The organism is Pseudomonas sp. LLC-1, assembly GCF_002992185.1.
In the GTDB taxonomy this organism is placed as follows: domain Bacteria; phylum Pseudomonadota; class Gammaproteobacteria; order Pseudomonadales; family Pseudomonadaceae; genus Aquipseudomonas; species Aquipseudomonas monteilii.
Window position 1 is genome coordinate 1 of record NZ_LUVY01000030.1, and the last position, 43,026, is coordinate 43,026.

38 protein-coding genes are annotated in these 43,026 nt (G+C 63.3%); 18 read left to right on the forward strand and 20 right to left on the reverse strand.

Annotated features, from left to right (window positions below):
* Positions 1 to 1,912: T6SS effector BTH_I2691 family protein (locus tag A0O30_RS27270; protein WP_305891562.1), on the forward strand; the 1,912-nt coding region annotated here is incomplete at its 5' end.
* Positions 1,913 to 1,914: 2 nt separating this feature from the next.
* Positions 1,915 to 2,796, forward strand: a complete 882-nt coding sequence (locus A0O30_RS27275; protein ID WP_105948798.1) for a hypothetical protein — start codon at positions 1,915 to 1,917, stop codon at positions 2,794 to 2,796.
* Here the strand turns inward: A0O30_RS27275 and A0O30_RS27280 are convergent.
* On the reverse strand, positions 2,780 to 3,595 hold the full coding sequence (locus A0O30_RS27280; RefSeq protein WP_105948799.1) for a class I SAM-dependent methyltransferase: 816 nt from the start codon (positions 3,593 to 3,595) through the stop codon (positions 2,780 to 2,782). The two genes, A0O30_RS27275 and A0O30_RS27280, sit on opposite strands and share 17 nt — an antisense overlap.
* Positions 3,596 to 3,878: 283 nt before the next feature.
* Positions 3,879 to 6,065 carry an OsmC domain/YcaO domain-containing protein gene (locus tag A0O30_RS27290; protein ID WP_105948801.1) on the reverse strand — a complete coding sequence of 729 codons (2,187 nt, stop codon included), beginning with the start codon at positions 6,063 to 6,065 and terminating at the stop codon, positions 3,879 to 3,881.
* A gap of 245 nt (positions 6,066 to 6,310) precedes the next feature.
* On the opposite strand from A0O30_RS27290, the gene A0O30_RS27295 reads away from it, so the two are divergent.
* From A0O30_RS27295 to A0O30_RS27310, 4 genes are read left to right on the forward strand one after another with little or no spacing between them, the layout of a single operon-like run.
* Positions 6,311 to 6,766 (forward strand): (2Fe-2S)-binding protein, encoded by a 456-nt coding sequence (locus tag A0O30_RS27295; RefSeq protein WP_060497053.1) that lies wholly within the window; start codon positions 6,311 to 6,313, stop codon positions 6,764 to 6,766.
* Complete coding sequence (locus A0O30_RS27300; protein ID WP_105948802.1) at positions 6,766 to 9,015, forward strand: molybdopterin cofactor-binding domain-containing protein; 2,250 nt, start codon at positions 6,766 to 6,768, stop codon at positions 9,013 to 9,015. Before A0O30_RS27295 ends, A0O30_RS27300 begins: the two co-directional genes overlap by 1 nt.
* An 18-nt stretch (positions 9,016 to 9,033) precedes the next feature.
* Complete coding sequence (locus A0O30_RS27305) at positions 9,034 to 10,377, forward strand: cytochrome c (RefSeq protein WP_105948803.1); 1,344 nt, start codon at positions 9,034 to 9,036, stop codon at positions 10,375 to 10,377.
* A 12-nt stretch (positions 10,378 to 10,389) separates the two neighbouring features.
* Positions 10,390 to 11,412 carry an XdhC family protein gene (locus tag A0O30_RS27310; protein WP_105948804.1) on the forward strand — a complete coding sequence of 341 codons (1,023 nt, stop codon included), beginning with the start codon at positions 10,390 to 10,392 and terminating at the stop codon, positions 11,410 to 11,412.
* Here A0O30_RS27310 and A0O30_RS27315 read toward each other — a convergent pair whose 3' ends face one another.
* From A0O30_RS27315 to A0O30_RS27330, 4 genes are all read right to left on the reverse strand, one after another.
* Positions 11,413 to 12,201 carry an ABC transporter substrate-binding protein gene (locus A0O30_RS27315; protein ID WP_105948805.1) on the reverse strand — a complete coding sequence of 263 codons (789 nt, stop codon included), beginning with the start codon at positions 12,199 to 12,201 and terminating at the stop codon, positions 11,413 to 11,415. It abuts the gene before it with no gap.
* Positions 12,202 to 12,383: 182 nt separating this feature from the next.
* The gene (locus A0O30_RS27320; RefSeq protein WP_105948806.1) at positions 12,384 to 13,025 is read right to left on the reverse strand and encodes a LysE family translocator; all 642 of its coding nucleotides are present in this window, start codon (positions 13,023 to 13,025) and stop codon (positions 12,384 to 12,386) included.
* Between the two features lie 51 nt (positions 13,026 to 13,076).
* Entirely contained in the window at positions 13,077 to 13,277 is a 201-nt protein-coding gene (locus A0O30_RS27325) for a DUF1289 domain-containing protein (RefSeq protein WP_016715730.1), read from the reverse strand.
* 8 nt (positions 13,278 to 13,285) lie between these two features.
* Positions 13,286 to 13,603, reverse strand: coding sequence for a hypothetical protein (locus A0O30_RS27330; RefSeq protein WP_105948807.1), 318 nt, complete (start codon positions 13,601 to 13,603; stop codon positions 13,286 to 13,288).
* 316 nt (positions 13,604 to 13,919) lie between these two features.
* Here A0O30_RS27330 and A0O30_RS27335 point away from each other — a divergent pair, with 316 nt between their 5' ends.
* Positions 13,920 to 15,665 carry a BCCT family transporter gene (locus A0O30_RS27335; protein ID WP_105948808.1) on the forward strand — a complete coding sequence of 582 codons (1,746 nt, stop codon included), beginning with the start codon at positions 13,920 to 13,922 and terminating at the stop codon, positions 15,663 to 15,665.
* Between the two features lie 170 nt (positions 15,666 to 15,835).
* Here the strand turns inward: A0O30_RS27335 and A0O30_RS27340 are convergent, their stop codons facing one another.
* Together A0O30_RS27340 and A0O30_RS27345 are read right to left on the reverse strand one after the other, a co-directional pair.
* Positions 15,836 to 16,498 (reverse strand): response regulator, encoded by a 663-nt coding sequence (locus tag A0O30_RS27340; protein WP_105948809.1) that lies wholly within the window; start codon positions 16,496 to 16,498, stop codon positions 15,836 to 15,838.
* Entirely contained in the window at positions 16,495 to 17,889 is a 1,395-nt protein-coding gene (locus A0O30_RS27345; protein ID WP_105948810.1) for an ATP-binding protein, read from the reverse strand. The genes A0O30_RS27340 and A0O30_RS27345 overlap by 4 nt, the downstream gene beginning before the upstream one ends.
* 151 nt (positions 17,890 to 18,040) lie before the next feature.
* Between A0O30_RS27345 and A0O30_RS27350 the strand changes: the two genes are divergently transcribed.
* Genes A0O30_RS27350 through A0O30_RS27360 form a run of 3 tightly spaced genes read left to right on the forward strand, consistent with a single transcriptional unit; the run spans position 18,041 to position 23,749 of the window.
* On the forward strand, positions 18,041 to 19,234 hold the full coding sequence (locus A0O30_RS27350; RefSeq protein ID WP_256589831.1) for an efflux RND transporter periplasmic adaptor subunit: 1,194 nt from the start codon (positions 18,041 to 18,043) through the stop codon (positions 19,232 to 19,234).
* Position 19,235: 1 nt separating this feature from the next.
* A complete protein-coding gene (locus A0O30_RS27355) occupies positions 19,236 to 22,370 on the forward strand; it encodes an efflux RND transporter permease subunit (RefSeq protein WP_105948812.1) in 3,135 nt (1,044 codons plus the stop codon).
* On the forward strand, positions 22,370 to 23,749 hold the full coding sequence (locus A0O30_RS27360; protein WP_105948813.1) for an efflux transporter outer membrane subunit: 1,380 nt from the start codon (positions 22,370 to 22,372) through the stop codon (positions 23,747 to 23,749). Before A0O30_RS27355 ends, A0O30_RS27360 begins: the two co-directional genes overlap by 1 nt.
* Before the next feature lie 140 nt (positions 23,750 to 23,889).
* Here A0O30_RS27360 and dddP read toward each other — a convergent pair whose 3' ends face one another.
* The 3 genes from dddP to A0O30_RS27375 all read right to left on the reverse strand — a co-directional run bounded on the left by dddP (position 23,890) and on the right by A0O30_RS27375 (position 27,321).
* Positions 23,890 to 25,236 (reverse strand): dimethylsulfonioproprionate lyase DddP, encoded by a 1,347-nt coding sequence (gene dddP / locus A0O30_RS27365; RefSeq protein ID WP_105948814.1) that lies wholly within the window; start codon positions 25,234 to 25,236, stop codon positions 23,890 to 23,892.
* 142 nt (positions 25,237 to 25,378) lie between these two features.
* Complete coding sequence (locus tag A0O30_RS27370) at positions 25,379 to 25,858, reverse strand: VOC family protein (protein ID WP_105948815.1); 480 nt, start codon at positions 25,856 to 25,858, stop codon at positions 25,379 to 25,381.
* Between the two features lie 119 nt (positions 25,859 to 25,977).
* Entirely contained in the window at positions 25,978 to 27,321 is a 1,344-nt protein-coding gene (locus A0O30_RS27375; protein ID WP_105948816.1) for an OprD family porin, read from the reverse strand.
* A gap of 270 nt (positions 27,322 to 27,591) precedes the next feature.
* Here A0O30_RS27375 and A0O30_RS27380 point away from each other — a divergent pair, with 270 nt between their 5' ends.
* Entirely contained in the window at positions 27,592 to 28,242 is a 651-nt protein-coding gene (locus A0O30_RS27380) for a TIGR04211 family SH3 domain-containing protein (RefSeq protein ID WP_060497064.1), read from the forward strand.
* A 123-nt stretch (positions 28,243 to 28,365) separates the two neighbouring features.
* Here A0O30_RS27380 and A0O30_RS27385 read toward each other — a convergent pair whose 3' ends face one another.
* Together A0O30_RS27385 and A0O30_RS27390 are read right to left on the reverse strand one after the other, a co-directional pair.
* Positions 28,366 to 28,638, reverse strand: coding sequence for a hypothetical protein (locus A0O30_RS27385; RefSeq protein ID WP_105948817.1), 273 nt, complete (start codon positions 28,636 to 28,638; stop codon positions 28,366 to 28,368).
* A gap of 94 nt (positions 28,639 to 28,732) precedes the next feature.
* Positions 28,733 to 29,653 carry a LysR family transcriptional regulator gene (locus A0O30_RS27390; protein ID WP_105948818.1) on the reverse strand — a complete coding sequence of 307 codons (921 nt, stop codon included), beginning with the start codon at positions 29,651 to 29,653 and terminating at the stop codon, positions 28,733 to 28,735.
* Positions 29,654 to 29,777: 124 nt separating this feature from the next.
* On the opposite strand from A0O30_RS27390, the gene A0O30_RS27395 reads away from it, so the two are divergent.
* Both A0O30_RS27395 and A0O30_RS27400 read left to right on the forward strand, forming a co-directional pair.
* On the forward strand, positions 29,778 to 30,512 hold the full coding sequence (locus A0O30_RS27395; RefSeq protein ID WP_105948819.1) for an SDR family NAD(P)-dependent oxidoreductase: 735 nt from the start codon (positions 29,778 to 29,780) through the stop codon (positions 30,510 to 30,512).
* A gap of 18 nt (positions 30,513 to 30,530) precedes the next feature.
* Positions 30,531 to 30,737, forward strand: a complete 207-nt coding sequence (locus tag A0O30_RS27400; RefSeq protein WP_105948820.1) for a 4-oxalocrotonate tautomerase family protein — start codon at positions 30,531 to 30,533, stop codon at positions 30,735 to 30,737.
* 12 nt (positions 30,738 to 30,749) lie between these two features.
* Here A0O30_RS27400 and A0O30_RS27405 read toward each other — a convergent pair whose 3' ends face one another.
* A complete protein-coding gene (locus tag A0O30_RS27405; RefSeq protein WP_105948821.1) occupies positions 30,750 to 31,631 on the reverse strand; it encodes a LysR family transcriptional regulator in 882 nt (293 codons plus the stop codon).
* A gap of 116 nt (positions 31,632 to 31,747) precedes the next feature.
* On the opposite strand from A0O30_RS27405, the gene argC reads away from it, so the two are divergent.
* Both argC and A0O30_RS27415 read left to right on the forward strand, forming a co-directional pair.
* Positions 31,748 to 32,689 (forward strand): N-acetyl-gamma-glutamyl-phosphate reductase, encoded by a 942-nt coding sequence (argC, locus tag A0O30_RS27410; RefSeq protein WP_105948822.1) that lies wholly within the window; start codon positions 31,748 to 31,750, stop codon positions 32,687 to 32,689.
* A gap of 80 nt (positions 32,690 to 32,769) precedes the next feature.
* Positions 32,770 to 33,456: a GNAT family N-acetyltransferase gene (locus A0O30_RS27415; RefSeq protein ID WP_105948823.1), complete on the forward strand. Its 687-nt coding sequence runs from the start codon at positions 32,770 to 32,772 to the stop codon at positions 33,454 to 33,456.
* Between the two features lie 110 nt (positions 33,457 to 33,566).
* Here the strand turns inward: A0O30_RS27415 and A0O30_RS27420 are convergent, their stop codons facing one another.
* The 5 genes from A0O30_RS27420 to A0O30_RS27440 form a co-directional block, all read right to left on the reverse strand.
* A complete protein-coding gene (locus A0O30_RS27420; protein WP_105948824.1) occupies positions 33,567 to 34,322 on the reverse strand; it encodes an ABC transporter permease in 756 nt (251 codons plus the stop codon).
* Positions 34,322 to 35,527 carry an ABC transporter substrate-binding protein gene (locus A0O30_RS27425; protein ID WP_105948825.1) on the reverse strand — a complete coding sequence of 402 codons (1,206 nt, stop codon included), beginning with the start codon at positions 35,525 to 35,527 and terminating at the stop codon, positions 34,322 to 34,324. The genes A0O30_RS27420 and A0O30_RS27425 overlap by 1 nt, the downstream gene beginning before the upstream one ends.
* A complete protein-coding gene (locus A0O30_RS27430) occupies positions 35,514 to 36,335 on the reverse strand; it encodes an ABC transporter ATP-binding protein (protein WP_105948826.1) in 822 nt (273 codons plus the stop codon). Before A0O30_RS27430 ends, A0O30_RS27425 begins: the two co-directional genes overlap by 14 nt.
* Positions 36,332 to 37,396 carry an acyl-CoA dehydrogenase family protein gene (locus A0O30_RS27435; protein ID WP_105948827.1) on the reverse strand — a complete coding sequence of 355 codons (1,065 nt, stop codon included), beginning with the start codon at positions 37,394 to 37,396 and terminating at the stop codon, positions 36,332 to 36,334. The genes A0O30_RS27430 and A0O30_RS27435 overlap by 4 nt, the downstream gene beginning before the upstream one ends.
* 99 nt (positions 37,397 to 37,495) lie before the next feature.
* Positions 37,496 to 38,056 carry a carboxymuconolactone decarboxylase family protein gene (locus A0O30_RS27440; protein WP_105948828.1) on the reverse strand — a complete coding sequence of 187 codons (561 nt, stop codon included), beginning with the start codon at positions 38,054 to 38,056 and terminating at the stop codon, positions 37,496 to 37,498.
* Between the two features lie 102 nt (positions 38,057 to 38,158).
* Between A0O30_RS27440 and A0O30_RS27445 the strand changes: the two genes are divergently transcribed.
* On the forward strand, positions 38,159 to 39,070 hold the full coding sequence (locus A0O30_RS27445) for an AraC family transcriptional regulator (RefSeq protein WP_105948829.1): 912 nt from the start codon (positions 38,159 to 38,161) through the stop codon (positions 39,068 to 39,070).
* An 18-nt stretch (positions 39,071 to 39,088) separates the two neighbouring features.
* Here the strand turns inward: A0O30_RS27445 and A0O30_RS27450 are convergent, their stop codons facing one another.
* Positions 39,089 to 39,628 (reverse strand): Rrf2 family transcriptional regulator, encoded by a 540-nt coding sequence (locus A0O30_RS27450; protein WP_060497076.1) that lies wholly within the window; start codon positions 39,626 to 39,628, stop codon positions 39,089 to 39,091.
* A gap of 257 nt (positions 39,629 to 39,885) precedes the next feature.
* Between A0O30_RS27450 and A0O30_RS27455 the strand changes: the two genes are divergently transcribed.
* A complete protein-coding gene (locus tag A0O30_RS27455; protein WP_060497077.1) occupies positions 39,886 to 41,082 on the forward strand; it encodes an NAD(P)/FAD-dependent oxidoreductase in 1,197 nt (398 codons plus the stop codon).
* Between the two features lie 232 nt (positions 41,083 to 41,314).
* Positions 41,315 to 42,940 carry a methyl-accepting chemotaxis protein gene (locus A0O30_RS27460; protein WP_105948830.1) on the forward strand — a complete coding sequence of 542 codons (1,626 nt, stop codon included), beginning with the start codon at positions 41,315 to 41,317 and terminating at the stop codon, positions 42,938 to 42,940.
* The last annotated feature ends 86 nt before the right edge of the window (positions 42,941 to 43,026 follow it).

Consider the following 43,026-nt stretch of genomic DNA (forward strand, 5'->3'; position numbering starts at 1 on the left):
GCGCCTGGCGCAGCGCCTTGATCTGGACAAATACCGGCGCTTCCTCGCCGAACGCGACGAGCTGGGACGCCGGATGGCCGCCCTGCGCAACCAGGCCTTGCACGCCAGCAACGACCATGACGCCTGGCTGGCGACGGCCGAGCCCGAATATATCGACAACCCCTACAGCCTGGCCGCCGCCCTGGCCTGTTACGACCGCGACGAAATCGTGTCCGCCCGTGGCCTGGAAATCTCCCTGGCGCTGCTGATTCACCCGATGGGCCAACCGACGCCGGGCGCCGAAGATCAGGATCGGCGTTTCAAACGCCTGGAGCAGTGGCTGGACCGGGACGACAGCCCGCTGTACACCGCCCTGGCGCCGTTCAACCCGTTCAAGGACAAGGCCGATTCGATCGGCAGCCTGTTCGGCGCCAGCGACAACGTGATCGAGGGGCTGGCCGGTCGCTTCCCGGCCATGGCCGACATCACCGAGCTCACCGCCCAGTCGGTCACTACCGTGGTGCTCAAACGCCTGCGCGGGCAAACCCGCTGGGACGCCAGCCATGGCCTGCGCCAGCAGGTGTTGTTGGCGGCGCGTGAAGCGAATGCCGAGAAAGCGCTGGGGCTATTGGCAGCGCGTTACGGGATCACCGGGCAGGCCATCAAGAACAATCCGTTCAGCCAGGAGGTGGAAAAGTACCTGAAGAGTGGCATGGCGCAGGTTGAGGAGATGAAGCAGTTGCGCATTTCGGGGAGCCGGACGGTCTCGATCGAACTGACCACCACTGCACGGGTGAAGCCCAACTTTCTCGGGATGCTTACCTCGGGCGGAGGCGGTGGTTTGAACGCGGGGATGCTGTGGTACAACATCCTATCGCTCCAGACAGCCTACAACAGCCTGCAAAAGAGCAATGCCCCGGAATACACCTTGGGTTTTGCTTCGTCGATTTTCGGGGTGATCGGTGCAGCAGCGGCGACGCTGGTTAGCGTGCGGGCGACGCAGAAGGCCGTCATGCTGAGGTTAAGTTCGACAGCGCCAGGGATGGCATTCGGTAACGGAATCATCAAATTCTTAAGCAGTAATTTGTTTGCTCGTTTAGCGGGATATCCTGCAATAGCATTCGGCCTGTTTTCTGATCTCTCCAAGGCTGGGCGTCAGAGGTCGAATGGCAATCGAGCGGCTGCCGACTACACGGTGACTGGTAGCTTAACCATGGCTGTTGGTTCTGCAGTCGTCCTTGAGGCTGGACTTGCCATTGCTGGCGCTACGTCAGTAGTGCCTTTTGCCGGATGGGCCGCAGCCGCCCTAGTCCTCGTGGGCGTAGCCATCATTGCAGGAGGCCTGTACCTGCACGCCAAGGCACACGAGCACCTTCACAGCCCAATTGAGCTCTGGGCCGCACGCAGCATCTTTGGCAATCGCATCAATGATGGAGAGGTGCGTCCTGACATTGCCTTGGACTATCAGAAAAAACTGCCTGTTTATGACTCACTACAAGCCGAGATCAAAGCCTGGCACAACGAGCATTACGGACCCAAACTACTATCCGCCGAGCAGGCTGTATCACTCGGCATAACTAAAGTCGACACCCGATGGCATCAGAACGATCACTGGTCTCCGCCAAACTGGACAGCCATTACACACAATGAAGTAGCCACACCTCAACCAACCGTTGAGTTCACCGTGCTGCTGCCTGGCTTCGTGCTGGGGGTAAGCGAATGGTCAGGAAGTTTAAGTACCCTCCGTGACGACCAAGGAATGGACGTATTCCCTATCGCCCCGACCAGCCACATCGTAAGTGCGGGCTTGGTCCTGCATTTCGAGAACACGTTGACCAATCAAAAGCATGTCTCACTGCATCTAGCTTACCGCGCCAATCAAGGGCTGGATGAAGACAATGAGTCCCTGTCAATTTTTCGCCTGGAGCGCTGATCATGGCAACCATTTGGATATTCAACTCAATGTCGGACTCAGGGCATAATCCCGCTATCGCCGGGCAATTATTAAACTTATCCGACAACACCTTATGCTTGAGAAATCCTTGGGTGACAGACTCAGTCTTCATGGGAAAACTGTACTGCGCAATGACTCTCGCACTGATGATCGGCTTTTATCCTTACTTACTATCGAGCGAAGCCTGGGACCCATACATTTTCAGCCCTATTTTTATAACCAGCGTAGCATTTGGACCTTTTATATTCCTTCCTTTTTTATTTTATCGTATATATTTTATAAAACGCTTATCAAGCTTCTGCCTCAACCGTTCAACTCAAAAAATCTACTACCGACGTTTGAGCAAAGTATTAGTCTTTGAGTGGAGCAACACCGGCGGTGGCCTTTTCAAACGCACCGAAAACGGCGGCTCATCCTTCAGCACCAGCTATGCCCTCGCCTTCGCCCCCCGCCGAGCAGACGGCAGCCTCCACCAAAAAGACTGCCTCTGGGTCGACAGCAACGAGCCCACCGAACCCGGCGTCAGACACGTCGCCGAAGTCTGGGAATACCTGCGCCACTTCATGGCCCACGGCCCCGACAAACTCCCCCCGCCCGGCGAACCCAACTGGTGGCACAAGCCACTGCATGCCATCTGCCTGACCCCGGCTGAAGCCTGGCGTCACTACGCCCCTTGGCGAACCGGCGAACCCGGTGAAATGCAGGGCAAGAAAAACTGGCAACTGCCTTTCTGGGCCGTACTGTTCCCTTACAACCTGACCGTCGCCATCTGTTGGTACTTCATCTGCAAGCTCTTCAATGTCCGCGCGGCACCGCCACCCGCCGAGGCTTTTGAAGGTGTGCCGGCTAACGCCCGCGAATGATCACCACCTCAAGGTATTCGCTGGGTACCACCAACGATGAAGGCCCTCCCACATTGCTCTCATCCAGCAACTGAGTAAGGTCTCGCTCCAAAGCACTGGCCTTCTCCGTATCCAGCGAAGCAAACGCCTTGTGCACCGGCCCGTACCAGGTACGAAACACCTCGATGAAATGCGCCGCCGAGCGGTAGCGGAAGTTGAACTGCTGGCGGCTGACATTCAGCTCACCCAGCACCCCTTCGAACATCGCGCGCAACTGTTCCTCGTCACCCCACCGCGAGGGCGGCAAGGCCCCGGCGGGTGGTGGTACATGCCGCCCGAGGGTTTTGAACATCTGCCCGACAAAACCTTGCGGGGTCCAGTTGGCCAAGCCTATACGGCCACCGGGTCGGCATACCCGCCCCAGTTCACGTGCGGCCTGGGCCTGATCAGGGGCAAACATCACACCGAACGTGGAGAGCACCGCATCGAAGGTGCCATCGGCAAACGGCAACGCTTCGGCATCGGCAGCCTGAAACAGCACATTCAGGTGTTCGGCCCGTGCCCGCTCTTCGCCACGCTTGAGCAGTTCGGGTACATAGTCGGTGGAAGTGACGCGGCAACCGCGCCGGGCAGCAGCCAATGTGGCGTTGCCGTTGCCGGCCGCAACATCCAGCACCTGCTCATCCCAGCGCAGGTCACAGGCTTCTGCCAGGCGCTCGCCAACCAGTTGCAGGGTGGTGCCGATCACCGCGTAGTCACCGCTGGCCCAGGCGGCTTGCTGACGGGCTTTGAGGGCATTGGTATCCAAAGGGGTGCTCATGGTCTGCGCCTTTTTGCTGTGCGCGGCCGAGGTCCTTCTGGCGGTTAACGCGCCATGGATTTGGGGAGCAGAACGCTACGCCCCTGTCAGGCGAAGCGCAAAGACGCATTGGGGATAGCGCAAAGATCAAAGTGCTATATGAGGGCTGCTGGCCCAATCGCCGGCAAGCCAGCTCCCACAAGCTCAGCAAAACGCTCAAGAACGATGCAGTACCTGTGGGAGCTGGCTTGCCGGCGATGAGGCCGGTACAGCCAGCACAAAATAACGAGTAAGACAGCAGCTATCAGGCGAACTTGGCCCGGGCTGCGTGCAGTTTCTTGTAGCTTTCGATCAAGCGCAGGTGGCGATCAAGGCCTTCGAGCTTCATGCTGGTCGGGGTCAAGCCATGGAAGCGTACGCTGCCGTCCACCGAGCCCAGCACCGCGTCCATGCGCGCGTTGCCGAACATGCGGCGGAAGTTGGGCTCGTAGTCGTCCATTTCCAGCTCATCATCCAGCACCACTTCCAGCACCACGTTCAGGGCCTGGTAGAACAGCCCGCGCTCGACAGTGTTGTCGTTGAACTGCAGGAACGCTTCGACCAGTTCCTTGGCCTCCTCGAAGCGCTGCACTGCCAGGCAGATCAGCAGCTTCAGTTCCAGAATGGTCAGCTGGCCCCACACCGTGTTTTCGTCGAACTCCACGCCAATCAGTGTGGTGATGGTGGTGTAGTCATCCACATCGCAGTTGTCCAAGCGCTTGAGCAGCAGCTTCAGGGGGCGGCTTTCAAGGTTGTGCAGGTTGAGGATGTCGGCACGGAACGACAAGGCGCGGTTGGTGTTGTCCCAGATCAGGTCCTCGACCGGGTAGATTTCCGAGTAGCCCGGCACCAGGATGCGGCAGGCGGTGGCGCCCAGGTTGTCGTACACCGCCATGTACACTTCCTTGCCCAGGTCTTCGAGGATGCCGAACAGGGTTGCGGCCTCTTGAATATTGGAATCCTCGCCGTGGCCCGAGAAGTCCCACTCGACGAACTCGAAGTCGGCCTTGGCACTGAAGAAGCGCCACGACACCACGCCGCTGGAGTCGATGAAGTGCTCGACGAAGTTGTTCGGCTCGGTCAGGGCGTGGCTTTCGAAGGTCGGCTGCGGCAGGTCGTTCAGGCCTTCGAAGCTGCGGCCCTGCAGCAGTTCGGTAAGGCTGCGCTCCAGTGCCACTTCCAGGCTTGGGTGGGCGCCGAACGAGGCGAATACGCCACCGGTGCGCGGGTTCATCAGGGTCACGCACATGACCGGGAATTCGCCACCGAGCGACGCATCCTTGACCAGCACCGGGAAGCCCTGCTCTTCCAGGCCCTGAATGCCGGCAACAATGGCCGGGTACTTGGCCAGTACGTCCTGCGGCACATCCGGCAGGCACAGCTCGCCTTCGAGGATTTCGCGCTTGACCGCACGCTCGAAGATTTCCGACAGGCACTGCACCTGCGCCTCAGCGAGGGTGTTGCCAGCGCTCATGCCATTGCTGAGGAACAGGTTTTCGATCAGGTTGGACGGGAAGTACACCACCTGCTCGTCCGATTGGCGTACAAACGGCAGCGAGCAGATGCCGCGCGCCGTGTTGCCCGAGTTGGTGTCGTACAAGTGCGAACCGCGCAGCTCACCGTCGGGGTTGTAGATTGCCAGGCAGTGCTCGTCGAGGATCTCGGCGGGCAGCGCATCGCGTGGGCCAGGCTTGAACCACTGCTCGTTCGGGTAATGCACGAACGGCGCGTTGGCCAGGTCCTCGCCCCAGAACTGGTCGTTATAGAAGAAGTTGCAGTTCAGGCGCTCGATGAACTCACCCAGCGCCGATGCCAGCGCGGCTTCCTTGGTGGCACCCTTGCCGTTGGTGAAGCACATCGGTGACTGCGCATCACGCACATGCAACGACCACACGTTGGGCACGATATTGCGCCACGAAGCGATCTCGATCTTCATCCCCAACCCGGCCAGGATGCCCGACATGTTGGCGATGGTCTGCTCCAGCGGCAGGTCCTTGCCAGGGATGTAGGTGGTGCTGTCCGACACCGGCATCAGCAGGCCCTGGGCATCGGCGTCGAGGTTGTCGACCACTTCGATCACGAACTCGGGGCCGGTCTGTACCACCTTCTTGACGGTGCAGCGGTCGATCGAGCGCAGGATGCCCTGGCGGTCCTTCTCGGAAATGTCTTCGGGCAGCTCGACCTGGATCTTGAAGATCTGGTTGTAGCGGTTTTCCGGGTCGACGATGTTGTTTTGCGACAGGCGAATGTTTTCGGTCGGGATGTCGCGGGTCTGGCAGTACAGCTTGACGAAGTAAGCCGCGCACAAGGCCGAAGACGCCAGGAAGTAATCGAACGGGCCTGGGGCCGAACCATCACCCTTGTAGCGGATCGGTTGGTCGGCGATCACCGTGAAGTCGTCGAACTTGGCTTCGAGACGGAGATTGTCGAGAAAATTGACCTTGATTTCCATGCGGGTTTACCGTGATTTAAGCGTGCAAAACGAAAGTGGCCGGCATTATCCGGGTTTTCAGCCTGGAAGTCCTGTTTACCTCGTCGCTTGCGCATTCCACCGAATTGCTTGCCTGATCCTCTGGACCTGCCCCCGCCACCAGACCAGCGGTCATGCCCCTGTGCTAGCGTTTCTTCTCTGGGGAACAACGTATTCCCCACCCAGAAAAAACACAGCGACAGCAACCGATGATTGGCAGGTGAACCATGGAACTACGCATCAACCAGAAGACCTATCAGGTCGAGGTGGACGCCGACACGCCCCTGCTGTGGGTAATCCGCGACGACCTGGGGCTGACCGGCACCAAGTATGGCTGCGGCCTGGCCCAGTGCGGCGCCTGTTCGGTGCTGGTGGACGGCAACGTGGTACGCGCCTGTGTCACCCCGGTGGCCGGCGTGGTCGGGCGCGAAGTGACGACCATCGAGGCGGTCGAAGCCGATGCCGTTGGCAAACGGGTGGTCGCGGCCTGGGTCGAGCACCAGGTGGCCCAGTGCGGCTACTGCCAGTCCGGCCAGGTGATGGCGGCCACGGCGCTGCTCAAGCACACCCCTAAGCCCAGTGACGCGCAGATCGACGCGGCCATGGTCAACCTGTGCCGCTGCGGCACCTACAACGCCATTCATGCTGCCGTGCATGCGCTGGCCCAAGGGGAGCAGGCCTGATGAACACGCCAGTCGATACACCGGCCGAACTGCTCAAGCTGCAAATGGGCGAAACCGTCAACCTGTCGCGTCGGCGCTTTCTTGCCGGCACGGCCGTCGGGGCCCTGGTGTTGGGTTTCGGCCTGCCAATGGGGTCGGCACGCGTACAGGCGGCGACTATAGCCGCCCCGCAACGCGGTACCCAAGTGCCTGCGTTTCTGGAAATTCGCCCGGATGGCACGGTGCGCCTGCTCAGCCCCTTCATGGAAGGCGGGCAAGGGCCCTTCACCGCCATGGCGCAGATCGTAGGTGAAGAGCTGGATGTCGACCCTGCCCATTTCGTGGTGGACAGCGCGCCACCGGGCGAAGCCTATGTCGTCATGGAAAACGGTATGCGCATCACTGGCGGCAGCATGTCGGTGCGCATGAGCTACCCGACCATGCGCCGCCTGGGTGCCCTCGCCCGGGCCATGCTGCTGCAGGCGGGCGCCCAGCAGCTGGGTGTACCGGTCGATGAGCTCTCCACCACGCCGGGCAGCGTGGTACATACCACGACAGGCCGTTCCATCCCCTATGGCGAGCTTGCCGGCCGCGCCATGGACCTGCCAGTACCCGACCCGGACAGCGTCAAATTGCGCGACCCCAGCCAGTTTCGCTGGATCGGCAAGCCGGTGCGTCGCCTGGACGCCTACGACAAGTCCACCGGCAAGGCGCAGTACTGCATCGACATCAAGGTCGACGGCATGCTCCACGCCGCCGTGCAGCACGCGCCACGCCTGGGCATGACCGTGGGCAGCCTGCGCAACGAAGAGCAGGTCAAGGCCATGAAGGGTGTGCATTCCGTGCATCAGTTGCCGGGCGCTGTCGCCGTGGTCGCCGAACGCTGGTGGCATGCCAAACGCGCGGTGGAGGCTATCCAGGTGGACTGGCAAGAGGCGACCGCCGACACCAAGGTGCTGGCGATGCCGGCAGACTTCTCCAGCGATGGCTGGCGCGAGCATCTGGCCACGGTCGAGGGCCCGGCACGTGATGAGGAGAACGAGGGCGATATCACGGGTGCCTTGAGCAACGCCAAGACGAAGGTCGAGGCCAGCTACCACAACCAGTACCTGAACCATGCCCAGCTGGAGCCGCCCTCAGCCCTCGCCCGCTTCAACGCGGACGGCACCCTGGACGTGTGGCTGCCCAACCAGGCACCGGACATGTTCCGTGACGACATTGCCAAGCGTACAGGCCTGGAGGCTGCGCAAATCAACCTGCACTCGCCACTGCTGGGCGGCTTCTTTGGCCGCCACTTCCTGTACGACTCGGCCAACCCCTACCCGCAGGCCATTGCCCTGGCCAAGGCGGTTGGCCGGCCGGTGAAGCTTATCTGGAGCCGCGAAGAGGAATTCCTGCGTGATGTGCTGCGCCCGGTCGCCGTGGTGAAGTTCCGCGCCGGCCTGGATGCCGACGGCATGCCGGTGGCCCTCGAAGCGGTAAGCGCCACCGAAGGCCCGACCGAGGCCCTGGCCGGCAAGCAAGGTGAAAAGATCGACCCGACCGCGCTTGAAGGGCTGTCGGGCAAGGCCTACGCCATCGCCAACAAGCGCATCGCGCAGATCTACGTAAAAGGCCCGGCCATGCTCGGCTACTGGCGTTCGGTGGGTAACTCGCTGAACGACTTCTTCTACGAGTCGTTCCTCGACGAACTGGCCGACAAAGGCGGCAAGGACCCGTTCGAACTGCGCCTGCACCTGCTGCGCGACAACCCGCGCCTGACCAACCTGCTGAACGCTGTCGCCGACCTGTCCGGTGGCTGGAAGCGCGGCCCGTTCACCGCCGAGGATGGGAGCAAACGGGCACGCGGCGTGGCCATGGCCTCGCCATTCGGTTCGGAGGCGGCAGTCATCGCCGAGGTGTCGATCGAGAACGGGCAGGTGAAGGTGCACGACATCTGGCAGGCCATCGACCCGGGCAGTATCGTCAACCCGGCAATCATCGAGCATCAGGTGAACGGCGCCGTCGCCCTGGGCCTGTCGCAGACGCTGGTGGAAGAGGCGGTATACGTGGATGGCAAACCACGAGCGCGCAACTACGACCTGTACCCGATCCTGCCGCCTTCACGCATGGCCCGGGTGCATGTGCGCATTGTCGAAAGCGGGGCGAAGATGGGCGGCATTGGCGAGCCTCCGTTGCCGGCCGTAGCCCCGGCGGTGGCCAACGCCGTCGCGCAACTGACTGGCCAGCGCGTGCGCAGCCTGCCAATGAGCCGCCATACCTTCAGCTGACCGCACAAGGACCGCCCCATGACCCATCGTTTCGCAAGAACCGCTGGCTGGCTGGCGCTGCCGTGCCTGGTCGCGGCAGGCCTGATGGCCTGGTATGTCACCCGTGAGCCTGCCTCGCCGTTCGTCAATGCACAGGCCAGTGCCGCCGACCCGGCGCTGGTCAGCCGTGGCGAGTACGTGGCCCGGCTCAGCGACTGCGTGGCTTGCCACAGCCTGCCGGACGGCAAACCGTTCGCCGGCGGGCTGGAAATGGCCACCCCGCTGGGGGCCATCCACGCCACCAACATTACCCCTGATCGCGACAACGGTATCGGCAGCTACAGCCTCGCCGACTTCGACCGCGCCGTGCGCCAGGGTGTCGCGCCCGGCGGCCGGCGGCTGTACCCGGCCATGCCCTACCCGTCCTACGCCAAGCTCAGTGACGACGATGTAAAGGCGCTGTACGCATTCTTCATGCACGGTGTGCAACCGGCCCGGCAGGCCAACCTGGCCAGCGACATCCCCTGGCCGCTGAACCTGCGCTGGCCCATTGCCCTGTGGAACGGCCTGTTCGCCGCCACCACGCCTTACGCCGACAAGGCCGGGCAGGATGCGCTGTGGAACCGGGGTGCCTATATCGTTCAGGGCCCCGGTCACTGTGGCAGTTGCCACACGCCCCGTGGCCTGGCCTTCAACGAAAAGGCGCTGGATGACAGCGGCAAACCATTCCTGGCGGGCGCCCTGCTCGATGGCTGGTACGCACCGAGCCTGCGTGCCGACCACAACACAGGGCTGGGGCGCTGGAGCGAAAACGAGATTGCGCAGTTTCTCAAAACCGGCCGCAACCGCCATGCCGTCGTGTTCGGCTCAATGACCGAGGCGTTCAACAACTCCACGCAGTTCATGAGCGACGATGACCTGGCGGCCATCGCCCACTACCTGAAATCGCTTCCCGGCGACACGCAGCGCGATGGGGCGCCGTGGCAGTACGTGCCCGAGTCGGCAGCAACACAGCTCGACAGCCCGGGCGCACATACCTACGTGACCCGCTGCGCCTCGTGCCACGGGCTGGACGGCAAGGGCCAGGACCAATGGATGCCGCCTTTGGCGGGGGCAACCTCGGCACTGGCAAAAGAAGACGCTTCGGCGATCAACATTACCTTGAACGGTTCGCAGCGGGTGGTGACGGCGGGGTTGCCTGATGCCTACCGCATGCCGGCGTTCCGGGAGCAACTGAATGACCAGGAGATTGCCGATGTGCTGAGCTTCGTGCGCACGGCCTGGGGTAACCTGGGCGGTACCGTGAATGCACAGGCGGTGGGCACGTTGCGTGGGCATAGCGACCCGGCCAGCAGCAGCCCGATCATTTTGCATATGCGCTGAACGGGAGCCCCCATGGAAAGCATCGACCTGCTGGTGCTGCGCACCACCCGAGACTGGCTCGCCGCCGGGCACCGCGTCCTGCTGGCCACGGTCGCCCGCACCTGGGGCTCCTCCCCGCGCCCGGTGGGCTCGATGATGGCCTTGCGCAGTGACGGCCGGGTGGTCGGCAGTGTCTCCGGTGGCTGTATCGAGGACGACCTCATTCACCGTTACACCACCGCCTACAGCGGCCCCGGCATGCCCAACGGCCTACCCCGAGTGGTGCGTTACGGCGTCAGCGCCGATGAAGCACACCGTTTCGGCCTGCCCTGTGGCGGCACACTGGAGCTTGTGCTGGAGTTCGCACCGCCGCTGCAGCACCTCGAACGGCTGCTGGCCTGCCTCGATAAGGGCAGCCTGGTCCGCCGCGGGCTCAACCTGCACAACGGTGATATCAGCCTGACCCCTACCAGCACGCCTGACCTGTTCAGCTTCGATGGCCACCACATGCTCAGCACCCTTGGCCCGGGCTACCGTTTACTGCTGATCGGTGGTGGCGCACTGGCCGAGTACCTGGCCACCATGGCCCTGTTCAATGGTTTCAACGTTTCGCTGTGCGACCCACGCCCTGAGTACACCGCAGGCTGGAGCGTGCCCGGCGTCAACCTGCTGGCCGGCATGCCCGACGACGTGGTCCGCGCCTTCGCTGCGGACCTGCGCAGCGCCATCGTCGCCGTCAGCCACGACCCCAAGCTGGATGATCTGGCCCTGCTCGAAGCCTTGCACAGCCCGGCGTTCTACATTGGCGCCATCGGCTCGCGGCGCAACAGCCAGCTGCGCCGTGAACGCCTGATTGAGCACTTCGGTGAAAGTGAGGCGTCGCTGCAACGCTTGCATGGCCCGATTGGCATCTACATCGGCAGCAAGACACCGGCCGAGATCGCCGTCAGCGTCATGGCCGAAATCCTCGCAGCGAAGAACGACGTCACCCTGCCTGGTGCGGTCAACGTGACCCGGGCCAAGCACGCACGGGAGGCCGCGCACCTTCCTCGCTGATCACTGCCACCGCTCCAGGTTCTGCTGCAACAACTGCTGCGGCAACGCCCCGGCCACGATCTTTTCCATTTCCCGCGCCAGCGCTTCACGCAAATGCGGCCGATTGCAGGGCGAATCATGCGAAAGCGCCAGGTACAGCCCTTCGCTGGAGATTGGCGGTTCCAGCACCTGCACAGTGCTGGCAATACCCAAGGTACGCGCCAGTGCCATGCCGGGGTACTGCTCGTACACGACATAGTCGCTGCGTTTGTGCATGAGTTTTTCGAATGCCTGCCTGGCGCTGGGTACCGCTTCGAGGATGAGGTTGGCCCTGGCAAAGTCGTCGAACTGCTGACCGTGGCTGTTGTTGACCAAGGTCCCACCCTTGCGACCTTTCAGGTCTGCCCATTGGTGGTAGGCAAAGGCATTGTCCTGGCGTACCCAGACCACGCTGGGCGTGTGCAGAAATGGCGGGGTGATGAAGTCCATCTGTTGCTGCCGGGCCTGGGTCATGAAGTACCCGGCCATCAAGTCGATCCGGCCGGTGCGCACCTCTTCCTGGGCGCGCGACCACGGCCCGCCGTAAACCACCTCGATCTCCAGCCCCAACTGCTTGCCCAGGTACTTGAGCAGGTCAGCGTTGGCACCGATCAGTTGCTGGGGGTTTTGCGGGTCGCGCCACAGGTACGGGGGGTATTCCGGGTTGCCGGTGGCGGTCAACCGCCGGCAAGGCTCTTCCGCTACCGCAGCCAACGGCAGCAGCAGGCACGACAACAGGAGCAAGGCGTGGCGAAAGCAACGCTCGATCATCTACAACCCTCGGCACAAGTTACATCCGGTGACCCGGCGTGGTGGCCAAAGGCTGCCACATCCTGTGATCAACTGCAGCATTCATCTGTGCGGGCTGTAGACAGTCTGGACCCTGTGCGAAAAGTAGATGGGCCTTTCATCGGCTAACGATGAAACGGGTCGTCGATTACCCTCTCCGGCACTCAGGCGCCCTGACGACGCATCGCCAGGATCGCCGCACCAAACCCGATGAAGGTGGTGCCCACCACCCGGCTCACCCAGCGCGACAGCGACGGCCGGGTCAGCACGCCTTTCGCCCGTGCAGCCAGCGCGGCATACAAGCTCAGCGAAACCAGCGACAACGCCACGAAAATACCGGTCAAGGCCAGGAATTGCGGCAACAATGCGGCCCCTTGGTCGATGAACTGCGGGAACAGCGCCGTGAAGAACATGGTCGCCTTGGGGTTGGTCACTGCGGTAAGGAACGCCGACTTGTAGAGTTTCAGCGGCGAGGGACGAACCTTGGCCGCCCCCTCGGTCGTAGCCTGCGCCAGCATCGGGCCTTTTTTCAGCAACTGCCGCACACCCAGGTAGAACAGGTAGCCCGCCCCCAGGATTTTCACGGCATTGAACAGCACTTCAGAACTGGCCAGCAGCGCGCCCAGGCCCAGCATGGCGGCTGCCGACAGGCAGAACAGGCCCGAGCCATTGCCCAACGACGACCAGATCGTGCTGCGCTGGCCATGGGCCAGGCTGTTGTTGATGGCCATGAGGGTGGCGGGGCCGGGGCTGGCGATCGCGATGGCGGCAACCAGGGTAAACGCTAACAGCGAGTGAACATCCATTTTCAGGCTCTTCAGGCAAATCAGGAAAGGCCCTGTACAGGGCGCGAGGGTTCAGTCGGCATTCTGCCGCTTGGCTGCCTTCTTGACGATAGCCTTCATCCGCGTTGCCGCGCGTTGCACGGTGGCCATCTTTTCCGGCCGTTTCATGCCCCGCCACTTGCGGATTTCGTCACGGGTGCGGCCACAGCTCACGCACAGCTCGCTGTTGAGCTGGCATAACGAAACGCAGGGGTTGTCGATGTCTTTGGCCATGCCACCACTCAGCCAGGCAGTTCTGCCCGTGCACGCTCGGCAGCGCTGTGGAACACCTGGCGCACTTCCTCGGCCTTGACCTTGCTCACCGACCTGGCAGCCAGCAGCTCATCAACCACCCGGATGCACTGGCCCAGGGCGGTGTCCAGTTGCTCGGCGTCAGACGCGTCAGCGATATCACCCAGATAGGGAGCGATGAGGTACACGTAACGGTCCTGCAGCTTGAGCGCTGCCAGCGCGTCGAGGGCTTTCTGGAACCGATCGGCAGCGGCAGGGCTCATGCTCAATTTATCGAAATGAATCAGGCTCACACGATCAGTGGCCATTTTGACGAATCTCCGTTTCCTGGTACGGCCAGGCCCGCAAGCAGCAGCGCTTCTACGGTGCTCGGATGAGCGGGCCCGGGTAATGCCCATCAGGGTACCAGAACCCGAGGCAGAAAGGGCTATTGCCCCCAGAACTAAAAGTATTTGCCAAGTCGCGCAAGGGACGCCCCAGGGCGTTATCGGGACAGGAGCCGCCTTTTCCCGCGCAGGATAATCGCGCCAGCATTCCACCCCGCCGAGGCCGTCATCGAACTCGGTAGCCCACACAACAACAAGCCTGCGCGCGCAGGTAAGCCACAAAGGGGCCTCATCATTCATGGCAAAGGAACACATCACCGAAACGCTCGACCTTGGCGTGACGGACCCCTCGAAAACCGCAGAAGCCCGCCAGGACCGGCATTTCGAGGGCAAACTCGACGGCGTCGTGTTTGGTTTCACCAGCCTCCTGGCAATCGCGTTCGTGCTCTGGGGCTTCCTCAACCAAGCCAGCCTCGCCAGCAGCGCTTCCAGCGCGCAGTCCTGGGTCATTCTCAATTTTGGCTGGTTCTTCGTGCTCACATCCACCTTGTTCGTGGTGTTCGTGCTGTGGCTGGCCGCCAGCCGTTATGGCCGGGTGCCACTGGGGCGTGATGGCGAACAGCCAGAATTCCGTACGGTGTCCTGGGTGGCCATGATGTTCAGCGCCGGCATGGGCATCGGCCTGATGTTCTTCGGCGTGGCCGAGCCGCTGTCGCACTATGTGTCGCCGCCGCCGGGCTCGGCCACCGGGCAGACAAGTGAAGCGATGCAGGTGGCCATGGCCACCACCTTGTTCCACTGGACCCTGCACCCTTGGGCCATGTACGCCATCGTCGGCCTGGTGATTGCCTATGGCACCTTCCGCCGTGGCCGTTCACAGCTGATTTCCGCTGCCTTCCGCCCGTTGATCGGCAAGCACGCCAACGGCCCGCTGGGGCGCATGATCGACATGATGGCAATTTTCGCCACGCTGTTCGGCTCGGCGGCCTCATTGGGCCTTGGGGCCCTGCAGATTGCCGGCGGCCTGGAGTACAACGGCTGGATCGAGAGCCCCGGCAAGCTGTTCTACATCTCGATCATCACCCTGCTGACCATTGCCTTCGTCACCTCGGCGGTGTCGGGCATCGGCAAGGGCATCCAGTGGTTGTCCAACACCAACATGGTGCTGGCACTGGTGCTGGCAGTGTTCGTGTTCATGGTCGGCCCGACCTTGCTGATGCTCAACCTGCTGCCGACCTCGCTTGGCATCTACATCAAGATGCTGCCGGAAATGATGGCCCGTACCAACGCCAGCGGCGGTGAGCAGATGAACAGCTGGCTGGCCGGCTGGACCGTGTTCTACTGGGCCTGGTGGATTTCCTGGACACCGTTCGTGGGCATGTTCATCGCCCGCATCAGCCGCGGCCGCACTATTCGCCAGTTCGTTACCGGTGTACTGCTGGTGCCCAGCCTGGTCAGCCTGGTGTGGTTCACGATTTTTGGCGGTGCGGCCATCGATGCTGTGCGCGAAGGCGCGTTCCAGCTGGCCAATGGCGCAGTCAACAGCAACCACGCGCTGTACCAGTTGCTGGACAGCTATCCACTGGCCTCAGCGACCTCGGTGCTGGTGATGATCCTGGTGGGCATCTTCTTCGTTTCGGGTGCCGACGCCGCCTCGCTGGTGATGGGCACACTCTCGGAACATGGCACCACCGCACCCTCGCGGCGCACGGTGATTTTCTGGGGCGCGCTGACCGGTACCGTGGCGGCGATCATGCTGGCGATTGGCGACCCGCGGGACCCGGGCGAGGCGCTGACGGGGTTGCAGAACCTGACCATCGTCGTGGCCTTGCCCTTTGTGGTGGTGATGGTGCTGCTGTGCCTGGCCCTGTACCGCGACCTGCGTAAAGACCCGATGATGCTGCGCCACCTGCGCGGTAACGAGCTGATCGAGAAGGCCGTGCTGTATGGCGCGGTGAAGCATGGCGAGGAGTTCTACATCGTGGTGCAGGAGAAGAAGGCTTCGGTGAAAGTGGCGACACCAAGCGAAATGTCCGAAAGCTGAGGAGGCAGCGCGTTTTTTAGGCTTGCTCGGTCCTTGTGGGAGCGGCCTTGTGTCGCGAAAGGGCCGCAGAGCGGCCCCAGCAATCTATGCGACTGGGCTGAAATCCGGGGCTGCTTCGCAGCCCTTTCGCGACACAAGGCCGCTCCCACAAGGAGACCGCGCGGCACCGGTTATTCAAACTCCAGGCTGTAGCCCACCCCATACACCGAGCGGATCGGGTCATGCCCCGGGGTCACCGCAGTCAGCTTGCGCCGCAGGTTCTTCACATGGCTGTCCACCGTGCGGTCGGCCACCACCCGGTGGTCCTGGTAGATGTGGTTCATCAACTGGTCCCGCGACAGCACCTGCCCCGGGCGTACCGCCAACGCTGCCAGCATGCGGAACTCCACGGGTGTGAGCTCCAGCGCCACGCCCCGGTAGCGCGCCTGGAATGCACGGGCATCCAGTTCCAGGCCCAGGTTGCCTGGCTGCTCGCCACTGCGGCGCAGCACCGCCTTCACCCGTGCCACCAGCTCACGGGGCGAGAAAGGCTTGCAGATGTAGTCATCCGCACCCAGCTCCAGGCCCAGCAGGCGATCGATCTCGTCTACGCGAGCGGTCATCATGATCAGCGGCAAGTGGCTGAAGCCGCGCAGCTCCCGGCAGATGTCCAGGCCGTCACGGCCCGGCAGCATCAGGTCCAGCAGCACCAGGTCGTACTGGCCCTGGCGAATGGCCGGGATCACCGCAAGGCCGTCGGCCAGATGATCGACGCCATAACCACCCGCCCGCAAGTAATCGCCCACCAGGGCGGCGAGCTTGGGTTCGTCTTCTACCAGCAGGATCCGGCTCATGCTTGCTCTCCAGCAACCGGCAGGGCCAATACCAGCAGCAGCCCGCCCATGGCAGAGGCCTTGGCTGTCAGCCGACCACCGTGTACTTCAGCAATACCGCGGCAGATCGCCAGGCCCAGCCCGGTGCCGCCACTGGCCCGGTTGCGCGAGCGCTCGGCACGGTAGAAACGTTCGAAAAGGCGCGCCAGCGACGCGCTGTCGACGCCGGGGGCGGTGTCTTCGCATTGCACCAGCACCTCGTCACCCTCCTGAAACGCACGCAACACAGTATGGCCACCTGCATCGGTATAGCGGCGGCTGTTCTCCAGCAGGTTGTGCAGCAACTGGCCCAGGCGCGACTCATCGCCCAACACCCACAACGGCTGCCCGGGCAATTCCAGGCGTAGCTGCAAGCCACGTTCGGCAAAACCGGCCTGGAAAGCTTCGGCCACCACCGGCAGCAACACGCACAGGTCGATGCGTTCGCGGCGGTACGTAGGGCCGCCGACTTCCGCCAACGACAGGTCGAACAGGTCGTCGACCAGCTTGCTCAATGCGCCCACCTCCCCCTGCAATGAACGCAAAGCATTGCCGTCGAGCGGGCGAATACCGTCTTCCATGGCTTCCAGCTCGGCCCTCATCACAGCCAGCGGCGTGCGCAGCTCGTGGGAGATGTCCGCCATGAAGTCGCGACGCAGGCGTTCGTTGCTGGCCAACGTGGCAGCCATGCGATTGAAGTCACCGGCCAGTTGCCCGGCTTCGTCTGCCGAACGCACCGGCAGCTGGATGGCGTAGTCGCCTGCTGCCAGGCGATGGGTGGCGCTGGCCACTTCGCGGATGGGCCGCAACAGGGCGCGGCTCAGCCACCAGGCAATGACCGCCGTGGCCAGCAGGCAGGCCAGCCCTATCAGCAGGCTGGAACGTAGCTGGTTGAGCTGGAAACGCTGGTCGCCAATGCTGGTCACCGACTGCAAGGGTGCCAGGGCCATCCAGCCCACCACCTGCCCCTGGTGACGGATGGGGCGCAAGAGCATGTCGGCCAGAGCGCCCTGGTAGCCGATGATCGGCTGGCGCTGCGCATCAAGCAGGGCAAAACGCACAAACGCGCCGGTCAGGTCGGAAACCGTCAGCAGGCTTGCGTCGAAACGTGCATTGGGCAGCACGTCTTCCGGGCGCAACAACTCGAACCACTGGTCCTTGTCACGACGGATGAAATCCCAGCTGCCATTGCGCGCATAGGCCTGCTCGACCCTCGGCACAATGCGGTCCATACGTTCTTCGGCCTGCTGGTTGAGGTAACCGAGAAAGCCGTATTTCAAGCTCAGGTAGGCGGCAAACACCATGCCCAGCACGGCGAACGCACACACCGCGAGCATGGCGAAGAAGAACTTGCGCGAAAGGCTGACTTTCATGGCACCGCCGGCACGTTGGAATTGCCCGTATTGAACCGTGCAGACCCATGTGCCGCAAGGCTCGGCGGGCAATCTCCATGCTTTCTGCACATTGCCTGCACAATTGCCGCGCACGCTGGCGCCATCGAAATCCCTTGGCTCGGAGCCTGCGATGCCTACTTTATTCCACTCCCTGATGTTCGCCCGTTCGCCCCTGGCGCGTGCCTTGTTGCTGGGCGCCGGCCTGCTGGTCATTGGCGGCTGCCGTGAAGCCGAAACGGGCGCCGCAGCGCCCCCCGTACAGGAAGTCGCCGTCTACGAGGTGACCACTGCCGCCCAAACCTTGACCACCACCCTGCCCGGTCGCGCCAGTGCTCACCTGATTGCAGAGATTCGCCCACAGGTCGGCGGCATCATCCAGAAGCGCCTGTTCAACGAGGGCGACACGGTCAAGGCCGGCCAGGCGCTGTACCAGATCGACCCGCAGCCTTACCAGGCCACGCTGGCCCAGGCCGAGGCCACGGTCAGTTCAGCACGCGCCACCCTCAAGGCCGCCGAGCTGAAGGCCAAGCGCGATGCCCAACTGGTGAAGCTCGACGCCATCAGCGCCGAAGACAATGAAAGCGCCCAGGCCGCCCTGCTCGAAGCCCGCGCCAGCCTGCAATCGGCCCAGGCTGCGCAGCGCACCGCGCGTATCAACCTGGACTACACCCGCATCAATGCGCCGATCGATGGGCGCACGGCCACCTCGTCGGTGACCCCCGGCGCACTGGTCACCGCCGAGCAGACCACCGCACTGACCACCGTGCAGCAACTGGACCCGATCTACGTCGACTTCACCCAGCCCAGCAGCACCCTGCTGCGCCTGAAACGCGAACTGGCCGAAGGCAAGCTGGCGCCCAGCACGCAGCAGGACGCCACCCGTATCAGCCTGGAACTGGAAGACGGCAGCACCTACGCCCATGCCGGCACCCTTACTTTCAACGGCGTGAGCGTGGATGAAAGCACTGGCAGCGTGACCTTCCGCGCCGTGGTACCCAACCCCGATGGCCTGCTGATGCCGGGCATGTACCTCAAGGCCACCGTGCAGGAAGGCGTACAAGCGGATGCCATCCTGGTACCGCAGCAAGGCGTGAGCCGTGACGAACGCGGCGATGCTACCGCCCTGGTGGTGGTCGACGGCAAGGTACAGCAACGCGAACTGACCCTGGCTCGCGCAGTGGGCAACCGCTGGTGGGTCAGCCAAGGCCTGGCCGCTGGCGACCAGTTGATCGTCCAGGGCCTGCAAAAGGTGCGCGTTGGCCAGCAAGTCCAGGTGCGGGACAACGCCCTGACCGCCCGCAACGACAGCCAGCGAGGCGAATGACATGGCACGCTTCTTCATCGACCGGCCAATCTTCGCCTGGGTGATCGCCATCCTGGTGATGCTCGGTGGCGGCCTGGCCATCTTCCAGCTGCCGCTGGCGCAATACCCCAATATCGCCCCGCCGCAGATCAGCCTCAGCGCCACCTACACCGGCGCCTCGGCCAAGACCATGGAGGACTCGGTCACCCAGGTGATCGAGCAGCAGATGACCGGCCTGGACGGCCTCACCTACATGTCGTCCAGCAGCAGTTCGGCGGGCAGTGCCTCGATCACCCTCACGTTCGAGGCCGGTACCGACATCAACACCGCGCAGATGCTGGTGCAGACCAAGCTGGAGCAGGCCAAGGCGCGGCTGCCCGAAGCCGTGCAGCAGCAAGGCATCGAGATTCACAACTCCGCCAGCGACTTCCTGATCATCCTTTCGCTGGTGTCGGACAACCCCGACGTCAGTGCCACCGATATCAGCGACTTCATCTCCAGCACCCTGTACGACCAGATCAGCCGGGTCAGCGGCGTCGGCCAGGTGACTACCCTGGGCTCAAGCTACGCCATGCGCATCTGGCTCGACCCGGACAAACTCAAACAGTACGCGCTGATGCCCTCGGATGTGAGCAGCGCCCTGGAAGCGCAGAACGTCGACACCTCCGCCGGCCAGCTGGGCGCCCTGCCCGCCCGCGCCGGCCAACAGCTGAACGCCACCATCAACGCCCGCAGCAAGCTGCAGACCGCCGCGCAGTTCCGCGAGCTGGTGCTCAAGCACAACAGCGCTGGCGCGGTGGTGACGCTGGCGGACGTGGCCCGCGTCGAGCTGGGTAGCGAAAGCTATGACGTGGTCGCCGAGCACAATGGCCGGCCCTCCGGCGGCCTGGCGGTGAGCCTGGCCACGGGCGCCAACGCGCTGGACGTGTCCGAAGCGGTGCAGGCCAAGCTTGCCGAGCTGGAACAGTTCTTCCCCGGCAAGCTGCAGTTGCGCAGCGAAGTGGCCTATAACACTGCGCCGTTCGTGAAAATCTCCATCGAGGAAGTGGTCAAGACGCTGTTCGAGGCCATCGCCCTGGTGGTGCTGATCATGTACCTGTTCATGCAGAACCTGCGCGCCACGCTGATCCCGGCCATCGCCGTGCCGGTTGTACTGCTGGGCACCTTCGGCGTGCTGGCCCTGCTCGGCTACTCGATCAACACCCTGACCATGTTCGGCATGGTGCTGGCCATCGGCCTGCTGGTGGACGATGCCATTGTGGTGGTGGAAAACGTCGAACGCATCATGGCCGAAAAAAGCCTGCCACCGCGCGAGGCGACACGCCAGTCGATGGGCGAAATCAGTGGCGCGCTGGTCGGCATTGCCGTGGTGCTGTCAGCGGTGTTCGTGCCCATGGCGTTCTTTGGTGGCTCCACCGGGGTGATCTACAAGCAGTTCTCGGTCACCCTGGTGGCGGCAATGACGCTGTCGGTGCTGGTAGCCATGACCCTCACCCCGGCCCTGTGCGCCACGTTACTCAAGCCTGTGTCAGCCCATGGCGAACCGCGCCGCGGCTTCTTTGGCTGGTTCAACCGCCACTTCAATCGCACCTCCCGGCGTTACCAGCAGGCGGTTGGCAAGGTGCTGGCACGCCCGCTGCGAGCGCTGCTGGTATACGCCCTGGTGCTGGGCGGTGTAGCGCTGATGTTCCAGAAACTGCCGTCGGCGTTCCTGCCCGAAGAAGACCAGGGCATGCTGATGATGCAGATGACCCTGCCGGTGGGCGGCACCGACGAACGCTTGCAGGCGGTGAGCAGCCAGGTGCAGGACTACATGCTGCAACAACCGGAGGTGGCCTCGATCCTGATCGTGCGTGGCCTGGGCAATGGCGGCAACGCACAGAACTCGGGGCGCGGCTTTATCAAGCTCAAGGACTGGAGCGAACGCCAGGGCGACGAACACAGCGCCGCTGCCGTGGCGCGCCGGGCCAGCATGGCATTGTCGAAAATTCTCGACGCCAACGTGTTCGTGATGGCGCCGCCAGCCATCCAGGGCCTGGGGCAAAGTTCGGGCTTCGATGTGCAGTTGCAGGACCTGGCAGGCCTGGGCCACGCCGAACTGCTCAAGGCGCGTGACCAGTTCATCAGCCTCGCCGCCAAGGACGCGCGCCTGGCCAATGTACGGGCCCAGGGCCTGGAGGACACGCCCCAGCTGAACGTTGCCATCGACGACCGCAAGGCCGGTGCCATGGGCGTTGCCGCCAGTGACATCAACGCCACCCTCAGCACGGTGATGGGTGGCAGCTACGTCAACGACTTTGTCGATGCCGGGCGGGTGAAGAAGGTGTACCTGCAAGGCGAAGCCGACAAACGCATGCTGGCCGAGGACATCGGCGCCTGGTACGTGCGCAACGACAGCGATGCCATGGTGCCGCTGTCGGCATTCACCAGCACCTCGTGGAGCACCGCCTCGCCGCTGCTGGAGCGCTTCAATGGGTTTGGTTCGTACGAACTGGTTGGCGAACCGGCCAGCGGCGTCAGCTCGGGTGACGCCATGGCGGCGGTCGAGCAGATCATGGCGCAACTGCCGGAGGGCATTGGCTATGCCTGGGCGGGCCAGTCCTACCAGGAACGCCTGGCCGGCAACCAGGCGCCGTTGCTGTATGCCATTTCCATCCTGTTCGTGTTCCTGTGCCTGGCGGCGTTGTATGAAAGCTGGTCGGTGCCGTTCGCGGTGATGCTGGTAGTACCGGTGGGCATCCTCGGCGCGCTGGTGCTGACCGGGCTGCGTGGCCTGGACAACGATGTGTACTTTCAGGTCGGGCTGCTGACCACTGTAGGCCTCGCGGCGAAGAACGCGATCCTGATCGTCGAGTTTGCCAAGGAAGGCTACGAACGCGGCCAGGACTTGCTGACTGCCACGCTAGAGGCCGTGCGCATTCGCCTGCGCCCGGTGCTGATGACCTCGCTGGCCTTCATCCTCGGCGTGCTGCCGCTGGCCCTGAGCAGCGGCGCCGGTGCTGGCGGGCGCCAGGCCATCGGTACCGGCGTGCTGGGCGGCATGCTCGCCGCCACCGTGCTTGGCCTGTTTTTCATCCCCTTGTTCTATGTGCTGGTGCAGCGCCTGGCTGCGCGCCGCAACGCCCCACGCACTGACGTTGTTGCAGGAGAAGCCTGATGCGCCTGTCCCCTCTTCCCCTGGTGCTGGTCATGGCCTTGGCCGGCTGTGTGAACCTGGCCCCGGACTACCAGCGCCCGGCTGCCCCCGTAGCCGAACAATGGCCGGGCACCACGGCCAGCAGTAGCAACAGCGCCGACATCGCCTGGCAGGCGCTGTTCGTTGATGCCCGCCTGCGCGACACCGTGGCGCTGGCCTTGGCCAACAATCGCGACCTGCGGGTAGCAGCATTGAACGTGGAGTACCAGCGTGCGCAGTACCGTATCCAGCGTGCGGCGTTGTTCCCATCCGTTTCCGCCACGGCAGACGGCACCCGCCAACGCAGCGTGAGCGATGGCAACAACGCCGTCAGCAGCCAATACAGCGTCGGCCTGGGCGTGAGCAGTTACGAACTGGACCTGTTCGGCCGCCTCGGCAACCTCAAGGACGCGGCGCTGGAAGACTACCTGGCGCTGGAACAGACCCGGCGCAGCACGCAGATTAGCCTGGTGGCCGAAGTGGCCAGTGCCTGGATGACCCTGGCCGCCGACCAGCAACTACTGGCATTGGCCCGGCAAACCTACGCCAGCCAACAGAAAACCCACGACCTGGTGCAACAGAGCCACGCGCTGGGTGGCGAGTCTGGCCTGAGCCTGTCGCAGGCGCTCAGTACCGTAGAGTCGGCACGGGCCGACGTAGCCAACTACCAAAGCCAGGTGGAACAGGACCGCAATGCCCTGGAGCTGCTGGTGGGTCACCGTCTGGACGATACGCTGTTGCCGGGTGATGTCCGCCTGGATGCAGCGCTGTTGGTCGGCGTACCAGCAGGCTTGCCTTCGAGCCTGTTGCAGCGGCGCCCGGATGTGCTGGCCGCCGAGCATACGCTCAAGGCCGCCAATGCCGACATCGGCGCGGCGCGGGCGGCATTCTTCCCCAGTGTCACCCTCACCGCCAGCGGTGGCAGCGCCAGCAGCGAGCTGTCCGGTTTGTTTGGTGGCGGCAGCCGCGCCTGGAGCTTTGCGCCGTCGATCAACCTGCCGATCTTCAATGCCGGCAGCAACCGGGCGTCACTGGATGCGGCCAAGGTCAACCGGGAGATCGAGGTGGCCACGTATGAGAAGACCTTGCAGACCGCTTTCAGTGAAGTGGCCGACGCATTGGCGGTACGGGGGCACATCAATGAGCGGCTGGATGCCCAGCGTGGCCTGACCAACGCCACCGAGAAGAGCTATGACCTGTCGTTGGCGCTGTACAAGCAAGGGTCTGAGAGCTTTTTGGAGGTGCTGGATGCACAGCGGTCGCTGTACTCGGCGCAGCAAACGCTGATCAGCCTGGAGCTGGCCGAGCAGCAGAACCGGGTGACGTTGTACAAGGTGCTGGGCGGTGGGTGGCAGGGTTGAATTTTGGGGCCGCTTGGCGGCCCATCGCCGGCAAGCCAGCTCCCACAGGGATCGCGCCATCCTCAATTTTTGCGCAGTCCCTGTGGGAGCTGGCTTGCCGGCGATGGGCTGCGCAGCAGCCCCAAAGTGCCTGAACGCGTTCAATCCCGCAGGAAGCTTTCTTCGAACGGGTAATGGGTCAACAACTCGTACCCGTCCTCGGTCACCAGCAACTGGTTTTCCAGCTTGATGCCATCACGCCCACCCACCTCCCCCACGTACGCCTCCACACACAACGCCATGCCCGGCTGCAGTTCACCTTCGTAGCCATAAGACTCAAGGTCTTCCGGGTAACGAATGCTCGGGTACTCGTCGCACAACCCCACACCATGGAACATCACGCCGTAGCGTTGCTCGCGGCAGCTTTCCGGCAGGCGGTGGCCGTTGCGGGTGAGGTCGGTAAAACGTACGCCAGGCTTGACCATCCCGGCATTGAAGTGGATGTGCTCGTGGGCGATGCGGTACAGGCGCTTCTGCTCGGCCGTGGGCTCCAGGCCACCACAGATCCAGCTGCGCGACATGTCCACGCAAACGCCATACACCCCGATCAGGTCGGTGTCGAACGACAACAGGTCGCCATCGCTGAGCACCCGTGGCCCAGACTCCTGGAACCAGGGGTTGGTGCGTGGTCCGGAACTGAGAATGCGGGTTTCGATCCATTCACCGCCACGGCGAATGTTGCCGCTGTGCAGCGCTGCCCAGACATCGTTTTCGGTGGCCCCCGCGCGCATCGCCTGACGCATCTCGGCAACCGAGGCCTCGCAGGAGGCCACCGCACAACGCATGGCCAGGATTTCGTCGGGGCCCTTGATCAGCCGGGCGAACTCGGTGACTTCCTGGCCGTTGTGTACCTGCACGCCCAAAGCGTCGAGGGCACGCAGGCCGGCCACTTCGATACGGTCCACGGCCAGGCGGCGGTTGTTGCCAGCGTGGGTGCGCAGCAAGTCGTCGACCTGGGCGCAGAAGCGCCGGGCGTGCTCGTCGGTGCGGTCGCCGGTTTCGAAGTAGAAGAAGGAGGCACCGCTGCGCAGCTCGCTCACCAACGGCAAGTGCGCGGACAAATGGTCGCAGCCATGGAAGTCCCACAGCACCACATGGCCACTGGCAGCAACGAAACAGGCGCGCGCAGGGTTGTGAGTGGTCCAAAGCTGCATGTTGGTGGTGTCGGTGGCGTAGCGGATATTCAGCGGGTCGAACAGCAGGATGCCGCCCAGGTCGCGGGCCACCAGCTGGTCACGTATGCGTTGCAGGCGGTATTCGCGCAGGGTCGGCAAGTGCGGCGCCTGCAGGCCAAGCGCTGCCCACTCGGCGAAGGCCAGCGGTGTAGGGCCGATTTCGGTGCGGTCGTTGTCATCCACTGAACCATCGGCCTTGAGTGCGGCAGCGCGCTGGCGTGAAGGGTCGATACGGCGGGTATGGGCGGGGATCGAGAACGGCGATGTCATCATGGCTGGCGGTATTCCGTCGGTTATTGTTGTGTGGAAAACAGCGTTTGGATCGGGGGCCGCCACCTGAGTTTAGGAACAGCGGCACACCTCGATAAGCGATATTTTCCGGGGCAAAACGATAACCGGAGCGTATAGGCGGGCATCACCCCTTCAATGCCGCCGCTATTTTTGCCACATCGATCTTGCCCATCTGCATCATGGCCTCGAACGCCCGCTTGGCTGCGGCGCGGTCGGGATGACCGATGGCTTCGATCAGGATACGAGGGGTGATCTGCCAGGAAATCCCCCATTTGTCCTTGCACCAGCCGCAGACGCTGGCTTCTCCGCCATTACCAACTATGGCATCCCACAAGCGGTCGGTTTCGGCCTGGTCTTCGGTACTGACCTGGAACGAAAACGCCTCGCAATGCGTGAAGGCCTTGCCCCCATTGAGCCCCACACAGGGTATGCCCATGACGGTGAATTCGACCGTGATGACATCGCCCTCCTTGCCCAAAGGGTAATCACTTGGCGCCTTGTGCAGGGCGATCACTTTACTGTCCGGGAATACGCTGGCGTAAAAGTTGGCAGCCTCCTCGGCATCGTTGTCGAACCAGAGGCAGATAGTGTTCTTGGCAGTCATGGCCGTGCTCCATGAAAGGGTGTGGAGCCCGCAGCCTTGCCGCTCAAAAAAAAGCGCCCCATACGGAGCGCCAAAACATCCACCCAAACCAAAGGAGCTGTAACGCTACCCAGGTGAATTCACAGGATCGACAACGGGTACTCCACGATCAGCCGCACTTCGTCCAGGTCCGACTCGAACGCCGTGGCCCGGGTGGTGGCCTGACGTACGCGCAGTGACAAGTCCTTGGCTGCGCCGGTCTGCACCACGTACTTGACCTCGATGTCACGCTCCCAGCGCTTCTGGTCAGTCAGCGGGTTGCCGCCGGCATCGCGGCGCATGTAGAAGGTGTTGGCATTGGAGTAGTCGGCATCGGTGCCTTTACCGTAGCGCGTCATGAACGACAGCCCGGGAATACCGTAAGCGGCCATGTTCAGGTCGTAACGCAACATCCACGAACGCTCCTTGGGCGAGTTGAAGTCGCTGTACTGGATGGAGTTGTCCAGGAAGATCGAGTCGGACTGGCGCAGGTAGTCGAAGTCGTCGTCACCGTTGTTGCGCTGGTGAGTCAGGGCCAGGGTGTGGGCACCAAAGCGCACGCCCAGCTTGGCGCTCCAGATGTCGTTGTCGAATGCGCCCAGGCGCTGCTGCCCCTCGTCAACCGCCTTGTAATAGTTGAAGCCACCAATCAGGGCCAGATCATCACTCAGCGGGTAGCTGAGGCTGGTGCCGGCGTAGTACTGGTTCCACACATCTTTGAGGCGGCTGCTGAACAGGCTGACGCTGACATGCTCATTGAGCGTGTAGTCACCCCCGCCATAGGCGATCCACGGCGAATCGACCGGGCCGCCGTAGAAGGTCACGAAGTTCTCCCGCATATCGCTGGACACCGGCTGGCTCATGGCATGCAGGCGCCCGGCCTGCAGGGTGAGGTCCTTGATGCTGGTGTTCTCCAGGGTCACGCCACGGAAGCTTTCCGGCAGCAGCCGTGAATCGCCGGCGGCCACTACCGGGTTGGCCGGGAACACATCGCCCACTTTCAGAACGGTGTCGAACAGGCGCACCTTGGCTGCGCCACCCACCTTGGTGTATTCGTCGCGGGCCTGGCCGTCATGATCGACCGGCAGCACGTCGAACGAACTGCGCCCGCCGTTGCGGCCGCCACCGGTGTCCAGTTTCAGGCCGAGCATGGCGAACGCATCCAGGCCAAAGCCGACAGTGCCCTGGGTAAAACCCGACTCGAAACGGGCAATGACGGCGTGGGCCCAGGCTTCGGAATAGCCGTTGTCGGGTACTTTGGCCGGGTTGTGTGTAGGGGCTGCGGAGTCGCGGTTGTCGCGGTTGAAATAGAAGTTGCGGTTGAGCACGTTCAACGTGCTGCCTTCGATAAAACCTTCTGCGGCGTCGTCCGCCGCCATGGCCAGGTTGCCGACGCCGGAAAGCGCCAGGCACGCAGCCAGTTTCAGGGGGGATCTGCAGGTCATCCGATGCTCCTTGAACGTCGTCTTTATAATTGTGTCGGCGGCCCGAGATTGACGGCCGGCAGATAACGCCAAGGTGATCGGCGCATTACAATTGCGTCATCGTCGAGGAAGCGCTCTGGGTAGGGTTCTGCAACATCCTGCAGACATTTCCGACATCAGGTAGTGAACCTGCTGACAAAAAAGCGGTCTTTCGCTGACGGTCAACTCACCGACCGGTTCATCGGCCCAGTCACCGGGCCTACTTTTGTCCTGTTTCAGCGAAGACCCAACATGCCCGATTTCCGCCCAACCGCTTCCGCCCTCCCTGCCCTGCGCGGCGGCCTGATTGCCGCTCTGGTGGCCCTCGCCCTGCCGGCGCACGCCGAAGAGCCCGCCAGCGACGCACGCTGGGTCAGCGACAGCCTGAGCACCTACGTGCGCAGCGGCCCGACCGATGGCCACCGCATCGTTGGAACCCTCAAATCCGGGCAGAAGCTGACCCTGCTCGGCAGCCAGGGCAATTACAGCCAGGTGCGCGGGCAGAACGGCGATGTGGTGTGGATCCTTAGCAACGACCTGCAGGCCGTGCCGGGGCAGAACGAGCGCCTGCCGCAGCTCGATGCCCAGGTCGCGGAGCTGACCGGGCAGCTGAAGACCATCGACGACAGCTGGAAGAGCCGCGTGCAGGGCATGCAGGAAACCCTGGATTCACGCAAGAAGCTGAACGACGAACTGGAGGCGCGCAACAAGGCACTGAGCGAGCAGCTTGACCAGAGCCAGTCGGACCTGCGCGATACCCAGGCACGCCTGGGTGACGAGAACAAACAGGTGATGATGCGCTACATGGTGTATGGCGGCAGCATTGCCGGGGCGGGGTTGCTGGCGGGGTTGATCTTGCCGGCGCTGACTCGGGGGCGGAAGAAGAACGACCGCTGGTTCTGACAGTGGGGCCATCCTGTGCTGGCCTCTTCGCGGGTAAACCCGCTCCCACAGGTACTGCACAGTTTTCAATAACAGTGAGATCCCTGTGGGAGCGGGTTTACCCGCGAAAGGGCCGGTAAGGGCTTACTTGCTACGTGCCTTGTTATAGATGGTCTTGGCTTGGTCCGCCGAAGCCTGGCACTGGGTATAGTCACCCTTGCTCTGAGCATCCTTGGCATTTTGCATGTGGACTTTGAAGTCATGAGCCATACCGCCATGCATCGCCTGGCCACTGGCCTTGTGGAAATCCTCAAGTTCCTTGATCTTGGCCGCACAGTTGCCCGCAGGGTCTGCGTGCACAGCAAAACTGAGGACGGAAGCAATCACCAGCAGAGGTATGCATTTCGTGGATTTCATGGAGCGTTCTCCTGGAAAACCATAGGGTTCGTCGAGGCCCGTTCGGCTCGACGCAGCCAAAAGCATAGTAGGCCCGTGCCTGCCCCGCACCCCGTCAGCCCAGCGGTCGCCCGGCTTCGGCAAACAGAAAATCAATGAACACCCTCACCCGCAACGGCATGTGTGGGCCATGCGGATAGATCAACATGAACGGCCGTGTAGTCCCGCCGAACTCAGCAAGCACCTCCACCAATTCGCCGCTGGCCAATGCGTCCTGCACGGTAAAGCGGTAAGCCTGCATCAAGCCGCCGCCATGGCGCACCAACGTTGCCGTGGCAAGGAAGTCGCCCAGGCAGGTGAATGAGCCTTGGGTTTCGATCTCGATGTGGCGGCCATCCTGGCGAAAACTCCACGGTGGGCGACGACCACTGCTGGGCATTTCGAACTGGATGCACTCGTGCTGCTGCAAGTCTTGCGGCACCCGCGGCGTGCCGGCACGGGCCAGATAGCCTGGCGTGGCCACCACCACCAGCTCGGCATCTTCAAGGCGGCGCGCCACCAGGCGTGAATCGGCCGGTTCGCGACCACGGATGGCCAGGTCGAAGGGTTCTTCGGCAAAGTCGACATTGCGGTTGCTGACATGCACATCCACCTGCACCTTCGGGTAGCGCTGACGAAAGCGCGGCAGCAGCGGTAGCAGCCGGTGGTGGGCATAGGGCGTGGGCGCACTGATGCGCAAGCGGCCGCTGGGTTCAACCTGCCCACCCGTCACCTGGCGCTCGGCCTCGACCAGTTGCCCCAGCGCCTGCCGGCATTGCTGGTAATAGATCTCGCCGGCGGCGGACAAGCGCATCTGCCGCGTGGTGCGGACAAACAGGCGCACCCCAAGGCGCTCCTCCAGGCGCGCCACGCTGCGGCTGACTGCCGCTGGGGTAACACCAGCCTCCGTGGCGGCAGCCGTGAAACTGCCGCTGTCTGCGGCCAGGCAGAACAGTTCCAGGCTGCCGAGTTGAAAGTCGTCGAAATGGCGGGTCATGGCGGCTCGATTGATTACATGATGTATCGATTGAAATGCCCTGCGCCTCATTTTTCAAGTGCTGGTGGCAGCCTACAGTGGCGTCACACCGAGCCGATGGCTCACTTCACTGGAGAACATGCACATGAACACGCCACGCACCGTCATCATCACCGGGGCCTCCAGCGGCCTGGGGTTCGCCCTGGCCGAGGCCTTTCTCGAACGCGGCGACAACGTGGTCGGCAACGCCCGTAGCCAGGCGCGCCTGGACCAGGCCGCTGCGCGTCTAGGCAACCCTTCGCGGTTTATCGGCGTGGCGGGCGACATTGCCGAACCCACTACGGCGCAGCAGTTGTTCGCCACTGCCCTGCAAATGTTTGGCGGCGTGGACATCCTGATCAACAACGCCGGTATCTTCATTGCCAAACCCTTTGCCGAATACAGCGAAGCCGATGTTGACGCCCTGGTCGGCACCAACCTCAAAGGCTTTTTCTACCCGGCCCAGGAAGCGGCGCGGGTCATGGCCAGGCAAGGGCATGGGCAAATCATCGCCATCACCGCGTCCATTGCCCTGCAACCGGACACCCGCGTGCCAGCCCTGCTGCCGGTACTGGTCAAGGGCGGTCTGAACCAGGCGGTCAAAGGCTTGGCGCTGGAACTGGCGGCTAGCGGCGTGCAGGTGAATGCCGTGGCGCCAGGGATCATCGCAACACCCCTGCATGGCGACAATGTGCAGGGGATGGGCGCGTTGTCGCCCAGTGGCCGCACCGGCTCGCCCCAGGATGTGGTGGACGCCGTGCTGTACCTGGTCGATTCACGTTTTGTCAGCGGCGTCATCCTGCCTGTGGATGGCGGCAGTACCGCTGGCACCTGGCACTGACTTGAGGAGCGTGCAACCATGCCTTATGTACATATTCGCGTAACTGACGAAGGGGTTACTGCCGAGCACAAGCGCCAGCTTATCGAGGGAACGACCCGCCTGCTGAAGGATGTGCTGGGCAAGCCGCCAGCCAGTACCTTTGTGGTGATCGAAGAGGTGCCGACCGATAACTGGGGGGTGGGCGGCGAGACGGTGACCGTGGTGCGGGCACGAGAGCGAGGGTAAAGCCAGCAATCGCTACTGCCGCAACCGCTCCAATGCCTGCAACACATACGCCGTGGCCCGCTCAACCTGGCCTTCCCGGCAAGCGATACCCAACTGCCTCCACAACCCGGGCCGCAGTGGCCGGCGTGCAATGCGCCGGTCCAGCTCGGCCGCCTCGCCCTCCTGCGGCAATAACGTCGCCCCGTACCCGGCGCCGACCAGGCTCTTGATCGCATCGTTGTAGTTCAGCTCGATCCGAGGCTCGGGGTACAACCCCGCTGCCGCAAACCACTCCCCTGTCACTCGCGAGAGCTGGGTGCTGCTGTCATTGAGGATCAACGCCCTTTGCGCCAGCCAGGCCGGGGTGACCTTGGCCGGTGGCTGCCAGTCGACCGGCACGTAGGCCAGGATCGGATCGCGCCGCCAGGGCGTCACTGTCAGCCCTTTGCCGGCGACTTGCGGCAAGGCCACAAGGCCGATATCCAGCGCGCCTTCACGCAAACGCGCCAGCGATGCCTGGGACGTCAGCACCTGAACCTGCACGTCGATCCCCGGGTGCTCCACGCGCAGGTGCTCCAGCGCCTGTGGCAACAAGTGAGCGATGGCACCAGTGGACGCGCCCAGGCGTACCCGGCCGGTCAGCCCCTCGACCTGTCGGCGTACTTCGTCCAGCGCCAGGTCGGCGTCGGCCAGCAAGCGCCGGGCGCGGGCCAGCAGTGTTTCGCCAATGGTCGTTGGGCGCACCTGGCCGCGGGCACGGCTAAGTAACGGGGCACCGATACGTGACTCCAGTTCAGCCACATGCAGGCTGATGGTGGGCGGTGCCAGGTTGAGCTGGCGAGCCGCCTCGGCGAAGGAGCCCAGGTCGCTGATGACCACCAGGGTGCGCAGGCGGTCGAGGCTGATTTCACGCATGGTCTGTGCTGGCCTTTTCATTCATGAAACATGAACATCAGCATCATGATATTCAAATTTCCATTAACTCAGCCACAGGCGAGCATAGGTCATCCCAACCCTACCGGACCCTGAGCATGCACACCCCTGTTGTTTTCATTGACGGCGACCAAGGCACCACCGGCCTGCAGATCCATGCACGCCTGCAAGGCCGCAGCGACCTGCGCCTGCTCACCCTCCCCGAAGCCGAGCGTAAAGACCCGCAACGCCGCCGCGAGGCCATCAACAGCGCTGACATCGCCCTGTTGTGCCTGCCCGACGACGCCGCCCGTGAGGCCGTTGCGGCGATCCATAACCCGCAGGTGCGGGTGATCGACGCCAGCTCGGCGCATCGCACCACACCGGGCTGGGTCTATGGCCTGCCGGAACTCGACGAGCAGCAAGCCGAGCGCATCGCCCTAAGCAAACGCGTCAGCAACCCAGGCTGTTACCCTACCGGCGCCATTGCCCTGCTGCGCCCGCTGGTCAAGGCCGGGTTACTACCCGCCGACTACCCGCTGGGCATCCATGCCATTTCCGGCTACTCCGGCGGTGGCCGGGCGGCGGTCGAGCGCCACGAACACCCCGGCGCGAGCAAGGCACCGACCCTGCAACTGTACGGGCTGGAACTGGCCCACAAGCACGTACCCGAAATTCAGCAGCACGCCGGGCTGTCGGCACGGCCGGTGTTCATGCCCGGCTATGGGGCCTACCGCCAGGGCATCGTGTTGAGCATCCCGCTGCAACTGCGCCTGCTACCCGGCCAGGTCAGCGCTGACCAGCTGCAGGCCTGCCTGGAACAGCACTACCAGGGCGCCCGCCACGTACAGGTGATGCCGCTGCACCGACAAGGCGCAGCAGCCAACCTTGACCCAGAAGCATTGAACGACAGCAACGACCTGCGCCTGGCACTGTACGCCAACCCCGAACATGGCCAGGTATTGCTCACTGCGGTGTTCGATAACCTGGGCAAAGGTGCCTCGGGTGCTGCGGTGCAAAACCTCGACCTGATGCTCGGTGCACTACAGGCACAAGGCTGACACGGCAAAACCGGTTAGACTGTACAACCCGCGCCTACACGGCGTGGGCTGTATTCCCACCCGCCGGAGCCTGCCCCCCGATGTTCATCCTGAGCCGCCTCGACAGCGTGCCGCCCGAGTCTTTCCAGAACCAGATCCGCGAACTGGTGATCCACAATGTCGGTGAATTGAGCAGTGTTGCCATCACCGCCGACAACCCGCTGTACCCGCTGTACCAGTACGGCGTTGGTATGGAAGTGCACCAGTACCTGCAAGCGCTGGACGGCACCCGTGGCCTGGCCGTGGCGCTAACCCTGGCGCTGGATGCCGAAGCGCCGGACCAGTTGCTGGGCTTTGCCCTGTCGCTGCCGGCCGAGGACGATGAGCAGGCATGCTCATTGGCATTTCTTGCCGTGCGCGACAGCCACCGCCGCCTGGGCATCGCCCGTGCCCTGCTGAGTGACCTGCAGGCACGCCATACCTGCGTGGAACTGAATGCCTTTGCCAATCAGGTGCCGTGGTTTGAGGCGATGGGCATGCAAGTGGTGGCCGCCAATGGGCCGCAGGTGCTCATGAGCAGTACCGGGCTGGCCAGTGGCGCATTGATCGGGCGGTTGGACATTGCGCCGATTTATCAGACGGCAGAAGTGCTGCAGATTCATACCTACCTGCTTAACCAGCAGGGTGAGGATGCGATGATCGAAGCCGAACAGATGCGCGATGAGCGGCTGGATGAATTGACCGCTCAAGCACTGGAATGTGTACGGCAGCGCAAGACCGTGCATTGATCCGAGGGCCTATTCGCGGGCTTGCCCGCTCCCACAGGGATACCACCAGCCCAAGGGCGATGGAGTACCTGTGGGAGCGGGCAAGCCCGCGAAGAAGCCCCACTGGCCCCTCAGCCATGCACCCAGCGCCGATGCAGCCCTCGCGCCAAGGCATCCAGCACAAACCCCAGTACACCAATCAGCAGCACCATCGCCATCAGCTCGGAATACGCCAGCCGGTCACGCGTATCGAGGATGAAATACCCCAACCCCGCACTCACCCCGAGCATTTCGCACGGCACCAGCACGATCCACAAAATGCCAATGGCCAGCCGCACGCCGGTCAGCACATGGCCGATCACCCCCGGCACGATCACCTTGCACAACGTCTCCCAACGCGTGGCACTCAGGCTGCGGCTCAGTTGCAACCAGCGGGGGTCCAGCTGCCTGACCCCGGCCGCCGTGTTCAGCAAAATCGGCCACAACGCAGCGAACGCCAGCAAGAAGTAGATAGGCTGGTCACCCACCCCCATCAGCATCACCACCACCGGCATCCACGACAGCGGCGAGATCATGCGCAGGAACTGGAACGCCGGGGTGGTTGCCGCCTCCAGGTGCCGGTAACTGCCGACCAGCAAACCCAGCGGTACACCGATGAGCAGTGCCAGCAACAGCCCGACCAGGATGCGCTTGAGGCTGACCCAGATATGCCCGTAGACCTCACCCTGCCCCAGCAACTCGAACAGGCTGGCCAGGGTTGCCGCCGGAGAAAAGCGCGCCGACAGCCCGTCAGCCTGGCCGAACACGGCAACGCCAGCCCACCAAAGCAACAACAAACCCAGCAATCCGGCCAGGCCAAGGCCGGCATGTACGACATGCGTGCGCATCAGACCGCAAACTCCTCGCTACGCTCGAAGTTGTCGGCAATGCCGAACACCGACGGGCCACCCACCGCAGCGATGGCATTGCGCACGAATCGGTCGTCGACCAGGTCGCGGGCCGTCTGCGCCGGATCAAGGCCGGCAAGAAACGCATTGTCGCCTTCGATCAGGGTGGTTTTCAGGCGTTTGACAAGTTCCTCGGTGTAGCTGGGGAACGGATACGGCTGGAAGTCGATGCGCTTTTCGTCCCACTGCTGATGCCGAATGGCACCGCTGGCAATGTAGCCGGCACGATCCTCGGCGGCCGGGGCCAGCACCTTGGTCAGCACGGCAGGCTCATGCGGGGTGTACTTGTTGGGGCCGGCCTTGGACAGCAAGGCAGCGGCTTCGGCGCGGTGGTCGCGGGTCCAGTGCTGGGCCTTGACGATGGCGTTGACCACCTTCTGCGACCACTCCGGGCGGTTGTTCAGGTCATGCTCATGCATGAACACCACGCAGCACGCGTGGTTGCGCCACACATCGCCAGTAAAACGCTGTACGCGGCCAACCTTGAGGTTCTCGGCCAGGGCGTTGAACGGCTCGGCGACGATGTAGCCGGCAATGCGCTTGCTGGCCAAAGCGGGCGGCATGTCGGAGGGCGGCAGCACCAGCAGGTTGACTTCGGTGGCAGCCAACTGGGCGTTGGCCGGCTTCGACACTGGCGTCAGGCCGTTGTCGTTGAGCATCTGCTGCAGCACCACGTTATGGATCGAGTACCAGAACGGGATGGCCACGGTCTTGCCACCGAGCTGTTTCATGTCGGTGATGTCCGGAGCCACGGTCAGGCCCGAACCGCCCACGTGGTTCCACGCCACGACCTTGGCCGGCACCTTGCTGCCGTAACGCGCCCACACCGTCATCGGCGACAGCAAGTGGATGACGTTGACCTGGCCGGAAATGAACGCCTCGATCACCTGTGCCCAACTGCGCAACAGCACCGGGCGCTCGGCCTTGATACCTTCGGCCTCGAACAGGCCATTGTTGTGCGCCACCAGCAATGGCGTGGCGTCGGTGATCGGCAGGTAGCCGATGCGCACCGGCGCGTCCGGCTCGACGGCAGCGCGCGCCTGCAGGCTCGACAGCAATGGCAGCGCACCCGCCGCCGTAAGCATGGCGCCAAGCTTGAGAAAATCGCGACGCGAAGAAGAGGAACAGCAGTCATCCATGCACATGGACAGCCTCCGAGGGCAACGGGGTTAGGGTAGGTTCTACGGTGCGGCTTGCCCGCCGAAGGGTTTTGAGGATTTCGATACGCAATGCACCCAGTTCTTCAACCCGCTGCGCGCGTGGTTGCGGCAGGTCGATGTGCCATTGGCCGAGGATGTGCGCTGGGTGGTTGCCCAGTAGCAGAACCCGGTCGGACAGCAGCAGCGCTTCGTCGATATCGTGGGTGATCAGCACCGCCGCCGTGTTGTGGGTGGCGATCAGTTGCAGCAGCAGTTGCTGCATGTCGGCCCGGGTCACTTCATCCAGCGCGCCGAACGGTTCGTCCAGCAACAGCACTTCGGGCTGGCGGGCCAGGCAACGGGCCAGCGCCGTGCGCTGGGCCATGCCGCCGGACAACTGCGCCGGGTACTGGCCACGGGCGTGGGCCAGGCCCACGGCGGCAATCGCATGGTCGATACGCGCGCGCCGCTCGGCAGCATCCAGCTTTGGCTGGCGGGCGAAGTCCAGGCCAAAGGCAACATTCTTCTCCAGGCTCAGCCAGGGCAGCAGGCTCGGGTCCTGAAAGGCCACTGCCAGCCGTGGGTGCGGCCCCTGCAAGGGTTGGCCGTGCAAGGTCACGCTGCCGCCACGGGGCTGCTGCAGCCCTGCCAGCACCCGCAGCAGGCTGGACTTGCCGACGCCACTGGGGCCAAGAATGCTCACCACCTCGCCCGGGGCCAATTGCAGGTCAAACTGCGCCAGCACTTGCTGCCAGCCACCCTCACGCGGGTAGCCCAGGCTGATATCGCAGGCTTCGAGCAACACGTGGCTCATGCGGCGCCCGCCTGGCGTTGCAGTTCGGCGCGCAATTGCACCAGGCTGGGGGTGACGATCGGCACGAAGGCCGATTCGCGCCAGCGGCGGGCAAAGCCTTCGCCATATTCGCTGAGATAGGCCTTGCCACCGCTGGCCTGCAACTCCAGTTGCACGGCATCGGCAGCACTTTCAGCCAGGGTGATGCGCAACTTGAACAACGCCGCTGGCTGCTGCTGGAAGCGGCCATCGAGCAACCCCTGCTTGAGCTCGCTCACGGTGTTTTCCAGGCGCTCACTCAGTACCTGACGGGCTTCATCGAGGAACGAGGCACGCCCATGCAGATGCGCCTGCACCTCTTCCAGCGCCCGTCGCGCCAAGCCGATGGCCATCCCGCATTGCAATGCCAGGAAAGCCGGGCGTACCCGCGGCAGGAACTCGCGGGCGTTATCGTGCAGCAACCAGTCACGCGCCAGCGGCACCTGGTGGAAAGCCAGCGCCGCCGTGTTGCTCGATTGCAGACCCATCAGTTGCAAGTCATCGGAGCGCTGCAGGCCCTGGGCGTCTGAAGGTATGGCGAGCACGAACGGCGCACCGCCGGCTTCGTCTTCGATGGCCGCCGCTACCACGAAGCCGCTCTTGCGCAGGTTGGTCACCCAGTGCAAGCGCCCTTCCAGGTGCCAGCCATCAGCTACCGGCCGGCCACGCACCTGCAGCGCTTCGATGCCGGACAGGAACTTCATGGCGTTGGACAGCCCGGTGGCACCCGCCAGCTCGCCCGTCAACAGACGCGGCAGCAAGCGCTCGCGCAATGGCTGGTTGGGGCTGTGTAACAGGTACTCAATGAAGGCACGCTGGCCCCAGCAGACAAAGGCTGAAGCCAACGAACGGCTGGCAATCGCGGCGATGGCCTCGACGGCGTCGGTCACCTGCCCGCCCGTGCCACCCAAGGCCGGGTCGACACCAATGCGCAGCAGCTGTGATTCGGCGATCTGTGCCAGCACCTGTTGCGGTTCGCACAGGCCCCGGTCGATGGCCTCGGCATTGGCATCCAGCCAGTGACGAAATGCGCAATCTTGCATGGTCTTGCTCCTTTGGGAACGCCGGGGCCGCCTTGCGGCCCATTCGCGGCACAAGGCCGCTTCTACAACGACCGCATCAAGGCCGCTATCACGGATGGGTTACGCAGAAGGCTGCCAACGGTATTTGCCAAGCTCTTCATTGAGCGGCGTCTGGGCGAAAACATTAGCAAAGTTGCACAGGGTTGCGAGGCTCACGCCCAGAATCACCTCCAGTGCGTTGCCTTCGCTGAACCCGGCTGCGCGGAAGGCCTGGTAGGTGGCCTCGCTGACATTGCCACGGGTGGCGATCACTTCGCGGGCAAACGCGGCCAGGGTTTCGTAACGGGCGTCGGGCAGTTCGCCACGGGCGCGCAGGGCATCGACCACGTCCAGCGGCAGCTTGGCCTTGTTCAGTGCCACTGCGGTGTGGCCAGCCACACAGAAGTCGCAGCCATGCTGGGTAGCGGCAATCAGTTGAACCACTTCACGCTCGGCCAGGCTCAGCTCGGACTTGCCGTTGAGCGCCGAAACGGTCACGTAGGTTTCCAGCGCCGCCGGGGCGTTGGCCAGCACACCCAGCAGGTTGGGGATGAAGCCTGAGTTTTTCTGGGCATTCTCGAGGAATGGACGGGCCGCTTCCGGGGCGCTCTGCAGGGTGTGTAAAGTAATGCGGGAGGACATGGAGTGGTCTCCTTTGATGGGGGTCACTACAGTCTGTTGGTTATAAGAATTACCCTCCATATTCATCAGTCGCCTTTCCTTGCTCCTGAGTGTTTGTATTAGATGATTTCGTCCAGCCACCTTGTCGATTGGTTATTAGAGGGCCTGGAGCTCGATGCCAGCCTGTTTCATGTCGGGCGCTACTGCGGTGGCTGGCACGCCAGCACCCAAGGCATGGGCCGCGCCAGCTTCCACCTGGTGGTGCAAGGGCATTGCTGGCTGCACATCGACGGCGAAGCGCAACCGGTGCGCCTGGAAAAGGGCGATGCAGTATTCCTGTTACGCGACCTTGCCTATCGCTTGTCCAGCGACCAGGACCCGGCCGACGCCTGTGCCCAACCGCGCCAGGCCATGCAGGCGCTGGACAGTGAGGCCAGTGACGGCGTAGGGCTGGTCTGCGGCTTCTTCCACTTTCAGTCCGGCCTGTCTTCGCTGATTGTCGAAGGCCTGGCTGACTGGATCTTGCTGCACGCCGAAGACCCCGCCGGCAGTGCGGCGCGGGCGCTGTTCGAGCTGATTCTGGAAGAGTGCCGACGTGCCGCAGGCCCGTCGCAGGCGTTGCTGGAGCGGCTGACGCACCTGTTGTTCCTGTACGTGCTGCGCCAGCAGGTAATTGCCGGGCAGTCACTGGGCGGACTGGTCGCCCTCGCCCGCCAGCCGGCGTTTGCCGGTTTGCTGGAGCAATTGATCGAGCAACCGGGGCAGGCCTGGACACTGGAAAGCATGGCTGCCTGCACCGGCTTGTCACGCTCGGCGTTTTTCAAGCGCTTCAATGAGCTGGCCGGGCAATCGCCGGGACAGGTGCTGCTGGCTTTGCGTATGCGCCATGCCAGCCAGTTGCTGCGGGCGGGGAATACCGTGGAGCAAGTAGGCGCGCAGGTGGGGTACCAGTCGGTGGCGGCATTTACCCGGGCGTTTGCCAAGGCGGTGGGGGTGCAGCCAGGCGCTTATCGACGGCAACATGAAGGGCGCTGATCTGTAGCGGCAACAGGTTCAGACCTGGCTGACAGGTATATCCCCGCCACCTTTACCTTCGCGCCGCTCTCCCATCCAGCTGTTCACCTGCTGCCCGAACTCGGCCGGCGCCTTGCGCCCGAACCGCCGGGCCAAGTCAAGAATGGTCTGCTGCGCCAGCGCTTCCTCCATGCGCTTCTGCGCCCCCAGCATCACCGCATGGATCGCACAGGTGCCCTCGGTCGCCCAGCCAGGTGGCGAGCCGTCGAACAGGCTGCAACGCTCACGCACCTCGCGACAGTCGAAAATCTTCTTCGGCCCGTCGATGGCATTGACGATATCCAGCACCGTGATTTCGTCCGACGGCCGCGCCAGGCGGAAACCGCCGCGAACACCTTCGGTGGCCGCGACCAACCCGGCACGGGCCAGCTTGGTGAAGACCTTGGCCAGATACTCTTGAGGCACCCCCTGCAACTCTGCCAGGTCGCGCACGCTGGACTCGCGCGAATCGCCACGTTCGTCCACCAGGAACAGCAGGCAATGGATGCCATATTCGACGCCAGCACTGTAGAGCGACATATCAATCTCCGACCAATCTTGTCGCAAATAATACGCCGAACACATTGGATGGGCAAAGCAGACAGTTGCCGCCTGTCGGTTCACCCCACACCTCTGAACCAGCAAATACAGCCATCTGATCCCTTTTCAGGCGGCGCGAGGCACCGGCGTGCTCGAAAAAAGACTTGCAGGGATTAACTACGACCAATACAGTCGTAGTTATTCGAGCGACACCCACCCGTCCTCGAAGCCCTCTTCGAACCTTGCGGAGCATCTACATGAAATCGAACATCCTCATCATCGGTGCCGGCTTTGCCGGTGTCTGGAGCGCCCTGAGCGCTGCTCGCCTGCTCGACCAGGCCCAGCGCGACGACCTGAGCATCAGCGTGCTCGCCCCGCAAGCAGAACTGCGTATTCGTCCGCGCTTCTACGAAGCCAACGCGCATACCTTGAAGGCCCCCGTGGGTGAGTTGTTCGAAGCCGTTGGCGTGCGCTTCATCACTGGCAACGCCGAGGCCATCGATGCCGATGCGCGCAGCGTCAGCTACATCGACAGCCACGGCCAGCGCCAGCAAATCGCCTACGACCGCCTGATCCTCGCCGCCGGCAGCCAGGTAGCGCGCCCGGCAGTCCCGGGCCTGGCTGAGCACACGTTCGATGTCGACCAGATGGAATCGGCTGTTCGCCTGGAGCAGCACCTGACGGGTCTGGGGGCCCTGCCCGCTTCACCTGCCCGCAACACCGTGGTGGTCTGTGGCGGTGGTTTCACCGGTATCGAAACCGCCACCGAAATGCCCGCCCGACTGCGTGCCATCCTGGGTGACGATGTACGGGTGCTGCTGGTTGACCGTGGTGTCAGCATTGGCGCGGCATTGGGTGCTGGCATCAAGCCGTCGATCGTTGCGGCCTCGGAACAGGCCGGGGTCGAATGGCTGACCGATACCTCGGTGGTGGCTGTGGATGCAGGCGGCGTCACCCTCGACAACGGCGAATACATCGCCAGCAGCACCGTAATCTGGACCGTCGGTGTCAAGGCCAGCCCGCTGACCGCACAGGTTGCCGGCGAGCGTGACAACTTCGGCCGGCTCAAGGTCGATGACCACCTGAAAGTGGTGGGCCAGCAGCACATCTACGCCACCGGTGATACCGCCTGGGCCGCCGTCGATGAAATCGGCAACCACGCGCTGATGACCTGCCAGCACGCCATTCCCATGGGTCGCCACAGCGGCAACAACGCCATGGCTGACCTGCTTGGGGTGGCACCGGTGGTGTACCGCCAACCGAAGTACGTCACCTGCCTTGACTTGGGTGAATGGGGCGCGGCGTACAGCGAAGGCTGGGAGCGCGAACTGAAGCTGCAAGGCCAGGAAGGCAAGGACCTCAAGCGCCAGATCAACTCGGTATGGATCTACCCGCCCGCGGCTGATCGTGCCGTGGCCTTGGCTGCCGCCGACCCGATGATTGCGATCGTTTGACAGCAAGATCCTGACAAAACCGTCAATAAACGACGGTTTTGTCAATTATGTCGTTACATTGTTGGACTGTTCAATAATGATGGCCATATGGCATCATTCAAACCAAAAAAGTATTCAAGAGGGTGAGGCAACACTACTAATCCGCAGCGCATCAAGAGCCTGGCGCCATACCGGTGACCCGGCTTTCCGACCAAGCTCCTGAGGCCTGCACGCCACCGTCAAGGAGCATTCCATGCAGTTACGGAATATGAAGATCGGCATTCGCGCTGCCAGCGTATTTGCCCTGTTGGGCATCCTGGTCCTGTTCATGGGCCTTATCGCACTCTATGAAACCCGCCAGATGGACAAGGCCACCGACGAGATCCGTGTTACCTGGATGCCCGCCGTGGTAGCCCTGGGTGACATCAGCAGCAACCTGGGCCGCGCACGGGCTGTCACCTTGCGCGCCGCACTGGACGACAACCCCGCCGAGCGCGCACGCAACCTGCAGCTGCTCGAAGGCATCAACGCCGAGCTCAAGGGTGGGTTGAAAGACTACGCCGACACCATCATCGCGGCCGACGACCGCGCCCTGTTCAACACCTTCAATGACGCACACCAACAGTACCTCGACCTGCAGGTAAAAGTGCTGCAAGACATTGCCGCAGGCCGCATGGACGATGCCAAGCAGCAGATCAGCGGCCCCCTCACGCAGCGCGCCGACACCATGATGAAGGCCATGACCGCCCTGCTCGGCTATAACAGCAAGGGTGCCGAAGACGCCTCGCAGCGCAGCAGCGATGTGGCCGACGAAGCGTTCACCGCCATCATCGCCTCGTTGCTGGTCATCATGCTTGCAATGGCCGCCATTGCCACCGTGCTCACCCGCAGCATCGTGGTACCACTGGCCGATGCCGTGGCTGTTGCCGAACGCGTGGCCACTGGCGACCTCACCCGGGAAATTCGCGTGATCGGCCGTGACGAGCCAGCCTTGCTGTTACGCGCCCTGGCCCGTATGCAGGAAAGCCTGCGCGACACCCTGCGCAAGATCGCCGCGTCGTCCGACCAGCTGGCCTCGGCTTCGGAGGAGCTGCACACCGTTACCGAAGACACCAGCCGCGGCCTGCACCAGCAGAGCGCGGAAATTGACCAGGCGGCCACCGCCGTCAACCAGATGACCGCCGCCGTCGAAGAGGTCGCGAACAATGCGGTCAGCACTGCCGATGCGTCCAAGGGCGCCGACCAGACCACCCGCGATGGCCGCGACCGGGTCAATCAGGCGCTGGCATCCATTCAGCATCTGGTGGCTGACGTAACGGGTACCTCGGCCGAAATCGAGCAACTGGCCAGCAATGCCAACGAGATCAGCCGCGTGCTGGATGTGATTGGCGCGATTGCCGGGCAAACCAACCTGCTGGCGCTGAACGCCGCTATCGAAGCAGCCCGCGCAGGCGAGGCGGGCCGTGGTTTTGCGGTGGTGGCAGATGAGGTTCGCGCCCTCGCCCACCGCACCCAACAGTCGACGGCGGAGATCGAGCAGATGATCGCCGGTATCCAGAACGGTACCGAGCGGGCGGTGACGGCGATGCACAGCAGCCAGGGGCGTGCCACCAGCACACTGGATGTGGCGCAAGGTGCTGGTCAGGCGCTGGAAGTGATTGCCGAGGCGATTGCGTCGATCAACCAGCGCAACCTGGTGATTGCCAGTGCTTCGGAGGAGCAGGCGCAGGTGGCCCGAGAGGTTGATCGCAACCTGGTGAACATTCGTGATCTGGCGATGCAGACGTCGGCGGGGGCGAACCAGACCAGTGCGGCGGCGCAGGATCTGTCGCGATTGGCGGTGGACTTGAACGGCATGGTGGCGCAGTTCAAGGTTTGATCTGAAATAGCTGGGGCCGCGTTGCGGCCCATCGCCGGCAAGCCAGCTCCCACAGGGACCGCGTAGACCTCGGGAATTGCGCGATC

What these genes read in the sequence shown, in the direction of transcription:
- A0O30_RS27275 (WP_105948798.1), top strand. Translation starts at nt 1,915, where the DNA reads ATGGCAACCATTTGGATATTCAACTCAATGTCGGACTCAGGGCATAAT.
- A0O30_RS27280 (WP_105948799.1), bottom strand. Translation starts at nt 3,595, where the DNA reads ATGAGCACCCCTTTGGATACCAATGCCCTCAAAGCCCGTCAGCAAGCC.
- A0O30_RS27290 (WP_105948801.1), bottom strand. Translation starts at nt 6,065, where the DNA reads ATGGAAATCAAGGTCAATTTTCTCGACAATCTCCGTCTCGAAGCCAAG.
- A0O30_RS27295 (WP_060497053.1), top strand. Translation starts at nt 6,311, where the DNA reads ATGGAACTACGCATCAACCAGAAGACCTATCAGGTCGAGGTGGACGCC.
- A0O30_RS27300 (WP_105948802.1), top strand. Translation starts at nt 6,766, where the DNA reads ATGAACACGCCAGTCGATACACCGGCCGAACTGCTCAAGCTGCAAATG.
- A0O30_RS27305 (WP_105948803.1), top strand. Translation starts at nt 9,034, where the DNA reads ATGACCCATCGTTTCGCAAGAACCGCTGGCTGGCTGGCGCTGCCGTGC.
- A0O30_RS27310 (WP_105948804.1), top strand. Translation starts at nt 10,390, where the DNA reads ATGGAAAGCATCGACCTGCTGGTGCTGCGCACCACCCGAGACTGGCTC.
- A0O30_RS27315 (WP_105948805.1), bottom strand. Translation starts at nt 12,201, where the DNA reads ATGATCGAGCGTTGCTTTCGCCACGCCTTGCTCCTGTTGTCGTGCCTG.
- A0O30_RS27320 (WP_105948806.1), bottom strand. Translation starts at nt 13,025, where the DNA reads ATGGATGTTCACTCGCTGTTAGCGTTTACCCTGGTTGCCGCCATCGCG.
- A0O30_RS27325 (WP_016715730.1), bottom strand. Translation starts at nt 13,277, where the DNA reads ATGGCCAAAGACATCGACAACCCCTGCGTTTCGTTATGCCAGCTCAAC.
- A0O30_RS27330 (WP_105948807.1), bottom strand. Translation starts at nt 13,603, where the DNA reads ATGGCCACTGATCGTGTGAGCCTGATTCATTTCGATAAATTGAGCATG.
- A0O30_RS27335 (WP_105948808.1), top strand. Translation starts at nt 13,920, where the DNA reads ATGGCAAAGGAACACATCACCGAAACGCTCGACCTTGGCGTGACGGAC.
- A0O30_RS27340 (WP_105948809.1), bottom strand. Translation starts at nt 16,498, where the DNA reads ATGAGCCGGATCCTGCTGGTAGAAGACGAACCCAAGCTCGCCGCCCTG.
- A0O30_RS27345 (WP_105948810.1), bottom strand. Translation starts at nt 17,889, where the DNA reads ATGAAAGTCAGCCTTTCGCGCAAGTTCTTCTTCGCCATGCTCGCGGTG.
- A0O30_RS27350 (WP_256589831.1), top strand. Translation starts at nt 18,041, where the DNA reads ATGCCTACTTTATTCCACTCCCTGATGTTCGCCCGTTCGCCCCTGGCG.
- A0O30_RS27355 (WP_105948812.1), top strand. Translation starts at nt 19,236, where the DNA reads ATGGCACGCTTCTTCATCGACCGGCCAATCTTCGCCTGGGTGATCGCC.
- A0O30_RS27360 (WP_105948813.1), top strand. Translation starts at nt 22,370, where the DNA reads ATGCGCCTGTCCCCTCTTCCCCTGGTGCTGGTCATGGCCTTGGCCGGC.
- dddP (WP_105948814.1), bottom strand. Translation starts at nt 25,236, where the DNA reads ATGATGACATCGCCGTTCTCGATCCCCGCCCATACCCGCCGTATCGAC.
- A0O30_RS27370 (WP_105948815.1), bottom strand. Translation starts at nt 25,858, where the DNA reads ATGACTGCCAAGAACACTATCTGCCTCTGGTTCGACAACGATGCCGAG.
- A0O30_RS27375 (WP_105948816.1), bottom strand. Translation starts at nt 27,321, where the DNA reads ATGACCTGCAGATCCCCCCTGAAACTGGCTGCGTGCCTGGCGCTTTCC.
- A0O30_RS27380 (WP_060497064.1), top strand. Translation starts at nt 27,592, where the DNA reads ATGCCCGATTTCCGCCCAACCGCTTCCGCCCTCCCTGCCCTGCGCGGC.
- A0O30_RS27385 (WP_105948817.1), bottom strand. Translation starts at nt 28,638, where the DNA reads ATGAAATCCACGAAATGCATACCTCTGCTGGTGATTGCTTCCGTCCTC.
- A0O30_RS27390 (WP_105948818.1), bottom strand. Translation starts at nt 29,653, where the DNA reads ATGACCCGCCATTTCGACGACTTTCAACTCGGCAGCCTGGAACTGTTC.
- A0O30_RS27395 (WP_105948819.1), top strand. Translation starts at nt 29,778, where the DNA reads ATGAACACGCCACGCACCGTCATCATCACCGGGGCCTCCAGCGGCCTG.
- A0O30_RS27400 (WP_105948820.1), top strand. Translation starts at nt 30,531, where the DNA reads ATGCCTTATGTACATATTCGCGTAACTGACGAAGGGGTTACTGCCGAG.
- A0O30_RS27405 (WP_105948821.1), bottom strand. Translation starts at nt 31,631, where the DNA reads ATGCGTGAAATCAGCCTCGACCGCCTGCGCACCCTGGTGGTCATCAGC.
- argC (WP_105948822.1), top strand. Translation starts at nt 31,748, where the DNA reads ATGCACACCCCTGTTGTTTTCATTGACGGCGACCAAGGCACCACCGGC.
- A0O30_RS27415 (WP_105948823.1), top strand. Translation starts at nt 32,770, where the DNA reads ATGTTCATCCTGAGCCGCCTCGACAGCGTGCCGCCCGAGTCTTTCCAG.
- A0O30_RS27420 (WP_105948824.1), bottom strand. Translation starts at nt 34,322, where the DNA reads ATGCGCACGCATGTCGTACATGCCGGCCTTGGCCTGGCCGGATTGCTG.
- A0O30_RS27425 (WP_105948825.1), bottom strand. Translation starts at nt 35,527, where the DNA reads ATGTGCATGGATGACTGCTGTTCCTCTTCTTCGCGTCGCGATTTTCTC.
- A0O30_RS27430 (WP_105948826.1), bottom strand. Translation starts at nt 36,335, where the DNA reads ATGAGCCACGTGTTGCTCGAAGCCTGCGATATCAGCCTGGGCTACCCG.
- A0O30_RS27435 (WP_105948827.1), bottom strand. Translation starts at nt 37,396, where the DNA reads ATGCAAGATTGCGCATTTCGTCACTGGCTGGATGCCAATGCCGAGGCC.
- A0O30_RS27440 (WP_105948828.1), bottom strand. Translation starts at nt 38,056, where the DNA reads ATGTCCTCCCGCATTACTTTACACACCCTGCAGAGCGCCCCGGAAGCG.
- A0O30_RS27445 (WP_105948829.1), top strand. Translation starts at nt 38,159, where the DNA reads ATGATTTCGTCCAGCCACCTTGTCGATTGGTTATTAGAGGGCCTGGAG.
- A0O30_RS27450 (WP_060497076.1), bottom strand. Translation starts at nt 39,628, where the DNA reads ATGTCGCTCTACAGTGCTGGCGTCGAATATGGCATCCATTGCCTGCTG.
- A0O30_RS27455 (WP_060497077.1), top strand. Translation starts at nt 39,886, where the DNA reads ATGAAATCGAACATCCTCATCATCGGTGCCGGCTTTGCCGGTGTCTGG.
- A0O30_RS27460 (WP_105948830.1), top strand. Translation starts at nt 41,315, where the DNA reads ATGCAGTTACGGAATATGAAGATCGGCATTCGCGCTGCCAGCGTATTT.